The 57,671-nt window shown below is 68.5% G+C and carries 50 protein-coding genes and 1 pseudogene (1 of these 51 cut by a window edge); 22 read left to right on the forward strand and 29 right to left on the reverse strand.

The annotated features are described in order from the left end of the window. The 6 genes from OHA03_RS39510 to OHA03_RS39535 all read right to left on the reverse strand — a co-directional run. Window positions 1-107, reverse strand: partial view of a glycoside hydrolase N-terminal domain-containing protein gene (locus tag OHA03_RS39510; protein WP_267008804.1) — the 5' end (the start) only. 2,320 nt of this gene lie to the left of the window's left edge; 107 of the gene's 2,427 nt are visible here — the first part of the coding sequence; it begins with the start codon at window positions 105-107; its stop codon lies beyond the left edge, outside the window. Between the two features lie 139 nt (window positions 108-246). Continuing rightward, window positions 247-2,094 (reverse strand): CBM35 domain-containing protein, encoded by a 1,848-nt coding sequence (locus OHA03_RS39515; protein WP_267008805.1) that lies wholly within the window; start codon window positions 2,092-2,094, stop codon window positions 247-249. A 99-nt stretch (window positions 2,095-2,193) separates the two neighbouring features. Next, window positions 2,194-3,117, reverse strand: a complete 924-nt coding sequence (locus OHA03_RS39520) for a carbohydrate ABC transporter permease (protein WP_267008806.1) — start codon at window positions 3,115-3,117, stop codon at window positions 2,194-2,196. After that, entirely contained in the window at window positions 3,114-4,094 is a 981-nt protein-coding gene (locus OHA03_RS39525) for a carbohydrate ABC transporter permease (protein ID WP_267008807.1), read from the reverse strand. The genes OHA03_RS39520 and OHA03_RS39525 overlap by 4 nt, the downstream gene beginning before the upstream one ends. Window positions 4,095-4,115: 21 nt before the next feature. Continuing rightward, a complete protein-coding gene (locus OHA03_RS39530; protein ID WP_030980033.1) occupies window positions 4,116-5,429 on the reverse strand; it encodes an ABC transporter substrate-binding protein in 1,314 nt (437 codons plus the stop codon). Window positions 5,430-5,438: 9 nt separating this feature from the next. After that, complete coding sequence (locus OHA03_RS39535; protein ID WP_267008808.1) at window positions 5,439-6,614, reverse strand: ROK family transcriptional regulator; 1,176 nt, start codon at window positions 6,612-6,614, stop codon at window positions 5,439-5,441. A gap of 178 nt (window positions 6,615-6,792) precedes the next feature. Here OHA03_RS39535 and OHA03_RS39540 point away from each other — a divergent pair, with 178 nt between their 5' ends. Beyond that, window positions 6,793-8,919 carry an alpha-galactosidase gene (locus tag OHA03_RS39540; protein WP_267008809.1) on the forward strand — a complete coding sequence of 709 codons (2,127 nt, stop codon included), beginning with the start codon at window positions 6,793-6,795 and terminating at the stop codon, window positions 8,917-8,919. Window positions 8,920-9,027: 108 nt separating this feature from the next. On the opposite strand, the gene OHA03_RS39545 is transcribed toward OHA03_RS39540, so the two are convergent. Then, window positions 9,028-9,819 (reverse strand): cache domain-containing protein, encoded by a 792-nt coding sequence (locus OHA03_RS39545; RefSeq protein ID WP_267008810.1) that lies wholly within the window; start codon window positions 9,817-9,819, stop codon window positions 9,028-9,030. Further along, window positions 9,773-10,591 (reverse strand): FadR/GntR family transcriptional regulator, encoded by an 819-nt coding sequence (locus OHA03_RS39550; protein ID WP_267008811.1) that lies wholly within the window; start codon window positions 10,589-10,591, stop codon window positions 9,773-9,775. The genes OHA03_RS39545 and OHA03_RS39550 overlap by 47 nt, the downstream gene beginning before the upstream one ends. A 112-nt stretch (window positions 10,592-10,703) precedes the next feature. Between OHA03_RS39550 and OHA03_RS39555 the strand changes: the two genes are divergently transcribed. The 4 genes from OHA03_RS39555 to OHA03_RS39570 are packed head-to-tail and all read left to right on the forward strand — an operon-like array spanning window position 10,704 to window position 14,752. Beyond that, window positions 10,704-11,741, forward strand: coding sequence for an ABC transporter ATP-binding protein (locus OHA03_RS39555; protein WP_267008812.1), 1,038 nt, complete (start codon window positions 10,704-10,706; stop codon window positions 11,739-11,741). Between the two features lie 53 nt (window positions 11,742-11,794). Next, the gene (locus tag OHA03_RS39560; RefSeq protein WP_267008813.1) at window positions 11,795-12,997 is read left to right on the forward strand and encodes an ABC transporter substrate-binding protein; all 1,203 of its coding nucleotides are present in this window, start codon (window positions 11,795-11,797) and stop codon (window positions 12,995-12,997) included. Window positions 12,998-13,010: 13 nt separating this feature from the next. Further along, a complete protein-coding gene (locus OHA03_RS39565; protein ID WP_267008814.1) occupies window positions 13,011-13,895 on the forward strand; it encodes an ABC transporter permease in 885 nt (294 codons plus the stop codon). Window positions 13,896-13,936: 41 nt separating this feature from the next. Continuing rightward, window positions 13,937-14,752, forward strand: coding sequence for an ABC transporter permease (locus OHA03_RS39570; RefSeq protein WP_267008815.1), 816 nt, complete (start codon window positions 13,937-13,939; stop codon window positions 14,750-14,752). Window positions 14,753-14,821: 69 nt separating this feature from the next. Here the strand turns inward: OHA03_RS39570 and OHA03_RS39575 are convergent, their stop codons facing one another. After that, window positions 14,822-15,676 carry an alpha-L-fucosidase gene (locus tag OHA03_RS39575; protein WP_323181405.1) on the reverse strand — a complete coding sequence of 285 codons (855 nt, stop codon included), beginning with the start codon at window positions 15,674-15,676 and terminating at the stop codon, window positions 14,822-14,824. Between the two features lie 517 nt (window positions 15,677-16,193). After that, window positions 16,194-17,519 carry a geranylgeranyl reductase family protein gene (locus tag OHA03_RS39580; RefSeq protein WP_267008816.1) on the reverse strand — a complete coding sequence of 442 codons (1,326 nt, stop codon included), beginning with the start codon at window positions 17,517-17,519 and terminating at the stop codon, window positions 16,194-16,196. 378 nt (window positions 17,520-17,897) lie between these two features. On the opposite strand from OHA03_RS39580, the gene OHA03_RS39585 reads away from it, so the two are divergent. After that, entirely contained in the window at window positions 17,898-19,349 is a 1,452-nt protein-coding gene (locus OHA03_RS39585) for a multicopper oxidase family protein (protein WP_267008817.1), read from the forward strand. A gap of 208 nt (window positions 19,350-19,557) precedes the next feature. Here the strand turns inward: OHA03_RS39585 and OHA03_RS39590 are convergent, their stop codons facing one another. Beyond that, complete coding sequence (locus tag OHA03_RS39590; RefSeq protein WP_267008818.1) at window positions 19,558-22,104, reverse strand: ATP-dependent Clp protease ATP-binding subunit; 2,547 nt, start codon at window positions 22,102-22,104, stop codon at window positions 19,558-19,560. Window positions 22,105-22,447: 343 nt separating this feature from the next. Here OHA03_RS39590 and OHA03_RS39595 point away from each other — a divergent pair, with 343 nt between their 5' ends. Beyond that, on the forward strand, window positions 22,448-23,077 hold the full coding sequence (locus OHA03_RS39595; protein ID WP_267008819.1) for an alpha-ketoglutarate-dependent dioxygenase AlkB: 630 nt from the start codon (window positions 22,448-22,450) through the stop codon (window positions 23,075-23,077). Window positions 23,078-23,614: 537 nt separating this feature from the next. On the opposite strand, the gene OHA03_RS39605 is transcribed toward OHA03_RS39595, so the two are convergent. Next, window positions 23,615-23,953 (reverse strand): MerR family transcriptional regulator, encoded by a 339-nt coding sequence (locus OHA03_RS39605; RefSeq protein WP_267008820.1) that lies wholly within the window; start codon window positions 23,951-23,953, stop codon window positions 23,615-23,617. A gap of 712 nt (window positions 23,954-24,665) precedes the next feature. Here OHA03_RS39605 and OHA03_RS39610 point away from each other — a divergent pair. Beyond that, window positions 24,666-25,817 (forward strand): PP2C family protein-serine/threonine phosphatase, encoded by a 1,152-nt coding sequence (locus OHA03_RS39610; protein WP_267008821.1) that lies wholly within the window; start codon window positions 24,666-24,668, stop codon window positions 25,815-25,817. 30 nt (window positions 25,818-25,847) lie between these two features. Here OHA03_RS39610 and OHA03_RS39615 read toward each other — a convergent pair whose 3' ends face one another. The 4 genes from OHA03_RS39615 to OHA03_RS39630 all read right to left on the reverse strand — a co-directional run bounded on the left by OHA03_RS39615 (window position 25,848) and on the right by OHA03_RS39630 (window position 29,394). Continuing rightward, complete coding sequence (locus tag OHA03_RS39615) at window positions 25,848-26,717, reverse strand: cytochrome D1 domain-containing protein (RefSeq protein WP_267008822.1); 870 nt, start codon at window positions 26,715-26,717, stop codon at window positions 25,848-25,850. Between the two features lie 260 nt (window positions 26,718-26,977). After that, window positions 26,978-28,279, reverse strand: coding sequence for a Dyp-type peroxidase (locus OHA03_RS39620; protein WP_267008823.1), 1,302 nt, complete (start codon window positions 28,277-28,279; stop codon window positions 26,978-26,980). A gap of 158 nt (window positions 28,280-28,437) precedes the next feature. Continuing rightward, window positions 28,438-28,659 (reverse strand): hypothetical protein, encoded by a 222-nt coding sequence (locus tag OHA03_RS39625; RefSeq protein ID WP_267008824.1) that lies wholly within the window; start codon window positions 28,657-28,659, stop codon window positions 28,438-28,440. A gap of 204 nt (window positions 28,660-28,863) precedes the next feature. Then, the gene (locus OHA03_RS39630) at window positions 28,864-29,394 is read right to left on the reverse strand and encodes an SMI1/KNR4 family protein (protein ID WP_267008825.1); all 531 of its coding nucleotides are present in this window, start codon (window positions 29,392-29,394) and stop codon (window positions 28,864-28,866) included. A 568-nt stretch (window positions 29,395-29,962) separates the two neighbouring features. On the opposite strand from OHA03_RS39630, the gene OHA03_RS39635 reads away from it, so the two are divergent. Further along, entirely contained in the window at window positions 29,963-31,117 is a 1,155-nt protein-coding gene (locus OHA03_RS39635; RefSeq protein WP_267008826.1) for a glutathione-independent formaldehyde dehydrogenase, read from the forward strand. A 133-nt stretch (window positions 31,118-31,250) separates the two neighbouring features. Beyond that, window positions 31,251-32,018, forward strand: a complete 768-nt coding sequence (locus OHA03_RS39640; RefSeq protein WP_267008827.1) for an SDR family NAD(P)-dependent oxidoreductase — start codon at window positions 31,251-31,253, stop codon at window positions 32,016-32,018. 91 nt (window positions 32,019-32,109) lie between these two features. On the opposite strand, the gene OHA03_RS39645 is transcribed toward OHA03_RS39640, so the two are convergent. Together OHA03_RS39645 and OHA03_RS39650 are read right to left on the reverse strand one after the other, a co-directional pair. Next, entirely contained in the window at window positions 32,110-32,418 is a 309-nt protein-coding gene (locus OHA03_RS39645) for a carboxypeptidase-like regulatory domain-containing protein (protein WP_267009636.1), read from the reverse strand. A 276-nt stretch (window positions 32,419-32,694) separates the two neighbouring features. After that, window positions 32,695-34,317, reverse strand: a pseudogene (locus OHA03_RS39650) (MFS transporter); the annotation flags it as partial. Between the two features lie 269 nt (window positions 34,318-34,586). Here OHA03_RS39650 and OHA03_RS39655 point away from each other — a divergent pair. Continuing rightward, a complete protein-coding gene (locus OHA03_RS39655) occupies window positions 34,587-35,627 on the forward strand; it encodes an SDR family NAD(P)-dependent oxidoreductase (RefSeq protein ID WP_267008828.1) in 1,041 nt (346 codons plus the stop codon). Between the two features lie 922 nt (window positions 35,628-36,549). Then, a complete protein-coding gene (locus OHA03_RS39660; protein WP_267008829.1) occupies window positions 36,550-36,765 on the forward strand; it encodes a DUF6243 family protein in 216 nt (71 codons plus the stop codon). 317 nt (window positions 36,766-37,082) lie between these two features. Here the strand turns inward: OHA03_RS39660 and OHA03_RS39665 are convergent, their stop codons facing one another. Then, a complete protein-coding gene (locus OHA03_RS39665) occupies window positions 37,083-38,273 on the reverse strand; it encodes an MFS transporter (protein ID WP_267008830.1) in 1,191 nt (396 codons plus the stop codon). A 188-nt stretch (window positions 38,274-38,461) separates the two neighbouring features. Here OHA03_RS39665 and OHA03_RS39670 point away from each other — a divergent pair, with 188 nt between their 5' ends. Beyond that, a complete protein-coding gene (locus OHA03_RS39670) occupies window positions 38,462-40,090 on the forward strand; it encodes a transposase (RefSeq protein WP_267009637.1) in 1,629 nt (542 codons plus the stop codon). Here OHA03_RS39670 and OHA03_RS39675 read toward each other — a convergent pair. Genes OHA03_RS39675 through OHA03_RS39695 form a run of 5 tightly spaced genes read right to left on the reverse strand, consistent with a single transcriptional unit; the run spans window position 40,074 to window position 43,438 of the window. Then, the gene (locus tag OHA03_RS39675; protein ID WP_267008831.1) at window positions 40,074-40,643 is read right to left on the reverse strand and encodes a Chromate resistance protein ChrB; all 570 of its coding nucleotides are present in this window, start codon (window positions 40,641-40,643) and stop codon (window positions 40,074-40,076) included. The genes OHA03_RS39670 and OHA03_RS39675 overlap by 17 nt on opposite strands. 20 nt (window positions 40,644-40,663) lie before the next feature. Then, window positions 40,664-40,987: a hypothetical protein gene (locus OHA03_RS39680; RefSeq protein WP_323181367.1), complete on the reverse strand. Its 324-nt coding sequence runs from the start codon at window positions 40,985-40,987 to the stop codon at window positions 40,664-40,666. An 8-nt stretch (window positions 40,988-40,995) separates the two neighbouring features. Beyond that, a complete protein-coding gene (locus OHA03_RS39685) occupies window positions 40,996-41,874 on the reverse strand; it encodes a phosphatase PAP2 family protein (protein ID WP_267008832.1) in 879 nt (292 codons plus the stop codon). Further along, window positions 41,871-42,746 (reverse strand): VTC domain-containing protein, encoded by an 876-nt coding sequence (locus OHA03_RS39690; RefSeq protein ID WP_267008833.1) that lies wholly within the window; start codon window positions 42,744-42,746, stop codon window positions 41,871-41,873. Before OHA03_RS39690 ends, OHA03_RS39685 begins: the two co-directional genes overlap by 4 nt. Continuing rightward, window positions 42,743-43,438 carry a DUF4956 domain-containing protein gene (locus OHA03_RS39695; protein WP_267008834.1) on the reverse strand — a complete coding sequence of 232 codons (696 nt, stop codon included), beginning with the start codon at window positions 43,436-43,438 and terminating at the stop codon, window positions 42,743-42,745. The genes OHA03_RS39690 and OHA03_RS39695 overlap by 4 nt, the downstream gene beginning before the upstream one ends. A 173-nt stretch (window positions 43,439-43,611) precedes the next feature. On the opposite strand from OHA03_RS39695, the gene OHA03_RS39700 reads away from it, so the two are divergent. Together OHA03_RS39700 and OHA03_RS39705 are read left to right on the forward strand one after the other, a co-directional pair. Beyond that, window positions 43,612-44,283 (forward strand): response regulator transcription factor, encoded by a 672-nt coding sequence (locus tag OHA03_RS39700; protein ID WP_267008835.1) that lies wholly within the window; start codon window positions 43,612-43,614, stop codon window positions 44,281-44,283. Next, a complete protein-coding gene (locus OHA03_RS39705; RefSeq protein WP_267008836.1) occupies window positions 44,280-45,677 on the forward strand; it encodes an ATP-binding protein in 1,398 nt (465 codons plus the stop codon). Before OHA03_RS39700 ends, OHA03_RS39705 begins: the two co-directional genes overlap by 4 nt. A gap of 209 nt (window positions 45,678-45,886) precedes the next feature. Here OHA03_RS39705 and OHA03_RS39710 read toward each other — a convergent pair whose 3' ends face one another. Beyond that, a complete protein-coding gene (locus tag OHA03_RS39710) occupies window positions 45,887-46,825 on the reverse strand; it encodes a M56 family metallopeptidase (protein WP_267008837.1) in 939 nt (312 codons plus the stop codon). Between the two features lie 14 nt (window positions 46,826-46,839). Next, entirely contained in the window at window positions 46,840-47,229 is a 390-nt protein-coding gene (locus tag OHA03_RS39715) for a BlaI/MecI/CopY family transcriptional regulator (protein WP_267008838.1), read from the reverse strand. A 142-nt stretch (window positions 47,230-47,371) separates the two neighbouring features. Here OHA03_RS39715 and OHA03_RS39720 point away from each other — a divergent pair, with 142 nt between their 5' ends. The 3 genes from OHA03_RS39720 to OHA03_RS39730 all read left to right on the forward strand — a co-directional run bounded on the left by OHA03_RS39720 (window position 47,372) and on the right by OHA03_RS39730 (window position 50,237). Beyond that, entirely contained in the window at window positions 47,372-48,601 is a 1,230-nt protein-coding gene (locus OHA03_RS39720; RefSeq protein WP_267008839.1) for a glycosyltransferase family 4 protein, read from the forward strand. 42 nt (window positions 48,602-48,643) lie between these two features. After that, complete coding sequence (locus tag OHA03_RS39725) at window positions 48,644-49,480, forward strand: undecaprenyl-diphosphate phosphatase (protein ID WP_267008840.1); 837 nt, start codon at window positions 48,644-48,646, stop codon at window positions 49,478-49,480. 124 nt (window positions 49,481-49,604) lie between these two features. Beyond that, window positions 49,605-50,237, forward strand: a complete 633-nt coding sequence (locus tag OHA03_RS39730) for a DedA family protein (protein ID WP_267008841.1) — start codon at window positions 49,605-49,607, stop codon at window positions 50,235-50,237. A 369-nt stretch (window positions 50,238-50,606) separates the two neighbouring features. Here OHA03_RS39730 and OHA03_RS39735 read toward each other — a convergent pair whose 3' ends face one another. Next, complete coding sequence (locus tag OHA03_RS39735; RefSeq protein WP_267008842.1) at window positions 50,607-51,167, reverse strand: isochorismatase family protein; 561 nt, start codon at window positions 51,165-51,167, stop codon at window positions 50,607-50,609. 504 nt (window positions 51,168-51,671) lie between these two features. Between OHA03_RS39735 and OHA03_RS39740 the strand changes: the two genes are divergently transcribed. The 3 genes from OHA03_RS39740 to OHA03_RS39750 all read left to right on the forward strand — a co-directional run bounded on the left by OHA03_RS39740 (window position 51,672) and on the right by OHA03_RS39750 (window position 55,154). Further along, window positions 51,672-52,838, forward strand: coding sequence for a Cmx/CmrA family chloramphenicol efflux MFS transporter (locus OHA03_RS39740; RefSeq protein ID WP_267008843.1), 1,167 nt, complete (start codon window positions 51,672-51,674; stop codon window positions 52,836-52,838). A gap of 365 nt (window positions 52,839-53,203) precedes the next feature. Then, window positions 53,204-54,442, forward strand: a complete 1,239-nt coding sequence (locus OHA03_RS39745; protein ID WP_267008844.1) for a DUF4032 domain-containing protein — start codon at window positions 53,204-53,206, stop codon at window positions 54,440-54,442. Between the two features lie 94 nt (window positions 54,443-54,536). Continuing rightward, window positions 54,537-55,154 (forward strand): hypothetical protein, encoded by a 618-nt coding sequence (locus tag OHA03_RS39750; RefSeq protein WP_267008845.1) that lies wholly within the window; start codon window positions 54,537-54,539, stop codon window positions 55,152-55,154. Window positions 55,155-55,394: 240 nt separating this feature from the next. Here the strand turns inward: OHA03_RS39750 and OHA03_RS39755 are convergent, their stop codons facing one another. Next, window positions 55,395-55,814, reverse strand: coding sequence for a subtilase-type protease inhibitor (locus tag OHA03_RS39755; RefSeq protein ID WP_323181368.1), 420 nt, complete (start codon window positions 55,812-55,814; stop codon window positions 55,395-55,397). Between the two features lie 371 nt (window positions 55,815-56,185). After that, window positions 56,186-56,818, reverse strand: a complete 633-nt coding sequence (locus OHA03_RS39760) for a class I SAM-dependent methyltransferase (protein WP_267008846.1) — start codon at window positions 56,816-56,818, stop codon at window positions 56,186-56,188. Window positions 56,819-57,298: 480 nt separating this feature from the next. Between OHA03_RS39760 and OHA03_RS39765 the strand changes: the two genes are divergently transcribed. Continuing rightward, window positions 57,299-57,595 (forward strand): hypothetical protein, encoded by a 297-nt coding sequence (locus tag OHA03_RS39765; protein WP_267008847.1) that lies wholly within the window; start codon window positions 57,299-57,301, stop codon window positions 57,593-57,595. The last annotated feature ends 76 nt before the right edge of the window (window positions 57,596-57,671 follow it).

Below are 57,671 nucleotides of genomic sequence, written 5' to 3' on the forward strand. Positions count from 1 at the left end.
CCGCCGAGAGCGGTGAGCGATCCGACGGTGGCGGCGAGCGAGAGCACGCGACGGCGGCTGGTGCTGGTGCTGGGCTGCGCAGGGGTGTGCGGATGCTGGTCGTTCACGGGACTACTCCATTCCTGCGGACATGGTGGGGGCGCGGTACGGCGTCGGGGGAGACCCGGGCGGGAGCGCGGGCAGGGACAGCACGGGACGGGGGCGCGCCGATCAGGACGCGCCCCCGGATGTGGTCGTGCGACGGGGCTACCGGAGCGGAACGTCGATCTTGTCGATGTCGGGTGAGTAGCCCGTACCGCTGTCGAAGGTGACGGTGTTGCTGCCCGCCTTCAGCGTGACCGGCACACTGATCGTGTCGGCGGCTCCCCAGCCCCCGGTGGCCGGGAAGGCCGTCGCGACTGGCGCCTTACCGTTCGCGGACACGCCGATCGACCGCGGATCCCCCGACGTGTAGGCGACGTTGATGAGGTAGCGGCCGGCCTGCTTGACGACGACGTGCGTGAACTGGAGCGTGCCGCCCAGATAAAGGTTGCCGACCTTCTTCGTGCCCGAGCACTCGGCGCAGTCGGCGACGGACGCGGAACCGGTCAGGACGTTGTCCGGGGACTCCGCCTCGTACGCCGTCGTCTTCAGTGCGGGGCCCTGCGGGGTGACGGTGAACAGACGCGAGCCGTGGGCCGGCAGGGCCTGGGTGATGCCGTCCTTGTACCGGCCGAGGTTCTCGCTGTTCCACACGTCACGCACGGACGCCTGGCCCGTGAAGCCGAGGGCCGACCAGTCGGCGGTCACCGGGGAGGCGGAGTCACCCTGGTTGAACAGGGCGACGGTGTAGCTGCCGTCGGGGTTCTGGGACGCCCAGACCTGCTCGTCACCGACCGAGGTGATGGGCTTGGCGGGCCTCCCCGGCTGCTGGTTGATCTTCAGCACGTCGCGGTTGGTCATCAGCGACAGGCCGTAGTCGTCGAGCTGGGTGAGGTCGTCCCCGCTGAACAGCGGCGACTTGGCGACCGCCCACAGCGTCATGTAGCTCTGCCGCTCGGCCTTGGTCAGGCCGCTCATGGCGGCGTTGCCGACATTGATCGAGTCGAGGTCGTTCCAGCCGCCGGGGCCGGCGTACCGCGTCCACCCGGGAGTGTCACGCCACCGGTCCTCGACGGAGTTCTCCCACGACACCAGCGTGTTGCAGTAGCACTCGACATCCGTGTCGACGCGCCATCCGTTGGACGTGGCCTTCCAGTCCTTGGCGTAGTTGATGTCGAGCGACCAGGAGATCTCCAGATGGATGGGCCGTCCGGTGCTCTTGATGGCCTTCTGCCAGGCCGCGACGTCCGCGCGGTTGTCGTAGTTGTCGCCGCTCTTGAAGGACCCGGGACCCACACCGTCGAGCTTGAGGAAGTCGTATCCCCAGTCGGCGATGAGCTGCGCCTGCGAGTCGACGTACTTCTGGGCACACGGCTTCGAGAAGTCGAGCTTGTACGAGCTGTCCCAGCCGTTGGTCGTCCGCAGATCGCTGTAGACGATGTCACCGGTGGTGCAGTTGTCGGTGTTCCAGATCGGCAGCTTGCCCTCGCCGTATCCCTCCTTCTCCAGACCGACGGGCAGATAGATGCCGGCCTTGAGACCCTTGCCATGGATGCGGTCGGCGACCGCCTTCATCCCGCTCGGGAAGCGTGCCTTGTCGGCCTTCTGGCGCCCGTACGCGTCGAACTCCGGCGTCCAGTCCCAGCCGCGCCACCAGCCGGCGTCGATGTTGATGTACTCGTAGCCGTACTTCTTGAGCTTGGAGGCCAAGGCGTCCGTCTGCTTGTTGACGTTGGCCTCGGTGAGATAGCTGTAGTTCCCGTCGGGATTGACCCCCGGGTACGAGGTGGTCTGGAGACTCCAGCTGCTCCAGCCCATGTACGGCTTCTGGGCTACGCCGTCCTCGCCGGTGCCTGCGGCGTCGGTCGCCGCGGTGGTGGCGACGGGGGAGATGGCGGGGGACTCGGACGGGGCAGCCTGCGCCGTCGGCACGGCGACTGCCAGGCCTGCGGTGACGGCGAGTACCAGCGCGGAGCGCAGGGCTCTCGTGGCGGGGCGGGTGGGTGACCGCATGAGAGGGGACCTCTTTGCTTTCTCGGCGAAGGGATTCGGTAGTGGTGCGGTGTTCCGGTTGCGTGCAGTGCAGGGCTGCGCAGCGCGGGACAGGGTTCGCTACTTGCCCGAACCGAGGGTGAGCCCGCTGATGAACTGGCGCTGGAGCGCGAAGTACACGAGCAGCGTCGGGATCGCGGTCATCAGTGCGCCGGCCGCGATGAGGTTGGGATTGGTGAAGTACTGGCCCTGGAGGTTGGCGAGTGCCGAGGTGATCGGGCGTTTGTCGCCGGTCTCGATCAGGGCGAGCGACCAGAAGAAGTCGTTGTAGATCCAGATCGATTCGAGGGTGGCGAGCGCCGCGAACGCGGGACGGCACAGCGGCAGCACGATCTGGAAGAACTGGCGCCACACCGGGGCGCCGTCCACCAGCGCCGCCTCCGTGATCTCCTTCGGGATCGTCCGCATGTAGTTGCTGAGGACGAAGGTGCAGAAGCCGCACTGGTAGGCGATGTGGATGACGATGATGCCCCACACCGAGTTGTAGAGCAGGAACGAGTCGCTCATCCAGCCGGGCAGCGGGATCAGCAGGTAGAGCCGGTACAGCGGAGTGATCAGCACCTGGGCGGGGAGCAGGTTGCCCGCGGTGAAGAGCATCAGCAGGACGACGTTCCAGCGGAAGTCGAACCGCGAGACGAAGAAGGCCACCGCGGCGGAGAAGAGCAGCGTGCCGAGGACCGCCGGAACGGTGATCAGGACGGAGTTCCAGAAGAAGTGCGGCATCCCCGACTGGTGCCAGGCGGTACCGAAGTTCTCGAAGCCGAGACTGTGCGGCAGGGAGAGGTAGCCGTGCCTGCTGGTGTCCGAGTAGGGCCGCAGCGAGGTGTACACCGCCCACAGCAGCGGAACGAGCCACAGGAAGGCGATCCCGCCGAGCAGCACATGCCGTCCGGTCTGTCGCCTCGGGCGCGAGGGGCCCGCGTCCGGGAGCGGCGCTCGGCGGGTACGCGGGCCGGCCGCCGGCGGTGTGACGGTCGCGGTCACTGGTCCTCCTTGCGGAAGGTCTGGGCAAGGAAGGTGCCGATGGCGAGCAGCGAGACGATGAGCAGGACGACCGCGAGTGCGGAGCCGTAACCGATGTGGCTGGACTCGCCGATGATGTTGTCGGTGATCAGGAGCGACAGGAGCTCCATCCCGGGCTTGCTGCCGACACCGCCGCCGAGCACATAGACGATGTCGAACGCCCGCAGCGATTCCATGACGGTGACGACGAGAATGATGATGTTGACCGGCTTGAGTGCCGGGAAGACCACCCTCAGGAACGTCTGGCGTCCATTGGCGCCGTCGAGCGAGGCCGCTTCCTTCAGCGCGGGGTCGAATCCCTTCAGACCGGCCAGATAGAGGATCATGATGTAGCCGGTGTGCCGCCAGGCCGAGGCGATGAGGACGGCCCACAGATTGAGGTCCGGATCGCCCAGCCAGTCGATGTGGTGGCCGGGTGCCGCCCCGTTCAGGATGCCGTTGAGAAGTCCGTTGTCGGGGTTGTAGATGATCTCCCAGATGAAGCCGACCACGGCGAGCGAGAGCACCATGGGCAGGAAGATCGCAGTCTGGTAGAAGCGGGTGAACCTGATCTTCCGGTCGAGCTGGTACGCGAGGAAGATGCCGAACGGGGTGGGCAGCAGCGCCGTGAACAGCAGCCAGACGACGTTGTGCTGCACCGCGGGCCAGAACGGCGGGTAATTGGTGAAGATCTCCAGGTAGTTGTCCAGGCCGACCCAGCGGATGTCACTCGGTTCGATGCCGTCCCAGCTGGTGAAGGACAGTCCGATGGAGGCCAGCGCCGGCAGCCAGACGAAGACCAGCAGGGCGAGCAGCGGAATACCGACGATGACCGTGAGGAAGAGGCGGTCACCGCGGCCGAGCCGCAGCGGCCGCGGGCGGGCACGCGGGGCGTCGGGGGGCGCCGGGGCGGGCGCCCGGGGAGGGGCGGCGGGAGGCGCCGAGCCTACGGAGGACATGGTGAACCTTCCCGGTCCGGATCAGGCCGTGAAGAAGCGCGAGCGCTGGGACTCGATCTTCTTCAGCAGGGCCGAGCCGTCGTCGGGGTGGCCCAGCCACTGAGCCAGGCCCGGCAGTACGACGGTGGAGACGAAGCCCGGGTCGCTGTCGCGGTCGCCGAACTGCGTGATGTGCTTCGCCGAGGCGATGAGTTCCGCGGACTTCTTCTGCAGGGCGTTGTACGAGCCGGTGTCCGCGGCGGAGTGGACGGCGACATTGCTCGGGTCGGCCCCCATGTACAGGTTCTCCGCCTGGGCGCTGCCGAGGAATTCGAGGAGGCGGGCCGCGCCCTTCTCGTTCTTCGGCTTGCGGCTGAGCATGAACCCGTCGGTGGGTGCCTCGACCGTGTCCTGGCCGTGGGCTGCGTCGATCTCCGGGAAGGCGAAGAAGTCGATGTCCGCGCGCAGCTTCTCGTCGGTGATCTGCTGTCCCAGGAACAGCCCGATGACCGCCATGCCGGACTTCTTGTCGAGCAGTGACTGAGCGGCGTCCTGCCATGAGCGGCCGCCCGCGCCCTGCTGGTAGTAGGGGCTGAGTTCACGCCACAGGTCCAGGGTCCGGCTCGTACGGCGGTCGGTCCAGGAGACCTCACCCCGCATGAGCGACATGTGGAAGTCGTATCCGTTGGCCCGCAGATTCAGGTAGTCGAAGGCGCCGAGGATGGACCAGCTGTCGCCCCCGCCGTATCCGGAGGCGATCGGCGACAGGCCGTCCTTCTTCATCTGCTTGGCCAGTGCGGTGAATTCGCTCCAGGTGCGGGGCGGTTCGTACCCGCGCTCCTTGAACACGCTCTTGCGGTAGAAGACGGCCCACGGGTAGTTGTACAGCGGGACGAAGTAGTACTTGCCGTCCTCGCCCTTGGAGAGCTGCTTCGCGGCGTCGCTGAAGCCGGAACCTATGGTGTCCCAGACGTCGTCGAGCGGTCGAGCGAGCCCCTTCTTGGCGAAGTACTGCATGCGGTAGCCCGCGAACCAGGTGAAGACGTCGTCCGGTGTGCCCTGGAGATAGGTGGAGATGCTCTTCTGGAACGTGTCATGGTCGACGGTGTTCGTCTTGACCTTGAGACCGCTGTCCTTGGTGAAGGCACTGGTCACCGCCGCGTAGGCGGACTTGGGTGTGGCATCGGCTCCGTTCGATCCGAAGGTGACCGTCTTCGGGTCGGCCGAAGGACCGCCGCCGCAGGCCGTCAGCAGCGGCGCGGCCAGTGCGGCGGCGCCGACTCCGAGCGTGCCCCGGACCACCGTGCGGCGGCTGGGATCGGTGACGGGCGACAAGATGCGGCTCTGCATCGTCATTACTGCTCCTCATACGTGTTCTGTACCGATGAAGGACTGGATCGCGGTCGCCGCGGCCCCGCGCGCCCATTCCTCGAAGGGCAGCGGACGTGTCATCACGTCGCACTGGGCGGCGGTACCGAAGGCGGCGGCGGCGAAGGTGTCGCGGATCTGCTCGGCGAACAGGTCGTACGCCGCCAGGCCCTCGCCCGAGATGATCACCCGCTGGGGTCCGAGGACATTGACGACGGCCCCGATGGCCCGTCCGATGGCCTCCCCGGCCCGTGCGTACACCTCCCGGGCCCCGGGATCGCCACGGTGCGCGAGTTCAAGGGCCTGCGCGGAGTCGGTGACCGGCAGTCCGGTCACCTCGCCGACCCGACGGATGATGGCGGCGTCACCGGCGATGGCTTCCACGCACCCGGTGTTGCCGCAGTGGCACGGCGGTCCCTGCGGGTCGATGGACAGATGCCCGATCTCGCCGGCCACGCCGTGCGCACCGGAGACCACCCTGCCGTGCACCACAAGACCGCAGCCGATGCCCGCGCCGACGGTCACCAGCGCGAAGTCCGGCACTCCCACCCCGGCCCCGAACCACTGCTCGGCCACCGTCAGGGCCCGGACATCGTTGTCGACCGTGACGGGCAGACCCGTCACAGCCTGCGCCAGCTCGGCGAGCGGCACGTCGCGCCAGTCCAGGAACGGTGAGTAGCGGACCACTCCGGCGGCGCGGTCCACATCTCCGGACACCGCGAGGCCCATGCCGCTCACCCGCACCCCGAACCCATCGGCCTCCGCGAGGAGTTCCTGCACGAGCGCGGCGGTCGAGGCGAGCACGGCTCCGGGATCACGGGCGGTGATCCGGACGTGCCGGGCGACCCGGATGCGGCAGCACAGGTCGGTCAGGACCGCGATGATCTCGTCCCCGGTGACCTTGACGCCGATGAACAGTGCGCGGCCACCGTCCACCCGTACGAGGTTGGCGGGCCGCCCGAGAGACGGCGGTGCCTCCTCGTCCACGCCCTCGACGAGATAGCCGGCCGCCATCAGGGGCCGTACGGCCTTGGTGACCGCGGCCGGTGAGAGATCGGTGCGCCGGCCGATCTCGGCGCGGGTGAGCGGGCCGTGGGACAGCGTGGTGGTGAAGACCAGAGAAGCGGCCGGTGTCGGAACCGGGACTGCCTCGGGACGGGGCGACGAGTGCATGGCCGAAACGTAGAGGGTGTTCTTTTCTGCTGTCAATAAAAGAAACGGGATCTTTCGAAATCTCAACTCAGCATGGAAGAAGCATGCAAATCCCATACTGACCCGGGGGGTTGACAGCTGATCAAAGGCACAGTTGGCTGCCGACTGCCTTCGTGGTGCAACCTGAACGTGAGGATCAATGTCTGTGATCGCCTTCGCCGCCGACACCGGGGTCTGGCTGCTCTCCACCCCGCGCACCTCGTACGCGCTACGGATCGATGCGACAGGAGCGCCCTGCCACCTTGCGTGGGGACCCGCGCTGGCGCTTGAGGAGGTCCAGGAGTTCGTCACTGAGCCGGCACCCCCGGCCAGCAGCTTCGAGGGACGGCCGTCCGTCGGTGACGAACTGCCCGTCGACGGTGGACCGCGGTACGGACCGCCCTCGCTGCAGGTGCGCTTCGCCGACGGCACCCGCGCCTTTGAATGGCAGGCCACCGGGCACCGGGTCCACGAGCCGGCGCCGGGCTCGGCGGAGCTGGTCCTGGACTTCCGCGACCGCCTCCACCCCCTTCGGGTGGCACTCCACTACCGGGTCCACGACGACAGCGACGTCATCGAACGCTGGACCGTGCTGCGCAACGACGGCGACGCCCCCGTCGCACTCCAGCGTGCGGACTCCGCCGCCTGGACCCTGCCGCTCCGGGACGACTACCGGCTGAGCCACGTCACCGGCCAGTGGTCTGCCGAGACTCAACTCCGCCGGGACCTACTGCCGTTCGGCGAAACAGTCCTCACCAGCAGACGAGGTATCACCAGTCACCACGCGAACCCCTGGGTGATGCTCGACGCGGGCGACGCGACCGAGAACCACGGTCAGGTGTGGAGCGCGGCGCTGGCCTGGAGCGGCAGCTGGCGCATCACCGTGCAGCGCACCCCCGACGGCCGTGCGGGCTTCACCGCCGGCGCCGGCCACGAGGGCCCGTCCCTCCCGCTCGGTCCCGGTGAGGAGTACACCACCCCGGTCCACGCCGGCCTCTACTGCGAGGGCGGCTTCGGTGCGGCGAGCCGGGCCTGGCACGCGTACACCCTCGCCCACGTACTGCCGCACCCCCAGGAGATCCAGCCGGTCCTCTACAACTCCTGGGAGGCGACCGGCTTCGACGTCGACGAAGCGGGCCAGAAGGCGCTGGCCGCCCGGGCGGCGGCGCTCGGCGTGGAGCTCTACGTCATGGACGACGGATGGTTCGGGGGGCGCCGCAGCGAAGAGGCCGGCCTCGGTGACTGGACACCGACCCCGGACCGCTTTCCCCGAGGGCTGACGCCCCTGGTCGAGGAGGTGCACCGGCTCGGTATGCGCTTCGGCCTCTGGGTGGAGCCGGAGATGGTCAGCCCGGACAGCGACCTCTACCGCAAGCACCCGGACTGGGTGCTTCACTTCCCCCACCGCGCCCGTACCGAGCTGCGCAACCAGCTGGTCCTCAACCTCGCCCGTCACGACGTCGCCGAGTGGGCGTACGGATGGCTCACCCGGCTGGTCGGCGACCACGGCATCGACTTCCTGAAGTGGGACATGAACCGCGCGTTCAGCGAAGCCGGCTGGCCGGACCGGGCGGACGGGGCCGACGAGGTGTGGACGACGTACGTCCACCACCTCTACGACGTCATCGACCGGCTCCGCGCCGATCACCCTCACCTCCGGATCGAGGCGTGCTCCGGAGGCGGAGGGCGGGTGGACCTGGGCATACTGTCCCGCACCGATCAGGCATGGCCCTCGGACAACACCGACGCCGCGGACCGCGTCACCATCCAGCACGGGTACAGCCAGCTCTACCCGGCACGGACCATGGCCGCCTGGGTGACCGATGTGCCCAACCAGCTCACCGGCCGTTGCGTCCCCCTGCGCTTCCGCTTCCATGTGGCGATGGCCGGCGCCCTGGGCATCGGCGGAGACCTCTCCCGGTGGTCCGACGCCGAACTGGCCGAGGGCGCCGGCCTGCTCGCCGAGTACAAGCGGGTACGCCACCTCGTACAGCACGGCACACAGCACCGGTTGCGAGCCCCGGTCAACGATGGACCGGCCGCGACGCAGTACGTCGCCGCCGACGGCGGCGAGACACTCCTGCTCGTCTGGCAGCGGGCCTCATCACCACATGGCAGGCCGTCACGCCCGCTCCGGCTGGCCGGCCTCGATCCCGCCGCCCGCTACCGCGACGCCCGCACCGGCGCGGTGCACTCCGCGACCGTGCTCCGGCAGTACGGGATACAGCCCGAGCTGCCGCCCGGCGACTGGGCGAGCGCGGCGGTGCACCTGATCCGGGTTTCCTGACGGCTCAGCGGCGGGGGAGGGGCGGGCCGGTGACCGCCCATGCGACTGCGGCATCAGTCGACCGCACCCGTCGCAGATGCCGCCCCGCAACGAGGCGGGCGGCCTGCCTCATGCCGGGGGCGCCGTCGTCATCAGGATCAGGGGGACGCCGTGGCAGGGGAGCAGCTGCAGTCCGCCGTGCTCGGCGCCGTCGGCCGAGCCGGCCAGTACCGCCGCGAAGTCCGGGCCTTTGGTGAGCGATCCGACCAGGTGGCGGGGGTCGGTGGAGGCGGCGACCCGGCCGCGCGCGTTGACCAGGCGGGCGGGTCCCGGCAGGCGTTGGAGCAGAGGCATGACGACCGCTTCGAAGCGCCGCAGGTAGACGTCGGCGGCGGCCACTCCCATGAAGCGTCCCCCGACCGTCACCGGCGAGGAGAGGGTGAGGCTGTACTCGTCGGAGCAGAGGTAGTCGACGTACGGCCCCGCGACCGCCCGCTGTCCGGTGTCGCGCGGCAGGGTGAACCAGTCCCAGTGGGTGTAGTCGGAGTACGCCGAGTGCTCCGGGTCCAGGTCGAGCAACAGCGGATGCACGGCACCGTCCACGGTGGTCTGCCACCACTCGAGCCACGCCGGTACGTCGTCGAGCAGTCCTGGCGCCGCCACGAAGCCGATCCCCGAGACCAGCTCGTACTGGGCGAGGCAGGCGTGCAGGCCGGGGCGGAGGGCGGCCAGATCGGCCGAGACCGGCCGACGGCTGTCCGCGACGGCCGAGGCGAGCACCGCCTCCGTGTCCGTGGCGGTCCGGCCCACAGCGTCGAAGACTCCTTCGAGCGCGTCTCGGACGCGGGCGGCCGCGTCGGCGACCGCCGGCTCGTCAAGTACTGCCGATCCGGCGCTTGCGAGACGGGGACTGCTGCCCATCGGGGCCCTCCTTCGGACGGGGACCGCGCGCACCATCGGCCGAGCCGAGGCGGAGTTCGATCAGGCGCGCCATGGAGGCCTGCACGCATTGTTCGGCCAGGGCCCTGGCACGGTCATCCGCCCCATCATGCACGGCTGAGATTACGGCGCGGTGACGATCCGCTGTGTCCTCGAGGTGCCCGTCCTCGCAGAGTACGAGGCGCAGAAGTGCCCCCACTTCGGTCTGGAGAGTGACCTCTTCCCTGGTCAGCCGGGCGGACTGGGCCGCCGCGGCCAGCTCGACATGGAAGCGCCCGAAGACGCGGCTGCGCGCCCCCGAGTCCTTGGCTTCCACCAACTCTCCCAGAGATCTCTGCAGTTGCTGCAGATCCTCGGGCTCGGTGCGCTGGGCCGCGAGCCGCGCGGCGGCACCCGAGACGGCTGCCCAGTGGTCGGCGAGATCGCGGAGTTCCTCGGTGCTCCAGTCGGAGAGGCGGGCAAGCAACCGGTCCTCCGCAGGACCGTCGGGCACGGTGACGAAGCTGCCTCCGCCACGGCCCCTGCGGGTGGTGACCAGGCCCCTTTGCCGCAGTGCCATCAGCGCTTCCCGAAGGGTCACGGTGGAGACGCCGAGCTGGGCGGCGAGGTCGGACTCGCCGGGCAGCTGCTCGCCGTCGGCGAGCAGTCCGAGGTCGATGGCATCACCGAGCCGCCGCACGACGGCATCCACGCGGGCCAGGGTGTCGACGGGCGTGAAGACGACTCTGCGGGCGCCGGGTCTGTCTCGATTCACGATCACCACCTTGCCAGTTGACCCAGCTTTTACCTTAGCGGGGCCTTGAAATTAGAACTATGACTTCATATGTTTACGGCCAACTCCCGACAGCACCAGAAAGGTTCCCCCCATGGAGGGAATGGCCATCCGGTTGCAGAACCTGCGTAAGTCCTTCGGCCGGACAGAGGCTGTGGCCGGAGTCGACCTGGAGATCGCGGACGGCGAGTTCTTCTCCATGCTGGGGCCGTCCGGCTCCGGCAAGACCACAGTGCTCCGGATGATCGCCGGCTTCGAGGCTCCCACCAGCGGAACCATCGAGCTCGCAGGCTCCGACGTCACCCGTCTGGCACCCTTCGAGCGCGATGTGCACACCGTCTTCCAGGACTACGCGCTCTTCCCGCACATGACCCTGGAGCGGAACGTCGCCTACGGCCTCAAGGTCCGCAAGGTGCCCAAGGCCGAGCGTCTGAAGCAGGCCAGGGAGGCTCTGGCTAGCGTGCGTCTCGCGGACTTCGGGACGCGTCGCCCGTCCCAGCTCTCCGGAGGCCAACGCCAGCGCGTGGCGCTGGCCCGTGCCCTGGTCGGCCGTCCGAAGGTCCTGCTGCTCGACGAGCCGCTGGGCGCCCTCGACCTCAAGCTGCGCGAGCAGATGCAGGTCGAGCTCAAGGCGATCCAGCGCGAGGTCGGCATCACCTTCGTGTTCGTCACGCACGACCAGGAGGAAGCGCTGACAATGAGCGACCGGATCGCGGTCTTCAATCAGGGCCGCGTCGAACAGATCGGGACCCCGGCCCAGATATACGAACGTCCCGCCACCCCGTTCGTCGCGGGCTTCGTCGGTACGTCGAACCTGCTGACCGACGACGCCGCGGAGCAGGTCGTGGGCGACCGGGGAACGTACAGCATCCGGCCGGAGAAGATCCGCGTGCTCAAGGAATCCGCCATCGCCGACGAGCCGCAGCACTCCAGTGCCACCGGCACCGTGGCGGAGGTCGTCTACCTGGGGGACGCCACCCGCTTCCTGGTGGACCTCGACGCAGGCGGCAGGCTCACCGCCCTCCAGCAGAACCTGGAGACCTCCTCCGAGGACGTCGCCGCCTTCCGTGGCTCCCGGGTCACGCTCCAGTGGCACCGACGGCACAACTTCCAGGTCCCTGAGGCCCGGTGAGCGCACACACCCGCACGACCCGTCCCCGCCCCAACCCTCCTGTGGAGAACCCTGTGCGTCTGAACCGAACGTCCCGAGCAGCGGCCGCGCTCGGCGCCCTGCTCCTCGCCACTGCCTGCGGTTCCTCGAACACCGCTGCCACGTCGCCCGGCGGCAGCGACTTCACCCCGCCCAAGCTCACCGCGCAGAAGACCCTCGGCAAGACGGAGGGCCAGGTGAACCTGATCGCGTGGGCCGGATACGCCGAGGACGGCTCCAACGACCCGAAGGTCGACTGGGTCACCGACTTCGAGAAGCAGACCGGCTGTCAGGTCAACACCAAGACCGCGGGCACCTCCGACGAGATGGTCAGCCTGATGAAGACCGGTCAGTACGACGCGGTCTCCGCCTCCGGTGACGCGGCGCTGCGACTGATCGCCTCCGGCGACGCCGCGCCCGTCAACACCGAGTTGGTGCCCAACTACAAGGACGTCTTCTCCGGGCTGAAGGGCCAGCAGTGGAACTCGGTCAAGGGTGTCTCGTACGGCATCCCGCACGGCCGCGGCGCCAATTTGCTGATGTACAACACGAAGAAGGTCTCCCCGGCGCCCGACTCCTGGTCCGCGGTCTTCGACAAGTCCTCGGCGTACAAGGGGAAGGTCACGGCCTATGACTCGCCGATCTACATCGCGGACGCCGCCCTGTACCTGATGAAGAACGAGCCGTCCCTCGGCATCAAGGACCCGTACGCCCTGGACCAGAAGCAGTTCGACGCCGCCGTCGACCTGCTCAAGGAGCAGAACGCCAACGTCGGTGAGTACTGGAGCGACTATCTGAAGGAGGTCTCCGCCTTCAAGAGCGGCGACTCGGTGGTCGGCACCAGCTGGCAGGTGATCCTGAACACCGCCCAGGCCGAGAAAGTCCCGGTCAAGGCCGTCCTCCCCAAGGAGGGCGCCACCGGCTGGTCGGACACATGGATGATCTCAGCCAAGTCCAAGCACCCCAACTGCGCCTACAGCTGGATGAATTGGATCATCTCGCCGAAGGTGAACGCCCAGGTCGCCGAGTACTTCGGTGAGGCCCCGTCCAACGAGAAGGCCTGCACGCTGACCGCGGACAAGAACCACTGCACCACCTACCACGCTGCCGACGAGTCGTACTGGAAGGACGTTCACTTCTGGACCACGCCCATCGCGCAGTGCGTGGACGGACGTACGGACACCAAGTGCGTGCCGTACGCCAAGTGGGTCCAGGCCTGGACCGAGATCAAGGGCTGAGGGTTACCTGTCCATGACCACCACCGTGCCTGCCGCCGGACCCGTCCGGCGGCTCGCCGGGACCCTGCACCGCCGCCCCCGGCTGCAGCTGTCCCTGCTGCTCTCCGCGCCACTGGCCTGGCTCGCCCTGGCCTACCTCGGCTCGCTCACCGTGCTGTTCCTCTCCGCGTTCTGGACCACGGACTCCTTCACCTCCAACGTGGTGAAGATCTGGAACACGGACAACTTCACCGCACTGTTCACCACCGGCGTCTACCGTCAGGTCGCCCTGCGCAGCATCGGCGTCGCCCTCGCGGTCACCGCGCTGTGTGTACTGATCGCCTTCCCGATCGCCTTCTACACGGCCCGCATCGCCAACCCCAAGCGGCGACCGCTCCTCGTCGTGGCGATCCTCACTCCGCTGTGGGCCAGCTACCTGGTCAAGGCGTATGCCTGGCGGCTCATCCTCGCCCAGGGCGGTCTGCTCGACTGGGCGCTGAAACCACTGGGACTCGAGGGGCCCGGCTACGGGCTGACCGCGACCGTCCTGGTGCTGACCTACCTGTGGCTGCCGTACATGATCCTGCCGATCCACGCCGGACTCGAGCAGCTCCCGGCCAGCCTTCTCGACGCCTCCGCCGACCTCGGTGCTCGCAGCGGCCGGACCTTCCGCTCCGTCGTGCTGCCGATGATCCTGCCGTCCATCGCAGCCGGCTCGGTCTTCACCTTCTCGCTCAGTCTCGGCGACTACATCGCTGTACAGATCGTCGGCGGAAAGACGCAGCTCATCGGCAACCTCATCTACTCCAACATCACCCTGGACCTGCCCCTGGCCGCCGCACTCGGCACCGTGCCCGTCGTGATCATCGTGTTCTATCTGCTCGCGGTGCGCCGTACCGGAGCCCTCAGCAGTCTCTGACCCCTCCTTCACCTCCGTATCACGCACAGCGAAGGCCCCCGATGAATCTCTCCCGCCCCGCGCGCGTCACACTGCGCATCGCCGCCGGGCTCGGTTTCGCGGTGATCTACGTCCCGCTGCTCCTGGTCCTCGTCAACTCCCTCAATCCGGACCGCAGTTCGGGCTGGGCGCCACCCGGCCTCACCTTCGACTGGTGGGTTGCCGCCTGGCACAGTTCGGGCGCCCGCGACGCGCTGTGGACCTCGGTCAGGGCCGGGCTCGGCGCGACCGCGATCGCCCTGGTCCTCGGCACGCTCATCGCCTTCGCCTGCCAGCGCTACAAGTTCTTCGGACGCGAGGCCATCTCCTTCGTAGTCGTCCTGCCGATCGCACTGCCGGGCATCGTCACCGGTGTCGCGCTCAACACCGCCTTCCGTACGGTCCTCGAACCGCTCGGAGTGGGCCTCGGAATGTTCACGGTGGTCGTCGGCCACGCCACCTTCTGCATCGTGGTCGTCTTCAACAACGTGATCGCCCGGCTGCGCCGGATGCCCGGGTCGTACGAAGAAGCCGCCATGGACCTCGGGGCCCACACCTTCCGTACGTTCGTCGACATCACCTTCCCGCTGGTGCGCTCCGCGCTGGTAGCGGGCGGACTCCTCGCCTTCGCCCTGTCCTTCGACGAGATCGTCGTGACGACCTTCACCGCCGGGCCCGGTGTCCAGACCCTCCCCGTCTGGATCTTCTCCAACATGGCCCGCCCCCAACAGGCCCCGGTCGTCAACGTCGTCGCCGCCGTCCTCGTCCTGTTGTCCGTCATACCGATCTACCTCGCGCAACGGCTGTCGTCGGACACCGCCTCCGGCAGCCGCATCTGACAGGAACGAAACCCGTACCACGAGGGACCACTGACGTACGTCGGTCGGCCGGTCGGGAAGCAGGCCGGCTCAGCCCTCGCCCTGACCGCGGTAGAGATCGAGTTCGCCGTCGAGTTCGAGGGCGAGCACGGTGGCGTAAGGATCACAGGTGGCGGGTGTGTCGATGCGGACCACGCCCGGCACACCGCGACTGGCGAAGCCGCCGACGACCCGGTGGTCCAGCCGCTCGCCGGTGCCGAGCACGGAGATGTTCGTGACGGTGTTGCGCAGGCGGCGGAGCTCGACGAACGCACGGGGCGCGTCGAAGCAGACGAGGAAGAGAGTGCGGCGGTCCTTGGAGAGCATCGAAGGACCGTAGTGATGTCCGTAGGGAAGGCCGGCTTCGGTGGGGTACACGGCCTCCCTGTTGCGGTGGATCCACCGGCCGAGACCCTCGAGTCGCCGGGCGTGGTCCGCGCGGATCCTGCTGTCCTCCGCCGGGCCGGTGTTGAGCAGCAGATTGCCGCCGTGGCCGATGGTCTCGGTGAAGACTCTCACCAGCTCGCGCACCGACTTGTGGTTGACGTCCTGGGGCTGGTAACCCCACATGTCGCCGATGGTGTAGCAGAGTTCCCAGTGCCCGTCCGGGCGCTGGATGGGGACGCCCAGCTCCGCGGTGGCGTAGTCGCCGTGGCCGAGCATGCGGCCGTTGAGTACGGTCCGGGGGCTCAGCCGGAGGATCTCCTCGCGGAGTTCCTTCATCCGCCACTGCCGCTCGTCGCGCTCCCAGGCGCCGTCGAACCACAGCAGGTCGGGCCGGTATGCCTCGATCAGCTCGCGGATCTGCCCGCGGTGCACGGTCTCCAGGTAGCGCTCCCAGCGCTCGGGGTCCTCCTGGCCGGGCGCCGGCATCGCGCGGCGGTTGTCGACCCACGGCCTGTGCAGCTGCGCGGGCCGGACGCTGGGGTAGTCGGGATGGCTCCCGTCGTTGTGCGAGTGCGTCCGTCAGGCCGCATCAGGTCGACGGCGGGCTGGCCGCGACCGGCGCGAACGGCACGATCCCGATGACGATCGGTGCGGGCATCGTGGTAGTGGCGGGCGCGGGCATCGTCCTCGTGACCCGGCGTCGCAAGGCCGGCGCGCGCACCTGACGCGCCGCAGCCGGCCCGGCAGGGTGGGCGACCACGTCTGACGAGGCCGTTCACCCGCGGGGCAGGGCGCTCGGAGATCCGCTCCGGGCGCCTCGCCCTCCGCTCGATCCAGGCCTGCCGAGTTCGCCGCCTGAGCGTTAATGACCTGGCCCGCATGCCGGGCGGTTCCGCGTCCCGCGCCGTGCTGTGCCGTACGTAACCGTCCCCTGAAGGTGCTGACCGGCCTTGAGGAGTTGGTGCGCGCGCTCTTCTTCCGGCATGCCGGCCTGGCCGGCACGGCCACGCAGGGAGGGCCACCGCCGACGGGTCGATCAGCGTCTGCGCACATTCGGTGCCGGGACCAGACGGACCACACTGTTGAGTACATGGTCGATCACGTCACGCGAGGGCTTGTCCGTGAGGTTGGTGAGCATCCGGGCCAGGGTGTTGAGCAGAAACGGCGATCCCATGACGTACCGGTTGAGGATCGGTTGGAAGCCCGAACGGCTGAAGATGACGTCGGCTGCCGCGTTGCCGAGCCGGTAGTAGCGCCCCCAGCGGCGGTTCATCTCGACGGGGTAGTCGTGCAGTACTCGCTCCCGCCCGGGGCCCGGGGGAAGGGCGAGGGCGAGCGCGGCGCTCTCGGCTGCGACTTCGCCGGCTTCCATGGCCTGGCCGATGCCTTCCCCGTTCCAGGGGCTGATCATGCCTCCGGAGTCGCCGACCAGGAGGAGCCCCCGGGTGTAGAGGGGATGACGGTTGAAACCCAGGGGCAGCGCCGCGCTCCGGACAGGGCCCTCGGCGTTCTCCTCACGCAGTCCCCAGGCGTGAGGTGCGCGGGCCAGCCACTTGTCCAACGTGGCACGCAGGTCCGCGGTGCCGTGCCGCCGGTGAGGCAGCGCACCGAGCCCGACGTTGACGCGGCCGTCTCCCATGGGAAAGATCCAACCGTAGCCCGGCAAGTAGTGATCGCTCCCCGGGAAGCGGAGATCGGCCCACAACTCCAGGTACTCCTCCTGCGACCGTTCCGGGCTGCGGTAATAGCGGCGAGCGGCTGTCGCGATCTGTTTGCTCTTGTCCCGCTGCAGGCCCATGGCGAGAGCGAGGCGCGCGGAGGCGCCGTCGGCGGCGATGACGATCGGTGCGCGGAAGACCACCGGCTCCTTCGCTCCGACCGTGGCGGTGACGCCGGTGATGCGGCCGGCGCGGTCGGTCACGGGCCCGGTCACCTTCACCCCGTTGCGCAGCCGTGCTCCGGCTCCCACGGCGTGCCGGGCGAGGATGTCGTCGAAGTCATGCCGACTGCGCGAGAGGCCGAAGTCCGGGTAGCGCCCCAGGGCCGGCCAGTCGATGTGCACCTGATGCTCACCGGCCACCCATCGCATACCGCGTGAGCGCGTCCACCCCGGAGCCTTGATGTCGATGCCCATCCGGACGAGCTGGTGCACCGCCCGCGGGGTCAAGCCGTCCCCGCACACCTTTTCCCGTGGAAAGTGGGCCTTCTCCAGGAGCAGGACATCGATGCCCGCCTTGGCGAGGTGGAAGGCTGCGGACGAGCCCGCAGGCCCCGCCCCCACCACGATCACATCGGCTTCTTCGCCCGATCCGTGGACGGAGCGATCGTCCGGCGGGGACTGCTCTGGCGTCGTTTCCCGCATAGGGGACCCCTTTCCTGGGACAGCCGGTGCCGCACCGAGGACGGCAGCCCGGTACGTCATCATCGATCAGGACGAGCCGGTGCGGAACCTGGCCGGATGTCCGGCCGCGCCCCAGCATGCTGCGGTCCACCTCGGCCGATCTCCTCGGCACACTCCCGATCTTCTCCGTCGTCGTGGTGGTCGCGCCGACGACGGCAGCGAACGCGCCGCCCCTCGCACCAAGGCACGGGGATGGCTCGCGGCCGCACTGAAACGCCCCCACGTTCACCTGGGTGGTTGTGGCGCGCGAACGGTCCACCGGGGTCGCGAACGGCTTGGACCGCGTGCTCCCTGGTAGCGAGCTACGTGCGATGCAGGAGTTCCAGGAGTGGAGATGTCATGCGGTCCCGATCGAAGCTGCCCGAACTCGCCACTGCCGTCGTTGCCGCCATCGCCCTCCTGGTCGGTGGCTGTGCCGGTGAGCGGTCACCGGACCGGGAACCGGCGCAGGCGGTGCCCGCTCGCTCCCAGTCGCCGGCGGTTGCGCAGGGCGCCCCGCTGGAGGAGCCGGCGCAGCTGGTCAGCCGCAACGGGGTCCTGCGGGTGGAACTCGTCGTGGAGAGGCGAAAGGTGGAGGTGGGCGGGCGCAAGCTGTGGGCCCTCACCTACAACGGCCGATACATGCCCCCCACGCTGCGTATCCGGCCGGGGGACAAGCTGGACCTGTCGATGAAGAACTCGCTGGACGAGTTCACCAATCTGCATGTTCACGGACTTCATGTGTCGCCGAGCGGCAACTCCGACAACGTCTTCGTCCACATCCGTCCCGGCGAGACGTTCCACTACGCCTACCAGTTCCCGAAGAACCTCGCCCCCGGCACCTACTGGTACCACTCACATGCGCACACGATGTCCGCACCGCAGGTCGCCGGCGGCATGTCGGGCGTCCTCATCGTCGACGGACTGCAGCAGTACCTGCCGACGGGCTTGCGCCACATCACCGAGCACGTCATCGCGCTCAAGGACTTCCAGATCGAGGGCGATGCGGTCAGGACCAAAGGCCTGCACATCGGCGCACCCACCAACCGCACGGTCAACGGCCAGCTGAACCCGACCATCCGCATCCGGCCGGGCGAGACCCAGCTGTGGCGGCTGGCCAACATCAGCGCCAACATCTACTACAAGCTCCGCCTGCAAGGTCAGCGGTTCCGTGTGATCGCCCACGACGCCAACCCCGTTGACCGGATCTGGACGGCCGACTCGCTCCTCCTCGCGGCGGGCGCCCGCTTCGACGTGCTCGTACAAGGCGGTCCGGCCGGCCGTACCGAGTTGCAGACGCTCGCCTACAACACAGGGCCGGCCGGCAACAAGTTCCCGCAGTCCACCCTGGCAACCCTGGTGACCGAAGGACCTTCCGTGCACCCGGTGGCCCTGCCCACGTCGCCCTTCGCACCGACCGACGACCTGAGCCACGCGGCGATCGCCGCACGGCGCACCCTCGCGTTCTCCGAGAACAAGGACGGCACCGAGTTCTACATCAACGGCAAGCAGTTCGACCCGAACCGGGTGGACATCCGGTCGAAGCTGAACACGGTCGAGGAGTGGACCGTGCGCAACGACAGCAACGAGGAACACTCGTTCCATGTGCACGTCGACGATTTCCAATTGATGAGCATCAACGGCCGTCCGCACCATGGCCACGGCTTGCAGGACACGGCGAGCGTGCCCGCCAAGGGCCGGCTTGTCATCCGGATCCACTTCACGAACTACACCGGCAAGACCGTCTATCACTGCCACATCCTCAATCACGAGGACGCGGGAATGATGGCGGTGCTCGAGATCGTCAAGTAGCGTGCCGGTGCCCCGCAGCACCACACCAGGGCGAAGCGTCACCAGCGCGCCGACGACGGAGGGACGAGCTCGACGTGACGAGGGCCCGCCGCAACGTCAGGCGCGTACGGTTTCGGACGGACGCTGCGAGTGGTTCCTTCGCCCGGCGCCGACGCGGTCGTTGAGAGAGGCGGCGGGCGGGGTGAGCTGTCCGGGCCGCCGTTCGGGGTCAGCTCGCGGGGTGCTCCGACTCTTCCTCTTTGTGGATGGTCAGCTCGCCGTCGGCGACGTCGATCCGGAGGCGGCTGTGGGGCTGCAGGCTACCGTCGAGCAGCATGCGGGAGAGCCGGTTGTCCACCTCGCGCTGGATCGTACGGCGCAACGGGCGTGCGCCGTATTCGGGCTGGTAGCCGCGTTGGGCGAGCCATTCGACAGCAGCCAGGGTGACGTCGACGGTGACGTCCTGGGCGCGGAGCCGGCGTCTGGAGTCGTCCAGCAGCATGTTGGTGATCTGCCGTAGCTGCTGGTCGGCGAGTTGGCGGAAGATCACGATCTCGTCGATGCGGTTGAGGAACTCCGGCCGGAAGTGTTCGCGCAGGGGGCGCAGCACCCGCTCGCGGCGGGCCTGCTCGTCGGCGTCCGTGTCGCCGGCACCGAAGCCCATCGCACCGCCGCGACCCGTGATGGCCTGCGAACCGAGGTTGCTGGTCATGACGATGACGGTGTTCTTGAAATCGATCGTGCGGCCCTGGGAGTCGGTGAGCCGTCCGTCGTCGAGTACCTGCAGCAGGATGTTGAAGACGTCGGGGTGCGCCTTCTCGATCTCGTCCAGGAGCAGCAGCGAGTAGGGGTTCCTTCGCACCGCTTCGGTGAACTGTCCCGCCTCCTCGAAGCCGACGTAGCCGGGGGGAGCGCCGACCAGGCGGCTGACGGTGTGCCGTTCCTGGTACTCGCTCATGTCGAGACGGATCATCCGGTCCTCGCTCCCGAAGAGCGCCTCCGCGAGCGCGCGGGCGAGTTCGGTCTTGCCGACGCCGGTGGGGCCGAGGAAGAGGAAGCTCCCGATCGGGCGGCTGGGGTCGGCCAGACCGGCCCGCGATCGCATGACGGCATCGGCGACGGCGGTCACCGCTTCGTCCTGGCCGATGACGCGCTTGTGCAGATGTTCCTCCAGGCCCAGCAGCCGGTCCCGCTCCTCCTGGGTGAGGCTGCTGACGGGAATTCCGGTCTGACGGGACACGATGTCGGCTATGTCTTCGACGGTGACCTCGGCGACATGGCTGCGGGGCTGCTTTACGTCGTTTCCCTCGGCGATCCTCTGCTCGAGGTCGGTGAGTCGGTCGCGCAGCTCGGACGCCCGCTCGTACTGCTCGGCGGCGACGGCCTGGTCCTTGTCCCGGGTGAGTTGCTCCACTTCGCGTTCCAGGGCGCGGACGTTGGTGCCGCGGGTGGAGGAGCGCAGCCGTACCCGTGCGCCGGCCTGGTCCATGAGGTCGATCGCTTTGTCGGGCAGGTAGCGGTCGGTGAGATAGCGGTCGGACAGCTCGACGGCGGCGAACAGTGCCTCGTCGGTATAGCGGACCTGGTGATGGGCTTCGTAGCGGTCCTGGAGACCCCGCAGGATCTCGACGGCGTCCGCCGGGCTGGGTTCGGGGATCAGGACCGGCTGGAACCGCCGGGCGAGCGCGGCGTCCTTCTCGATGTAGCGGCGGTACTCCTCGAGCGTGCTGGCCCCCACGACATGGAGTTCGCCGCGGGCCAGGGCAGGCTTGAGCATGTTGCTCGCGTCCATCGGGCCACCCTCGGAGCCGCCGCCCGCCCCGACGACGGTATGCAGTTCGTCGATGAAGATGATCAGTTCGCCCGAGTGGGCGCGGATTTCGTCGATGAGGCCGGTGAGCCGTTCCTCGAAGTCCCCACGGAATCGGGTACCGGCAACGACTCCTGAGAGGTCGAGCTGGACGACACGCCGACCCAGCAGGATGTCCGGCACGTCGCTGTCCGCGATGCGCTGGGCCAGTCCCTCGACGATGGCGGTCTTGCCCACTCCGGCCTCGCCGATCATGACGGGATTGTTCTTGCTCCGGCGGGCGAGGACCTCAATGGTCTGCTCGATCTCCGCGTCACGGCCGATGACCGGGTCGATACGGCCCTCCCGGGCCAGGTCGGTGAGGTCGCGGCCGAACTTGTCCAGGTTGGGGGTGTTCCGCTCGGCCGGGCCGTGACGCTGGCCGGCGCTGCCGGGCGCGGGTGCGAGGCCGTCCCGGGCACCGGTGGGCGGCGTGAAGTGCGCGGCGTTGAGCATCTGGCCCGCTGCGGAGTCGCGGTTGGCTGCGAGTGCCACCAGTACGTGTTCCGGGCCGATATAGGAGGCGCCGGTGGAGCGCGCGATCTCATGGGCGTCGAGGAGAGCGCGCTTGACCGCCGGCGTGACGGCGATGAAGTGGCGCGGCGGCCCTTCCCCGGCCTGCCGGTCGATCTCGGCGGCGAGCGCATCGGGATCGGCGCCCGCTCGCGAGACCATGCGGCGCGTGGGCTCGGTGGAGAGCGCGGCCCGCAAGAGATGCTCCGTGTCGAGGTCGGTGCTTCCGTGCTGGGCGGCATAGGACGCGGCGACGGTGACGAGCTGCCGTGCGGGGCCGCTCAACAGCTGGCTGAAGTCGATGCGCCGCGGGTCGGGCGGCTCGCCCCCCTGTCCGCTGCCGAGAAAGTGCGAGAGGAAGTCTCCGAGGGGGTCCGGACCGCGGTCCTCGGGACCCTTCTGTCCGTCGGTCATGAGTATCCGTCCCCGTGGCCCGGCCCGACCGGGCCACGCTGTCTCAGTGCACGTGAAGCCGTGTTGGACGCGGTCCCGCAGGTCCGGCGCCATCTCAGATCGACGCAACCCCACTTGCCCCAATTTAGACGATATGCGAGCTGCGTGTCGGTAAACCGGACCAAGGGGCAGCGGGGCCGCAGAGGTGCTCGCCGCGTATCGACCCGCTCTTCCTGGCGCATGGGGTGTTCGGCGTCCGAGGGGGCATCCCTTGGGTGTCCGGCCCGCACCGCAGCGCATCCACCCGGAGGCGCCCCATCTCTCTCAATAGCTCATATGTTCGAATGCGAGGTATGCTGCAGACATGGCATCGCACCAGCTCCAGGGATCCCTGTTCGATCAGAGCGACGACGTGCGCCTACGCCCACTGGATGGGCTCCGCAGAACCGAGCTCGGCGACGGCGCCTGGATCGACCTGCTCCCGGGCTGGCTGAGCGGCGCCGACGCCCTCTTCGAACAGTTGGCCACCGACGTTCCCTGGAAGGCCGAGCGACGGCAGATGTACGAGCGGGTCGTGGACGTCCCGCGCCTGCTCGCCTTCTACCGCGCCGGCGAACCGCTGCCGCACCCCGTCCTCGACGAGGCGCGGCAGGCACTCTCCACGCACTACGCCGCCGAGCTCGGCGAACCCTTCACGACGGCCGGCCTGTGCCACTACCGCGACGGGCGCGACAGCGTGGCCTGGCACGGCGACCGCATCGGCAGGGGGGCCCGCGAGGACACGATGGTCGCCATCCTCTCCGTGGGAGCGCCCCGCGACCTGCTGCTGCGCCCGTGCCGCGGCGGTGATGTCGTCCGGCGGCCGCTCGGACACGGCGACCTGATCGTGATGGGCGGCTCCTGCCAGCGGACCTGGGAGCATGCCATCCCCAAGACCGCGCGGGCCGCGGGAGGGCGCATCAGCATCCAGTTCCGGCCGCACGGGGTGCAGTGAGCTGTCGCCTCGCCGATGCCGGGATTCCGGCATGAGGGAACTGACGATCCGCCGTCGTGCCGATGTCATCCAGCCCGAAGCACCAGGCGTCCTTGGACGGGGGGCCGAGCGCGTAGCGCATCGCCACCACGTCGAACTGAGGCCTGGGTAACGCGGCGACCGTACAGGCGGGCTGACAGGAGGTCTGGTCAGGTCCTGACGATCGACGTGGCAGTACTGCGGGCTGTCGTCGTGGTCCTACGGCGGCGTCGCCGGGCACAGGCCAGCAGCCGGTTCGACGAGAAGTTGACCGTGGTGGTCATCGTGTTGGCCTCGGGCGTTCTGCTTGCTCCGGCAGTGTTCGGCCAGGGTGTCCTGGAGGCCTTGTTCCAGCTTGTACACGGTGCTTCGCGGTCTGCTGAAGGGCTCCGGCGAGGCCGTCGTCGGAGCCCTGTCTGCGTGCTGGCGGTGGGCGGCCCGTGAGGCCGCAATTCCTCTCAGCAGCCGGGCGAACGTCAGTGGGCGCGCCGGCCGCCGCCGGTTTCCGCGGTCGGCGGGTCAGGCGCCGGACTTGGAGCGGGACTGGGTGGCGGGGCGGCGCAGTTCTTCGTTGATGCGCTGGGCTTCGTCGAGCTGGTCTTCGAGGATGATGATGCGGCAGGCCGCCTCGACCGGGGTGCCCTGGTCGACGAGTTCACGGGCGCGGGCGGCGATTTTCAGCTGGTAGCGGGAGTAGCGGCGGTGGCCGCCTTCGGAGCGCAACGGAGTGATGAGGCGGGCTTCGCCGATGGCCCGCAGGAATGCGGGGGTCGTGCCGAGTATTTCGGCAGCCCGGCCCATGGTGTAGGCGGGGTAGTCGTCGTCGTCGAGACGGCCGAGCGGATCTTCTGCGGTCATTTGCACCTCTGATCGGGAACGCGTCAGGGGGCCCTGGTGCCGTACAGCACCAGGGCCCGAGGGATTTGAACACCATCTGCCGGCTTACTGCGGTGCCGGCCTGTCGTTTCCGCACCGGCGCCCGGGGGATGGGGGCGAGTGCGGGGATCGCGGATACGTGACCGTGGGACCACCTTCCGTTCCGGGGCTGCGGTACCCGGGCCGATTACGTCCTTGCCCGGGCGATCCTGATGGCGTCTGCCTCCTTCTCGTCTTTCTGATCCATCTGCTTGCTAGCGGTCTTGCGAACCGCTGACGGCTCCGATGAGCCGCCCGGCCCGGCAATCAGCGAGGGGACCCCTGGATACTTCCGGCCCCGCCACTCCACTGCCGTGCCACAGCCTCCTTCTGTCCTGCATGCGCGGTAGTTCGTCTCTGCCGCGCACTGCTGACTTCTTGGCTACAAGAACGACGCTAACTCCGACGAGCACGCATGTCTACTTCCGCCACGACAGATTTTCTGCGCGGGGAAATGGTGGAGTTCTATCGCCTGCGCCCCTTCGAAACCGCATCGGGAAGCACGATGGCCGGGGGTGATGGCCGAGGGAGCGGACACGCTGCCCGACACGGGAGGCTGTACGCCGATACAGGTCGTGCGTACGCGCTTCGGCCTGATCCGCGGCTGACAGCCTGGGAACATGCGTCGCCTCGGGTGAGGGACACAATGAGGTGTATGGGTGTCCGGCGCGCTTCGGTGGACCGCCTCCTTGAGCAGCCGTCGGGCCGCGGATTGGTGGCGATCCCGCTCGCGTTGATCGTAGTGATCACTGTGGTGGACATCCACTCGCCGGCCGATGTCCATCTGGGGCCGTTGCTGGTCATCGCGCCCGCACTCACCGCCTCCTTCGCCGGCCCGTGGCTGACTGCGGCAATCGGCGTTCTGGCTGTGGCCGCTCAGGTGTTCATCGCTCTTCTCCACGGCGGGCTGGCCACGACCAACCACATTTCGCAGATCGCCGCCCTGACCGTGCTCTCCGCTTTGGTAGTTTTCGTCTGCTACGTGCGGGAGCGGCGCGGTCGTCAGCTGAGCCGGGCACGATCGGTGGCCGAAGCGGCACAGCGAGTGCTGCTGCGGCCTCCACCCCACCGGATCGGACCGTTGCGCGTGTCCTGGCTGTATCTGGCCGCCGAGGACGAGACCCAGATCGGCGGCGACCTGTTTGCGATCGCCCGCGCCGCCCATCCCGGCACCCGGGTGATCATCGGTGACGTCCGCGGCAAGGGCATGGCCGCCATCGGAGAGGCATCGGTGGTACTGAGCGCGTTCCGTGAAGGTGCTCACCGGTGCGCCACGCTGCCCGAGCTCACGGCGGTACTCGAGGAGAGCTTCTGCCTGAACGTGGAGGATGTGGCCGATACCAGGCACGACCCCGGGGAACACTTCATCACCGCCCTCGTACTCGACATTCCCGACCACGACGCACAGGCCCAGATGGTCAACTGTGGTCATTGCCCGCCCCTGCTGGTGCACGATCACCAGGTGACGGTCCTGCACTCGCGCCGCCCCGCACCCCCGCTGGGCATGTGCGCGTTGCCCGCCGCATTGCCCGCCTCAAGCCACCGCGCCGACCCGTTCCCCTTCGAAACCGGCGACATCCTGCTGCTCTACACCGACGGCGTCATCGAAGCCCGCTCGCCGACCGGAGCCTTCTACCCGCTCGCCGAGCGCGTCGCCTCCTTCTCCGCCACCAGCCCCGATGCCCTGCTGCGTGACATCCACGATGACCTGCTCGCCCACGTCGGCGAGCAGCCCACCGACGACGCCGCCCTCCTGGTCATCGAACGCACCGCCTCCCACCACCTCCACCGGCCGCACCCGGAGTGAGCTCGGGACCGTAATTGGTGCGTCGCGGGCTCAGCTCACCGCCACGCCGTAGGGGCTGTCGCCGAGGGTGACAGTCGCGACGACGTCGTGGGAATGCGGGTCGATGACCGTGAGGGTGCCTGCTCCCTGGTTCGTGACGTAGATCGCGTCGTTGGTGACCTCCAGGTTGAACGGGTCGGTGCCGGGCGGGCCCAGGGCAATGGTTGCCGAGACGCGGTGGGTGCCGATGTCGATCACGGATACGTTGCCCGGGCCGAGAACGGCGGAGTAGGCGAAGCGGCCGTCGGGCCCGACGGCCGTGTCGAAGGGGCCCTCTCCTACGGGCACGGCGGTCGCCTTGCCGGAACGGGTTCCGACCACGAGGACGTGCGCTGCCACCTCGTCGGCTACGTAGGCCGACTTGCCGTCCGGGGTGATGGCGACGCCCACTGGGGAGCGCCCTGCGGAAAGGTTCCTGGTGACGCGGCGCGTGCTGGTGTTGATGACCGACAGGTTGCCGGAACCGGAATTCGCCACGTAGGCCGTACCGCCGTCAGGACTGAACGCCACGTTCACCGGAGACTTGCCGACCGGGATGGTCGCGGTTACCCGGTTGGTTCGGGTGTCGATCACCGAGACGTTGTTCGAACTGCCGTTGGTGACATAGAGGGACCTGCCATCGGGGCTTAGCCCGACACCGGTGGGGCTCTTCCCGACCTTCACGGTTTTGACGATCTTGTTGTTCTCGGTGTCGAGGACCGAGACCCGGGCCGAGCCGCTGTTGGCGATGTACACGTGTCTGCCGTCCTTGGTGACCGCGACGCCTTCGGGCGCCACGCCGGCCGGCACGGTTGCGACGACCTTGTAGGTACCGGCGTCGATCACCGAGAGCGTGTTGTCCTGCTGGTTCGTGACATACACGCGGCCACTGGCAGTGCCGTGAGTGGGCGCAGCCAGCCGAGGGGATTCCTTGTGAATCGGGGCGGTGGGCGTACAGGAGATCAACAGGATCCCGATGCCCGCCGCGAGTACCGGCCGGAGCGTCCTGCCGGGTCGGCGACGGCCGCTGCCGACTCGGGTTCGCAGGGCAGAGAACATTTCGCCTCCTGTGCGCGTTGCGATGGTTATGTCCAGGGCCGGGCGGGCGGCTTTCGCCGACGCCGCCCGGTGACAGGGAAGGATCAGGCCAGGAGTGCGCGGGCGTAGTAGTCCTTCTCGTCCCGAACACCGGGAAGCGCGAAGAAGTAACCCCCGCCCCTCGGGCTGATGAACGGCACCAGTGCTTCGCCTTCCAGCCGGGTCTGCATGGCGATGTAGGTGTTCAGCTTTCGCTGGAAGCAGACGAATGCATGCCCCATGTCGAGTTCCGGCGGGTTGGGGCTCCGGTCGTAGTCGTAACTCCGACGCAGGATCGTGCTGGTCGCCGCGGTCTGCGGAGTCTGGGGATTGGCAAGGCGGATGTGAGAGTTCAGCGGGGTGATCAGGCCCTGCGGGTCGTTGGTGTAGATGGGATCGAGGAGATCCGTGGCGTTCTCATCCGCGGCGTACATGGGCGCGCCGCTCGCCTTGCGGCGGCCGAAGATCCGCTCCTGTTGAGCAACGGGCACCTTCTGCCACGCCTCGATGAAGAAGTGCACGATACGCACCACGTGGTACGTGCCGCCTGCGGTCCAGGCCGGCTCGGCGCTCTTCGGCTGGACCCAGACCACCTGATTCATCTGGGCCTCGTCGGAGAGAGTCGGGTTGGAGATTCCGTCCTTGAAGCCGAACCAGTCGCGCCGGACACCGACGGGACGCTCCGGATTGCGCTGGCCGTCAATGCGCCAGCGCAGCTTCATCGCTGATTTGGTGTGGGTCAGGATGTCGAGCAATGCGTGCACCGTCGTGTCGCGGTGATCGGCGCAGATCTGGATCAGCAGGTCACCCTGGCTCAGCGCGGGGTCCAGGTCGTCATGGCGGAAAGGCTTCATCGTAGTGAGCTGGACCGGCTTGCGCTTGCTCAATCCGTAGCGGCTGTCGAAGAGGGATGCACCCACTCCGACTGTCAGGGTGAGACCATCCGCCACGAACGTGGGTCCCATGATGCCGTTGTCCGACGGCGCTGCGGTCCGCGGCACCTTCGGTGGCCTGCCGCCCGCCGTGAGGAAGCGGGCTCGCGACGTCAGCGTGCGGAACAGATCGGTGAGCTTCGCACGGCTGGAGACGGTCACGTCGAACGAGACGAAAATCGCGTCCTGTTGGGGCAGAGAGGCGATGCCTGCCTGGTGATGACCATGAAACGGAATCGTGCGGGATTTCGGTTCCGCCTTGATCTCGACGGTCGGGTCGGCACTCGCCGCACTGCTGCCCAGGACGGTCGCGCCCGCCGCTCCTGCCAGGCCCGCGGCGGCGCCGTGAAGAAACGACCGCCGGGCAAACGCACTCGCCGGGCACCCTTCGCCGCTCCACCCTTCCTCCAGGGTCGCGGATGTCTCGTGAGCCATGGTTCCCCTCAGGCAAGGATCCAGGCGGCAAGTCGTGCGGTGCCGCCGCGATCGGATTCCGTGAGCCGGCCCCGGCCCACAAGGCGCGCGACCGCGTGCGGCGGCCCAACCAGCGTCGGGATTGCCGCCAGTTACATAAATGTTTCGTAAAAGGTAATTTATTGGACGTGCGCGCTCGCGCCACTGGAGAGACGCCGTTTGGTCAACCCCTCCATCGCCGACGCGGATCTGAGGGCGTGGCCCGTCGAGCGCGCGGCGGCGAGAGCAGCCCTGATGGCGCGTTGGGGGCGTCGGAGTACAGCGCGGCCGTCCGTGCCGGTCATGACGACGGTCTGTGTGTCCAGTGCGGTGAAGACTTCCTCGACCAGGCGCTCGGCCACTCGGGTTCCTCGGCCGGATCAAGCAGTCGACGGCGCTCTCGTAAGCGAGGTCGACCGAACGGGTGGCCCGGCGGTAGTGCGGTTCAGCGGCGTCTACAAGTCGCTCGTGGTGGACCGGCACGACGGTCGCCACGGAGCCGCTCACTCACGTCAACTCATGGGGCCCCAGTACGGGCCTGCGGCAAAGCGGCACCATTGACGACGTCAGGACGACGCCCCCTCGGCGTTAACGTCCCCGGTGAGGTCGTGCGGGGAGGTTAGGCCCTCAACGAAGGACCGAAAGTCCCGGGCAAGGGTCAGCTCTGTGTTGTCGTCGGCATCGAACCACGTCACCGACGGTTCACCGTGCCGCCCGCACCGCCGGTAGTCGAGCCCGATCCACCAGTGCCCGTCACCGGACAGAAGCACGACCGGTGAAGGCAGCCCCCATTCGGCGACCAGATACGGGCTGTCGAGGAGGGATGTCATGGGCTCGCGGCGGCCTATGCCCATGAGCGTGTCGAACGGAACGTGATTTTCACTCCACGAGGTAGGCCGGTCGGTGGGGAACGCACTCCTTCCATCCGCTACCAGGCCCCCGTTCTGCGCTCGGAGCAGGGCAACCAGAGGAGCCGGGAGGGTGACATCAAGCAGACGCTCCGCTTCCCGAATGATCTCGTCAGTCACCGGCGGCTGGACGCCGTAGCTGGTGCCGTCCATCCAGAAGGTGTCCCTGACGTCCTCGAAGTGCGCCATGGTCGGCATCCTACGGGGCTGGCCTTCGGCTTCCGATGAGCACCAATGGGCAAGCTGGTCTTGAGCGGGCCCGGAACTGCCCCTCGAGGCCTCTGTCCCGCAGATCCTGAACGCGGTTTCAGTGATTCGATTTCCGTCGGTCGGCGACAGTGCTGTGACAGGGTATTTCCTGTGGTTCCGGCACGGTTGGCGCTGCAAGAGGGATGACCAAATATTCCTCGAAGGTCTCCAGTTGACATGCAGTGGCCCGGTGGGAGGCTTGAAGTGGGTGTCCTGGAGGGCGCATTCGCTGCGCCTGCTGCTGCGGCCGGAGAGGAAACGGGAAGCGCGCCGGGCAATTGGCATCGTGCGGCTCCCCGGTCAGTTCCTCGCGCCAATTTTGAGTGAGCATTTTTCGGAACCTCTTTAGATGTGTCGGTAGTGCGTCGTTGCGCACCGGCGCACGTAGCCATGTGCGTCCTGCGTGCGCGTTTTATGGGGTGCATGCGCGGCGAACTCAGTTGATTCATTCGTGAACCTTGTTCTTTCCGTCAATATTCGGAATATCGGACAGGAGGAGAGAATCCCCATGAAGGCTCTGGTGTATGACGGGCCGCATTCGGTGAACGTGCAGGACGTGCCGGACGCGAGGATCGAGCGGCCGACGGATGTGCTGGTGAAGATCACTTCCACCAACATTTGCGGGTCGGACCTGCATATGTATGAGGGGCGCACGGACATGGAGACGGGGCGTGTCCTCGGCCACGAGAACATGGGGGAGGTCATCGAGGTCGGCGACGGCGTGGACCGTGTGCGGGTGGGGGACCTGGTCTGTTTGCCGTTCAACATCAGCTGCGGGTTCTGCCGCAACTGTGACAACGGGCTGACGGCCTTCTGCCTGACCACGCCGGTGGATCCGACGATGGCCGGTGCCGCATACGGCTTCGCGGGAATGGGCCCCTACAACGGCGGTCAGGCAGAGTTCCTGCGGGTTCCGTACGGCGACTCCAACTGCCTGGTGCTGCCGGAGGAGGCGAGGGAGAAGCAGACCGACTACGTGATGCTGTCCGACATCTTCCCGACCGGCTGGCACTGCACGGAGCTGGCCGGCGTGCAGCCGGGCGAGACCGTTGTCATCTATGGCGCGGGCCCGGTCGGTCTGATGGCGGCGCTGTCGGCAAATCTCAAGAGCGCCGCGAAGGTGATGGTCGTCGACCGCCACCCGGACCGGCTCGCGCTCGCAGAGCAGATCGGTGCGATTCCCATCGATGACTCCAAGGCTTCGCCGATCGACCAGATCAACGAGCTCACCAACGGTCTGGGGGCGGACCGTGGGTGTGAGTGCGTTGGCTACCAGGCGCACGACCCTCAGGGCGTCGAGCACCCGAACCTGACGCTCAACAACCTGGTGCACTCGGTGAAGTTCACCGGGACGATCGGGGTCGTGGGTGTCTTCGTGCCGCAAGACCCGGGGAGCCCGGACAAGCTGTACAAGGAGGACGGCGAGGTCGCCTTCGACTACGGCCTGTACTGGTTCAAGGGGCAGTCGATGGGAACCGGGCAGGCCAATGTCAAGGCGTACAACCGACAGCTGTGCGCCCTGATAGAGCAGGGCAAGGCCAAGCCCTCGTGGATCGTCTCCCACGAGCTGCCGCTGGACCAGGCCCCCGCCGGCTACCAGCACTTCGACGCTCGTGACGACGGCTGGACCAAGGTCGTCCTCCACCCCAACGGCTCGAGCTGACCGACGGGCCACCCCTGGGTAAGGCGCCCACGGTGACGAGGACGATCGCGGCAGTCCGTGAGTTCTGGGGCCCGTACGCCGCGTTACCCGCACTCGGCGTGACCACCGGATTCCCGTGGACGGGAGAAGACCGATGAGCAGAAGGCTGACAGGCAGGAAGGCCCTCGTCACCGGTGGCGCACGAGGGATCGGCGCGGCTGTGGCCCGCAGGCTCGCCGCTGACGGGGCAGACGTGGCAATCAACTACCGGAGCAGCGGCGACGCGGCCGAAGCGCTCGCCGCCGAGATCACCGCCGACGGCTGCCGCGCGGTCGCGATCAAGGCGGACGTCAGCGATCCGGACCAGATCCGGCGCTTGGCCGATGAGGCCGACGAAGCTCTTGGCGGACTCGACATTCTGGTCAGCAACGCCGGAATTGAGTACTTCGGCAAGCTGGACGACGTCACCCCCGCCGACTTCGACCGTGTCTTCGCCATCAACACGCGAGCCCAGTTCTTCGCCGTACAGAACGTCGCACGGCATATGGGTGAAGGAGGGAGGATCGTACTCATGTCATCGCAGAGTGCCCACAAGGCGGTTTTCTACCACGCCCTTTATGCGTCGAGTAAGGCCGCAGTCGAATGCATCGCGCTCAACCTCAGCGCCGAACTCGGCAGGCGCGGTATCACCATCAACGCCATCGCGCCCGGGGGAACCGTCACCGACATGTCCGCTCAAGCGGCTTCCCACTACGTCCATCCCGACGTCGACGCTGAATTCCACACCCTTGTCCGCACCGCCAGTTCGCTCGGTCGGATGGCCCAGCCCTCCGAAATCGCAGCGGTCGTCTCGTTCCTGGTGTCGGACGATGCCTCGTTCATCACCGGCCGGACCATCCAGGCCGACGGTGGCTGGTTCTGACCCAAGAAGGGCAACGGCTGGGTCGGTGCGGGCCGTATGGGCTTCCGACCCGCCGCCCGGCTGCTGGACTCGGACGCTTGCTTCGGCTCGGTCATGACCGCATGCCGTCCAGGGTGAGGTGCAAGGTGGCGCCGGCCGAGCCATTGCCATCCGGCGGTGCCGTCGGGCTCGGTGCCCTGGTCACCGAGTACGGGCGGCGGGGCAGGCCGGTCAGCCGGAACCTGCCGTCGCGGTCGGTGATGGTGCGCGCCACGACCTTCCCCGTCGCGTCGACGGCGCGTATGACGGCCCCGGGCAGTGGGCGGTCCGGGCTTGCCGCGCGGACCGCACCGGCGATCTGCCCGTTCGTCCGAGGGGCGGTTTCCGCGGCGGCGGGTTGGCCGTCGCCACCGGTCGTCATCGAGTACGTGGCCGGGCGGTAGCCATGTGCCGTGACGATCAGCGCGTACGCCGCGAGGGGGGAGTCCCTGGTGAGGTGAGGTCGGTCTTCGCGCCGTCCGGGCCGACTGGCTCGATCCGTCGGTGGGGTGGAGCATGCGACGCCCGAGGCGAGCCCGTGGCTTCCCACGGGGACGGCCGCTCGGTCCGGTGTCAGGGAGCCGTGGTGTGCCGCCTCTGGGCCCCGGAGTGCCGGGCAGGAATAGTCCGTGGTGCCGACGGTGGTCGGCCTTTCGGTGTGCACGTATTTGCCGCCGCGCAGCCAGGAGGCGACAGCGGCGACGAGGCAGGCGGCGATCGCGAACATGAACGCGGCGTCCAGGCTGTTCGCGAACGGCCCGGAGATCAGCGCGGGGAAGAAGCCACGGCCGGTCAGGTAGGCCGCGTGGCTCGCCGGCAGCTGATCCAGCACATTCGGGCCGAGCAGTGTCTGGACCGGGTTGTAGCCCAGCAGCGAGGCGAACAGCACCGAGACCGGTGGCAGTGCCGACAGCCGGTGCGCGTCGCCGGCGGGGACGCCCTGGGCGACGAGGCCGCTGGACAGGGCGTGCGGCAGTGTGCCGGCCAGGCCGAGGACGATCAGGCTGAAGAACACCCCGATCGACAGCACCAGCGCAGAGTTCTGGAAGGTGGTGCTCATGCCGCCGCCGACCCCGCGCTGGTCCGCGGGCAGGCTGTTCATGATCCCGGCCCGGTTCGGGGAAGCGAACAGTCCCATCCCGATCCCGTTGAGCAGGAGGATCGCGGCAAAGGTCCCGTAATGGAAATCGACCGGCAGCAGTGCCAGCAGCACGAAGCTGCCGGCGGCGACGAGCATGCCGCCGGTGGCGAACGGCCGCGCCCCGAAGCGGTCGGACAGCCAGCCTGAGATCGGCCCGGCGATCAGGAATCCGACGGTGAGCGGCAGCATGTAGATGCCCGCCCATAGCGGGGTCTCGGTGAAGCCGTAGCCACGCCGGGGCAGCCAGATGCCCTGCAGCCAGATGATCAGGACGAACATCAGCCCGCCGCGTCCCATCCCGGACAGCAGGCTTGCGAGGTTCCCGGCGGTGAATGCACGGATACGGAACAAGCTCATCCGGAACATCGGCTCCGCGACCCTGGTCTCCACGATGCCGAAGATCACCAGCATGGCCACGCCGCCGATCAGGGCGGACAGCACCCACGGGTTGGTCCAGCCCATGGTGTGCCCGCGGTAGGGCTGGATGCCGTAGGTGATGCCGGCCAGCACCGCGACCAGCCCGACAGCGAAGGTCAGATTGCCCCACCAGTCCAGCCGGGCGGGCCGCCGGATGCCGGTGTCGTGCAGTTTCCGATACGACCAGAACGTGCCGAACACCCCGATCGGCACCGACACCAGGAACACCATGCGCCACTCCACCGGGGCGAGCAGCCCTCCGAGCACCAGCCCCATGAACGAGCCGGCGATGCCCGCTACCTGGTTCAGCCCCAACGCCAGGCCGCGCCTGTCGGGCGGGAACGCGTCAGTGATGATCGCATTGGAATTGGCCATCAGCATCGCGCCGCCGACACCCTGGCCCACGCGCATCAGGATCAGCCACAGTGCGCCCGCCGTGCCATGCATCCAGGTCACCGACAGCAACACCGAGAACACGGTGAAAACCGCGAATCCCGCGTTGTACATGCGAACCCGGCCGTACATGTCGCCCATCCGGCCGAAGGTGACCACGAGCACCGCTGTAACCACCAAATACCCCGTGATCAACCACAGCAGCAGACTTGTGTTCCCCGGCTGCAGAGGATCGATCCCGATTCCACGGAAGATGTCCGGCAGCGCGATAAGCATGATCGACGCGTTGATCGTGGCTATCAGAACACCCAGCGTGGTGTTGGACAGCACGACCCACGAATAGTGCGAGTCGGCGGTATCAGCGGCGTCCCTGGCCTGCCCCCGCGCCGCACACGATCCGGCGGACCTCGAAGTCATGGGCACGTCCTCGGACGAGGAGCAATGGATCAATTCCCCCTTCCCAAGCTAACGACCTTGGGGGCGATGGCAATAGGTGGGGTCGGCACGTGACGTGAGATGGCTTCATCGTCCGGCACCTGATCACGTTGGTGCACCCTCGGCTCGGACTGCCCCACGTTGCCTCGGCAGAGCTGTACGGGGTGGATCGCTCCACCGTCTCCGCAGCGATCCGGGAGGTCCGCCCGCTGCCGGCAGCGCACGGCTTCGCGTGCCCGACCCCTGGGACTGCCCAAAAATTCGGTGTCGGAATCGCGCCAGCCCGGCCCTCGGAGACGGAGCACCATGGTCCTCGAACCCGCTCGGAACAGTGTGAGTACCAGGACATTTTTCTGTGTCGTGCGGGATGGAAATCCGGTTTCAAAAGAAGGAAAATCGTGGATCTGAAGCTTCTGGACCGAGTCGCCATCGTTACCGGCGCGTCCAAGGGAATCGGCCTGGCCGTCACCCGTTCTCTGCTGGAAGAGGGCGCGAAAGTGGTGGCCGTCTCTCGCCGGATGACGCCGGAACTGAAGGACCTCGGGGGAGTAGGGCTCCTCCATGTGTCGGCCGACTTGATGGACCCGGATGCACCGGGCCGGATCGTCGATCGCGCGGTCGGGCACTTCGGTGCGCTTGACATCCTGGTGAACAATGCGGGCGGCCGGCCCCCCGGTATCACCATGCCTCGCACTGGATTCTTCGACGGTGACGACGCCGAGTGGCAGGCCATCTTCGAGTTCAACCTGTTCTCGACCGTCCGTATGACCCGCGCCGCCATTCCCCGGATGATCGAGCGCGGTGGCGGTTCCATCGTCAACGTCTCCACCGGTATGGCCCGCCAGCCCGCGAGCGTCAACATCGAGTACGGAGCCGCCAAGGCCGGGCTGTCCAATCTCACCAAGGCGCTGTCGGAGGAGTTCGGACCTCAGGGGATTCGGGTCAACACGGTTTCCCCGGGCGCTGTGCGGACCGCGTGGTGGACCGAGAAAGGGGGAGCCGCGGACGTCATCGCCGGAATGGCCGGTGCCGACCGTGACACCGTCATGGAGACCATAGCCCCGCAGATGATGGGTCAGGTGACAGGCCGTCTGATCGACCCGCAGGAGGTCGCTGACGCCATCCTGCTCCTGGCTTCACCGCGGTCGGCCAGCACGATCGGTGCCGACTTCGCCGTCGACGCCGGGTTCCACAAGAGCGTCTGACGTACGCGGTCGATCGGCTGCCCGCTGCCGTACGGCAGCGGAGGCTGGAGAATGTGTTCGCCGACGCCGAGCGTGTGGACCTGCGCATGGATGGCAATGAGCTACAGGTCAGACGCCCGCTCGCGGAACGCCCGGGCCGCAAGCCAGCTCAGGTCCGCAGATGGTGCCCTGTCCGTTGACGAGCATCGCTCCATGACTGGCCCACCGGGCCGCTTCGCCGCCATCCCGGCCATAGCGGCCCGTTGTGAATGCCCCGTATCCCTGGGAGCCGATCAAGAAATCGCCTGGACCCGCTGCAGTCACGGACCGGACCTGGCCCGGCATGGTGATGCGTGACAAGAGAGTCATGCGTCCGCATCCTGCCGCATGCCACCACCCCTGTCAGCAAAGTGATCAACGCCCAGGGGAGGCCCGTCTACGGGCCACTCAGAACGCTCAGCCGACCCAAGTAGGACGCTCACGGGCCAACTACAGCGCTCAGCTCCCGTCGTCGGGCGTGAATTGCACCTCACTTGGTGCGGCCCCGCCGGTTAAAGGGTGTTCCGTAACGGCGGGGCGCAAGTGAGATGATCTCTCATGCCGTCAGTGTGCTCGCGACCACTGAGTACGCCCGCGGCGGCCCAGGAACGCCCATCCGGACCTGCCCCGGGCGGGCAGCGACCACCGGCGGGTGCTGGCGGTGCTGAGACCCCCGGAAGGAAACGGCTGACCCCGGGCGCTCGCCGAAGGCCCGGCCGACGCCGGGGAACCGAAAAGGTTGGTGTGCGGGGCCGACGGAACCGGGTAACGTCTTTGTCATGTTCTTCCAGATGCCGATTTACGAGTGAGGGCGTGATGGGCACCTGCTGACGTCCTTCGACGTCGCCGCCCGTCCCCCACCGATGAATCCGTAGATCACTTCACATCATTACCGGGAGAACCCGTGACCGACAGCAAGAACATCAACAACCCCGTGGGCCAGGGCGGCGGCCAGCGCAAGAAGCTGTCCCGCGCCGAACGGCAGAACAACGGTCCGCACCGCAACCTCGACCGCCAGGGTGCAGCCGACCGGAAGGCGGAGCTGGTGCGCAAGATGCGCGAGAAGGCACGCGCAGCTGAAGGCGCCGGGCAGGCGGGCGACGACACCGCAGAGAGCTGACGCACCGCCGCCGCAGGGCGGCACCGCACGGGGCAGGGCCCGGACCGCGACGCGCGGTCCGGGCCCTGCTGACGTATCGGGGCTCTGCTGCCGTACCGGGCGCGGCCGGTCCCGCTCAGTGCGCGGCCGACCACCCGCGTCTCAGCTGACCACCCGGGGCAGCCGCAGATTCGGCAGCCCCGTCACCGCCACCACCCCGAGCTGCACCAGCAGCTCTTCGAATCACAGCTCAGGCGCGCGCCTCATCTTGTGCTGCGAACGCGGTCAGGAGCCGCGCCGCACCTCCGACAGAGTGCTGCGGCGCCCGTCTCCCATGGTTACGTGTGTGGCGTGCCGATCGGTGCGGGTGGCATTCGGCGGCGGGAGATCAGCAGGGTCATCGGGCCTGCGGCCAGGAACAGGGCGAGTGCGGCGTAACCGTAGGTGAGCGTGGCCAGGGTGGCAATTGAGGCGACGAGCAAGGGGCCGCCGGCGTCGCCGAGTTCACGTCCGAGTTCGGCTGATCCCATGGTCTGGCCCAGGCGTTCGGGGGGTGTGCAGGTGGCCAGGGTGGCGAAGCCGAGGGGTGTGATGAGGCCGGTACCGATACCGATCAGTCCTGCGGCGAGCAGCACGCCGGTCAGCCCGGGCAGCATTGCGCAGGCCAGTCCTGCTGATGTGGTGAGCAGGCCGATTCCGATGCCGGTGCGTGCGGTGAGGCGGCCGGCGTCCAGGGCTCGTCCGGTCCTGGGCTGGACGATTGCGGCGCATGCGGCGAGGACCGAGACGGCCGCGCCGGTGGACACAGTGCCGAGCCCGGCTGCCGCGCCGGAGACGGGAAGGAAGCCGACGCCGACGGAGAGCGCGGCGGTGGCGCCTGCGAGGGCGGCGGTCGGCCGTAGGAAGCCGGGGTCGGTGAGGCGCCTGGCCAAGTCCGCGACGGTCTGCCTCGCGCGCGGGAGCGGTGGTACGTGCGGGACGACCAGGGCGGCCCACGCCGCCACGCCTGCGGCGAGCAGAGCGAGGACGGTGAACAGGAGTCGCATCCCGCCCGCCCACACCAGTACGCCGCCGAGCAGTGGGCCCAGGGTGTAGCCGATGGACTTGTAGAACCCGTAACTGCCGAACGCGCGGCCGTGCTTGGCGGCCGGGTTGAGCCGGGCGACGAGCGCGGAGGCTGAGGGGGAGAACGCTGAGGCGGCTGAGCCCTGGCCCAGGCGGGCCGCCCATAGCCAGCCGGGGCTGTCCGCCACCGCATAGACGGCGGAGGCCGCCACGAAGGCGGCCAGTCCACCGAGGAGGACGGGGCGGGCTCCGATGCGGTCGGCGAGGGTGCCGAAGACCGGCTTGAGGAGTACCTCCGCCCCGTCGTAGAGCGCGAGCAGTCCGCCGAGCACCATGAGTGAGGTGACCGCGTCGCCGGAGAGGGCGCCGAGGCTGGCCGCGACGCCGTGTGCGCCGAAGGCGGTGGTGAAGGCTGCCGCGTACAGGGGCCACATCTGCCGCCGCGGTGCGGGCCGGGTGGTCATCGGCTGTCCTAAGGGGTTGTGAGCTGCTGTCGGTTTGCTGAGCTGGAGTGAGTTGTAGTGAGCGGGAGTGAGTCCTGTGGGTGGCTTGGTGGGGTGGGAACGGGAGTTGCAGGGTCGAATGGGTGACCTTGGTGGCTGGTGCTCGTTGGGCTGGGTGACAGGTGTACGGCCTGGGAGGGGGTGATGTGGTGGGCGGCTTGCGGGAACTGGCGGCCTCGTTCGTGGTGCCCGGACCGTGCGGGGTGGCGGTCCGGGACCGTCTCAAGCACCTCACCGCCCAGGACGAGAAAGTGCTGCGTGCGGTCGGTGCGCATCAGGGTGCGCTTGCGTCCGGTGATCTCAAGGCCCGCTGTGCGGATGGTCTGGAGCACGGTGCGGACACCTGGGCGGCGCGTAAGCGGGAGCTGACGAAGGAGTCGTCGTCGCGGATCGCCGGAGCGATCACCAAGGCCACGCACGATCAGTGGGCGCTGGCCCGCCGTTGCCACGCGGCGCATATCCAGAACCTGGCGGCCGGGATCAGGACGTTGCGGCACCGGCTGTCCCTCCCGCTCGGGGAGAAGGGCACCAAGCGCGCTGCGGGTGGCTACCGGTCGAAGAACGAGTGGTTCCGCAAGTCCCGCCGCCTCGCGGCACTGGAAGACCGGCACACGGTGGCTGTCGCCGACTGGCGGGCCGGGCGGGTGCGGGTGGTGCGGGGTGGCAAGCGTCTCCTGAACACCCGTCATCACCTCACCGAGGCCCGTCTCACCGAGGAGCAGTGGCGGAAAGGGTGGGAGGCGGAGCGCTGGTTTCTCGCTGCCGATGGTGAGTCGGGGAAGCGGCTCGGGAACGAGACGATCCGCGTCACCCCGGACGGCGAAGTGTCCATCAAGCTGCCCGTTCCGCTCGCGCACCTGGCCAACGCCCGGCACGGCCGGTACGTCCTCACCGCTCGCATCGGGTTCGCGCATCGGGGTGCGGAGTGGGCCGACCGCATCGAAGCCAACCGGGCCGTGGCCTACCGCATCCATCTCGATACGGGCCGGGGCCGCTGGTACCTCACCGCATCCTGGCAACGCCCCGCCGTGCAGACCATCGCGTTGGAGACCGCCCGTGCCCGGGGCATGGTCGGCGTCGACACCAACGCCGACCACTTCGCCGCCTACCGGCTCGACCGGCACGGCAACCCCATAGGTGACCCGCACCGCTTCGGCTACGACCTGTCCGGTTCGGCCGACCACCGAGACGCACAGATCCGCCACGCCCTGACCCGTCTGATCAACTGGGCGGTGCGTGCCGGTGTCGCCGCGATCGGCATCGAAGACCTCGACTTCACGCCTGAGAAGACCCGCGAGAAGCACGGCCGCCGCAAGCGGTTCAGGCAGCTCATCTCCGGCATGCCGACCGGGAAGCTGCAGGCCAGGCTGGTGTCGATGGCCGCCGAACAGGGCCTGAGCATTGTCGCGGTGGACCCCGCCTACACCAGCCTGTGGGGTGCCCAGCACTGGCAGAAACCACTGACCACTCCACACCGAAAGATGTCCCGTCACGATGCCGCGGGTATCGCGATCGGGAGACGCGCCCTTGGACACCCGATCCGGCGTCGGACGGCACCGCCCCCACACGACCGGAGTGATCGTGCGGGGCATCGGACCGCCCAGGCCGGACCAGGCACCCGAGAGCGTGAGGGAACCCGCCCACCCACCACGGACCGGCCCCCTGGAGGGCCAGCGCCGAGCGGGAAGCGAAAGCGGGAACCCAGCGCATCCAACACCGTTCGGGATGCGCCCAGCACGCAGCAGTGGGTCCAAGACTCACTCACGCACACTGGTTAGGAACGGTCTCGTGCACGACGCGGAAGACGCGTTCCGCGTAGTCTTCGCAGGCCGCCGCGCACTGCCGCAGCCGTTCGCCGGCCTCGGCGGCCTCCGGGGCGCCGAAGACGTCCCGTGTCATGAGGTCGCGGTGCCGGCGCCGTAGCCGCTCCAGGCTCTGTTCCTCTTCCTCCAGCTCGGCCAGGGTGAATTTGGCCTGGCGGATCTCCTTGGCCAGCTCCGCTTCGTATTTGCCGCAATCGACCAGGAACTCGGCCCAGTCCTCCTGCCGTGCCGCCGCGAACATCGCCTCGAATCGGGCCGCGTCAGCGGGTTCGCGCCCCACCGCTTCCAGGGCCACGGCCTCGCCTTCGGCCCGCTCGGTCAGTGCGATGGCGCGCCGGACCCCGTCGGCGAAGGCCGGGACATCGGGTACGGCCCAGATTCCCTGGCCCAGGGAGAGGGCGCCGACTTTGCGGAGCTCCCGCCACACGGCCACCCGGTGGCGGGACGGCTCGGCGGCCAGCCTGATCACGAGCACCAGCCAGCGCACCCTGCGATTGTCAGTAGCCACGCCATGGAATGTAGCAGGCGTTACTTCTTCTTCTGTGACTGGATGGGTGAGAGGTGGACGCGGTAGCCGTGGTGGATGCGCGGGCCGGGCAGCCGGTGGGAGTACGCGAGCGGGGCGGGCACGCCGCGGGCGCGTGGCGCGCTGAAGTACGCGGACGGGATGTGCGGGGTGACCTGGCTGGCGTACACCGACTCGTCCCAGCTGAGGTTCAACCCGGGGACGACGAAGAGCGGTTGAGCCAGGGCGAAGGCGAGTGCGAGCACCCTCAGAGGAAGGGCACTTCCGGCCGCGACGCCTGCCCGGGTGGGGCGGGGGCGCGGCCGGATCGGCACCACCGGGCTCATCGGTGCGGCTACTTGCTCGCGCCGGGTGTGGAAGCGGCGTTGGCGAAGTAGTCGCCGATGAGGTCGCCGACCAGGGTGCCGGCCGTGATGTCGCTGGGCACGTGACCGGCCATATAGATGCGGGAGTACACGACCTGGGCGGCCATCGCGCGGTAGTCCTCGGCGCGGTGCGGGGCCCAGTCGCCGAGGAGGGTGACGGCGGCAGCGGCCTTGGCCGCGTGCCGGGAGGGATAGGAGTAGGGGCCCTTCTGCCCGGCGGTGACGTGCTTGTCGGGGCGCAGCAACGGGTCGAGGGCGTAGGGGGCGGGCTGCTTGTCGCGGGCGGCGACCTTCTCGGTGATCGCCTTGGACAGCTTCAGGGCGCTCTTGAGCTGGATCTTTTCTGCGGCTCCCTGGTCTTGGGGGAGCAGTTCGCGCTGGTCGTGTGCGTAGAGCTTCCAGATGTCGCTCTTGCCGTGGACTTCGAGCCAGGTCGCGGCTTTCTTGCCGGCGGCGGTACGGGTCTTGGCGAGCTGCTGCACCTGGTGCAGTTCGGCGGTGCGGGCGGCCTTGGCGGGCGGCGCGGGTACCTGCTCGACGACCCAGGCGGTGAAGGCCTTGTCGTCCCGCGCGGAGCCGTGTGCTGCCTTCCACTTGGCAAACAGGGTGTCCGCGGTGTGCTTCTGCGCGGTCTGCTGTTCGGCGAGCGTGGCGACATCGGCGTCGGCGAAGAGTGCGGGCGGCGGGTCGCTCTTGATCCGGTCGGTTGCTCCGGGCTTCTTCTTCGACGCGGTGGTCGCTGCCGCGGGAGTGGTGGCGGTGGTGTGCACCAGGCCGAAGACCGCGGCGGCCGCCGCGACGATCGCGATCACGGCGTACTGCCACTTGATGGAACGGAGGCGGTTCATGCGGGGAGGGTCCTTTCGGGACGGGCGGCGGGTGTCTCGGAGCGCGGGCCCGTGCGGAAGCGGGTGCGGGCGAGGCGGCGCATGTTGTTGTCGGGCAGATTCGGCACGAGCAGCGAGAGCCCGATGACGTATTTGCTGATGGGCACCGGGCGGGCACCCAGCGCGAGCAGGCCCCGATCGGCGGGGGCGGGCCGGGCCGCGCCCTTGGTCTCCACCAGGACGTATCCGTCATCCAGCGCGGCCGTTCGGCCGTCGCGGTGGCAGGCGAGGAGGCCGTCCAGGGTGAGACGGGTGCCGGCTTCGAGGTCGGCGAGGGCGGCCCGCCGATAGCAGACCTCGCCGGCTGCCGCGAGATCGGCGGCCCTGACATCGACCCCGGCAGCCTCGAGAACCCTGTCGACGAAGGCGGCGGCCTCGGTGCCGGCCTCCAGGCCGCCGTAGGCATCCGCCTCGATGCGGTGGGCGTGCTTGACGGTGGCGCCACGGCCGTCCTTGGTCTTGACCTCCATCCGGCAGATCCCGTCCTCCGCATACAGCCGGGTGCGCACCTTCCACCGGCGGCGGCGCCCCTGATTGTGCGCGCGCCAGGCGGCCAGGTGAGCGGTGTCGAAATAGGTGCTGCGGTACTCGGTGGTGCGGCGCCCGCGAATGTCCAGGACGTGATGGGTGCCGGCCAGCTGCTCCACCAGCCGGGCCGCCGACGAGACCGGTATCAGATACTTGCGGTCCACCCGGTGCTGGAGTGCGGCCACGGCGTCCACCTTGGCGAGCGGGACCCCGTGCAGCTCGTCCAGCCGCAGCAGCCGCGCCAGCCTCTCACCTGCTCCGGCCTTCGCCTCCTGGCCGGCCGACAGGGCTGAGGTGACGCTCACAGCGGCTTCTCCGCAGCGGGAAGGCCGGCGGCAAGCGGCGAGGAGTCCTGTGGATCCCGCTGGCCGGGGAGGAAGATCTGCTCGCTCTCCTCCACGGCGTAGCGGGCGGAGACGCGGGTCGTCTCCCGTACGTAGTCGATCTCGTCGACCTCGACGGCGAGGGGTGCGGTGCCGAGCCGGGCGGTCAGATCGGTGCGCAGGTCGGCGGCGTCAGGGTAGATCCGGTCGAGGGTCACCTTCATGGTGCGGGTGGGCCGGTACGTGGACGGGTCGTCGACCAGCAGCACCGCGGCGAGCAGCAGCATGTCGATGGCTATGATCATCCATGTCTCGCGCTGCGGCAGGCCGTTGCTCAGCGCGATGACCAGCGCGATGAAGGCGTACGCGACATCCCTGACTGTGAAGGCGGCGCTACGCAGCCGGACCAGGGAAAGGATGCCGAACAGGCCGAATCCGACACCGGCAGGGAACTTGCCCGCGCTGATCGCGGTCATCGCGGCGAACAGTCCCAGATTGAGCGCGGTCAGGGCGAGCGGCATCTCCGCCACACTGCGCCGGCGCCGGTACAGCCAGCCGACCAGCACCAGGATCGCCAGGACGTCCAGGCCGGCGCGGGCCGTCAGATCTCCCACGGTCAGTGCCGAGGCGAGCGACTTGTCGGCGAGCAGGGATATTGGGGGATGCATGGTCATGGTCTCCGTTCCTGGCAGCGGCAGCGGCCGCGGCCTGTGGCGGTCAGGGGTTGGTGCTGCCGCAAGGTGACGCACGCTAGGGAAGTCGCATTAACAGACCATGAAGACTTGCCCGTTCCTCGCAGGAGTACGGGGTGCACGGCGCCGCTCACGCGCAGAGTTACCCTTCCGGGGTGCACATTCTGGTCGTCGAGGACGAGGTCCGGCTCGCCGGCCTGATCATTCAATACCTGGGCGAATCCGGGCATACCGCTGAGGCTCGTCACGACGGGCCGAGCGGGCTCGAGGCCGCCCGCGATCCGCGCGTGGACGCCGTGATCATGGACGTGATGCTGCCGGGCATGAATGGCATGGAGGCGTGCCGCACCCTGCGCCGGGAGGCCAACGACGTTCCCGTTGTGCTTCTGACCGCCCGCAGCGCGGTCGAGGAGCGTGTCGCGGGACTGGACGCCGGCGCTGACGACTACCTGGTCAAGCCCTTCGCCATGGAGGAGCTCAGCGCCCGGCTGCGCGCGGTTGCCCGCCGCCGGCCCGCCCTCAGTACCCGCCTCGAGGTCGGCGACCTGGTCCTCGACCCCGACGAGCAGCGCGCCTGGCGGGCTGGGGCCGAACTGGACCTGTCCCGGCGCGAGTTCGCCGTCCTGAAGATCCTCATGGAGAACCCCGGGTGGGTGGTCAGCCGGACACGCCTGCTTGAGGAGGCGTGGGACGGCGAGGCGGACCTGAACAGCAACTCCGTCGACGTCCACATCTCCAAGCTCCGCGCAAAGATCGACAAGCCCTTCGGCCGCAACAGCATCACCACCCTGCGCGGCACGGGCTACCGCCTGGAGACACAGATATGACACCGACGGCGGAGCGGGCGGCCAAGACCGTCGGCCACCCTCGGGGGCTGGGCCGCTGGCACCGCCTACCCATCGTGCTGCGCCTGGTCCTCGCCGTTGCCGTCACCATGTCCCTGGTCCTGAGTGGAGCGGCCGGCCTGGTGTACTGGCAGGTTCAGCAGGCCCTGGACGAACAGCTCGACGCGGACCTGGCCACCTACTCCCACGACCTGCGGGGCGACCTGCTTGCCGGCCGCCGGCTGAGCGGTCCGGACGGCAGCGCCTACCAGATCCTCACCCCCCAGGGACGGATCACCGAGGCCAGCGACCTCGTACGGACCCAGCACCTACTGAGGAGCGCGGACATCACCTCGGTCGCCGGTGGTGCAACCATCCGCCGCGACATCGGAGGCCTGGCCTCACTCGACCCGCACACGCTGCGGCTCAAGGCCCAGCGGGTCCGACTGCCCGACCGCACCGTGATCGCGGTCGCGGCCGTGCGCCGCGGTCACCGCGACGAGGCCCTGCGTGAACTGCTCGCCCAGCTCGCCATCGCCATGGGACTCACCCTGGTCGCCGCCTCCTACGTCGGCTACCGCACCGCCCGCGCCGCTCTGGATCCGGTGGAGCGCTACCGCCGCCGCGCCGCGAGCCTGGCCGACGGCACCTCCGGAGTACGGCTGCCCGTTCCCGAGGACCGCGACGACGAGCTCACCCGGCTCGGCCACACCCTCAACGAGATGCTCGAGCGCCTCGAAGCCGCTGCAGAACGCGAGCGCCGCTTCCTCGCGGACGCCAGCCACGAACTGCGCACCCCGCTGTCCCTGCTGCGCGCCGAACTCGATGTCGCCCTGCACCGGCCGCGCCCTGCCGCCGAACTCACCGAAACCCTCCGCTCGGTGGACAGCGAGGTCCAGCGCCTCATCGACCTGACCAACGCCCTGCTGGACCTGGAGCAGCTCGGCGGTACCGACCATCTCGCCCGCTCCCCGATCGACCTGCCCGAGCTGGTTGCCTCCGCGGTCGATCCCTACCGCGCAGTCGCTGCGCGGGAGCACCGCAGCATCAGCGTCGACGTGGCTCCCGGCACCGTCGACGTGGATGCCAACTGGATCCACCCGGCCATCGGCAACCTCATCGACAACGCCCTGCGCCACAGCCACGGCGACATCCACGTCACCGCAACTGCCAACGGGCGCTTGCGCCTGACCGTCACCGACGAGGGACCCGGCTTCCCGGCCGACTTCCTGCCCAAGGCCTTCGACCGCTTCGCGTGCGCCGAGGCCAGCCGCACCAGCCCCGGCTCGGGCCTCGGTCTCGCCTTCGTCGCCGCGGTAGCCGCCTCTCACGGCGGCACCGCGCGCGCCGAGAACACCGGACAGGGCGCCACCGTCAGCGTCGATATCCCCTGCTGACCGGGGTCCATGACGCCAGGTGGCATCGGGAGGAGAGGCAGGCCATGAAGGCCTCGTACACAGTGTGGCATCGGCCCTCCGGCAGCCGAGCGTGCCGCTCGCGGTGTCCGTGGCCAGGGTCTGGCTGGGCGACGGCCGGATCATGAGTGACTGGTTAGCGCGTGCGGGGCCCGGTGCCGACGGGCCAGTCCTTCTAGATGCCCGTGTGGCTATGCGGCGCCGGCGGCGTGCAGAAGGAGGTGGAGGTCGTGGGCGGCTTCGGCGCTGGACCATGCGGCGACGGCGAGGACCGCGACGGTGGCGAGGGTGAGTCCGCGGTGCAGGGTGAGCGGCGGGGCGAGGAGGGCCGCGACGCGGCGCGGCACCGGGCCGGCTCCAGCCAGCGGTCCCTTGTTGCGGCCGAGAATGCCGAGGGCCGCGCCGGGGGTGCGGGCGAGGGTGTGCCGGGCGGCCAGCGCGGCCTTGCCGACGGTGCGGGCGACGCGGGTGCGGTCGCCGGTGGCGTCGGCCGCGTTTTCGTCGGCCCAGCGCTCGATGGTGTAGGTGACCGCGGCGGCCAGCGGGCCGAGTAGTGGGTTGGCGGTGGCGCCCAGCTGGGCGAGGGCGACGAATAGGTAGTGGTACGCAGCTAGGTGGGCCCGCTCGTGGGCGAGCAGGATGGAGTGCTCCGCCTGGTCGAGGGTGTCGAGCATGCCGGTGGAGACGATGACGCGGCCGGGCAGGCCCGGCAGCGCGAAGGCGTCGGGGGCCTCGTCCTCGAGCACGACCAGGCCGTCGCGCGCGGGCATGCACGCCGCGTCGATGGCGGCCGCCGCGAGGGAGCGGGCGCGGCGCCAGAGCATCCGGGCCGCGGCGAGCACGGCGCCGCCGAGCAGCAGCCCGGCGATCAGTGCTACGGACAGTTCGGTGGGGTCTTGGCTCTGCGCGCGGTTCGCCGACCAGTCACCGAGGGCGGCAAGCAGTGGGATGCGGATCGCTGCGGTGGCCGCGAGCAGGGCCAGTGAGAGTGTGCTGGCCGCGCCGAGTCCCACCGAGGCGGCGGTCAGCAGCCAGGTGGCCAGGCGGGGTTCGCAGCGCTGGGTGAGCTGCCGAGCGCCGAGCGGGGCGAGCAGGGGTAGCAACAGCGGGAGATAGACGGCGATACGCATGCGCGACCGGGCTCCTACCGACCGGGGCCGGTGTTGGGGTCAAGGAGCTGGCGCAGCAGTTCCTCGTCTGTACTGGAGAGCTCGTCGATGAAACGGCTCAGAACGGCCTCGCGGTCTAGCCGCTCGTCGAGAACACCGCGCATACGGCGGGCGGCGAATCCGTCCTCGTCGGTGACCGGTGCATACGCAAAGGCCCTCCCGCGTGAGGTGCGGGTGAGCAGCTCCTTGGCATACATGCGCGTGAGGATTGTCACCACCGTGCTGTAGGTCAGCTCGCCACCAAGGCGCTCGGCGACTTCACCGGGGATCAGCGGTTCGCCCGCCTGCTGCAGCACGGCAAGGACCTCGGCGCCCCGCTCACCGTTGGCCCGCTTGGGAGGCCGTCCCCGGGCGTCAGCAGTCATGGGTTTTGCGTTCCCTCAATCGTCTTCTACAGTCGTGTAAAACTTCAGCGTCTACAGCCGTGTAGACGTTGTTGTGTTCCGAGTGTGCCATGCGCCCCCACGCGAAGCGCAACGGTCCAGGCCACGAAAGGGGCCCTGCCGAGTGAAGATCGCTTTCCTGATCCACAACGTTTACGGCATCGGCGGCACCATCCGCACCACGCTCAATCTTGCCTCGGCCCTCGCCGACCGCCATGAGGTGACGATCGTCTCGATGCTGCGCCACCGGACCAGCCCCCGGTTCACCATCGATGAGCGGATGACCCTGGTGCCGCTCGTCGACCTGCGCAAGGACGCCGCCGACACGGCCGACCCGCGGCTGCACCAGCCAGCAGAGTCCTTCCCCTCAGCGGAAAAGCGCCACAAGCAATACAGCCGCCTCACCGACCTGCGGGCTGAGGAGTACCTGCGCACCTGCGACGCCGACGTGATCATCGGAACCCGCCCTGGCATCAATGTCTACCTGGCGCGCTTCGCACCCCGCCACGCGCTGCGCATCGCCCAGGAACACCTCACCCACGACACGCACAGCACACGCCTGCGCAGCCAACTCGCCCGGCACTATCGCGGCCTGGACGCCGTGATCACCACCACCGAAGCGGACGCCACCGCCTACCGGACCAGGATGCGCCTGCCCGGCGTGCACATCCAGAACATTGCCAACAGCGTGCCCCAACCCCACGTGCCGCCCACCGGCGGCAGCACCCAGGTCATCGCCGCGGCCGGACGCCTGGTCCGCGCCAAGCGGTTCGACCTGCTCATCGAGGCCTTTGCCAAGGTCGCGGCCGAGCGCCCCGACTGGTCCCTGCGCATCTACGGCACCGGCACCGACAAGGACCGGCTTCAGGACCTCATCGACGACCGCGGCCTGGCCGGGCGGGCAAGCCTGATGGGCGCGACCGCACACATCGAGGCCGAGTTCGCCCAGGCATCCATCGTGGCGAGCGCCTCCGACGCCGAGTCTTTCGGCATGACCCTGGTCGAGGCAATGCGCTGCGGAGTCCCCGTGGTCAGCACCAACTGCCCGCTCGGCCCCGCCGAAATCATCCACGACGGCGTCGATGGCCTCCTGGTCCCGGTCGGCGACGCCCCGGCGCTCGCCGCGGCGCTGCTCGACCTCATCGACGACGAAGGCGCCCGCCGCCGCATGGGAGACGCCGCTCGGAGAGCCTCCAAGCGCTTCGACCCCGCGCCCATCGCCGCGACCTACGACGCACTGTTCACCGAGCTCGGCGCGACCCGCCGCTCCCGCGCCTGGCAGCGCGGACGCGGCAGGTGGCGCGCACGCATCGGCCGGTCCATGCGCCGCCTGCGCCAACCCCGCCACCCCTGAGCAACACCCCCGCCCCATCCGCCGCACCCAGAGACGGAACCCATGAGCGTCATAGGCATCGGCCAGGCCGCCGTACTCGGAGTCGTGGAAGGAATCACCGAATTCCTCCCGGTCTCCTCCACCGGCCACCTCAAGATCACTGAAGGGCTGATGGGCATCCCCGTCGACGACACCTCCGTCGTCGGCTTCACCGCCGTCATCCAGGTCGGCGCCATCGCCGCAGTACTCGTCTACTTCTTCAAAGACATCGTGCGCATCGTGAGCGCATGGGGCCGAGGGCTGACCGACAAGCGTGAGCGGTACCACCACGACTACAAATTCGCGTGGTGGGTCATCTACGCCACCATCCCGATCGTGATCGTCGGACTCGCGGCGAAACCGCTGGTGGAGGGGCCACTCGCGTCCCTGTGGGTCGTGGCGGGATCGCTGATCGTCGGCAGCGGGGTGATGTGGGCGGCCGACCAGATGGGACGCCACAAGCGCGGTGAGGACGACACCACGTTCAAGGACGCCATGCTGGTGGGCAGTTCGCAGATCCTGGCGCTGCTCTTCCCCGGCTTCTCCCGCTCGGGGGCAACCATGTCCACCGCGCTGATCCTCGACCTGGACCGGGTCGCCGCGACGCGACTCTCCTTCTTCCTTGGCATCCCCGCCCTGACGGGCGCGGGCCTGTACGAACTCAAGGACGCAGTCGGCGCCGGAGTGGGCGCCGCACCCCTCGTCGTCGGGACGGCCGTCTCCTTCGCCGTCGCCTACGCCTCCATCTCCTGGCTCCTCAAATTCGTCGCCCGACACTCCTTCAACGCCTTCGTTGTCTACCGCATCATCGTCGGCGTTCTGCTCCTCGCGCTGCTCGGGACCGGAGCGCTCCACGCGTGACCGTCGGCCGAAGCGTGTGGGGCGCGCGCCCGAGCGCCACGCCGGACACCGCCGCCCCACACACGTACCGCCCCCAGTTCCTGAAACTGGACCACGGGGGGCCACGACCCGGAGGACACCGCACATGAACGCGATCACCAACTGGCTCGGCGGCCTGTCCGGCCCACTGGTCTACGCGGTCGTCGGCGCCCTCGTGTTCGCGGAAGACGCGCTGTTCTTCGGCTTCGTCCTGCCCGGTGAGACAGCCGTCGTCCTGGGTGGCGTACTCGCCAACCCGGGACAGATCTCGGTCTATTGGCTCGCGCTGACGGTCGTACTTGCCGCCGTCGCCGGAGACACCGTGGGCTACATGATCGGCCACCACTTCGACCCAAGGATCTTGACGACACGAGCGCTGCGCCACCACGAGCAACGCATCGAGAAGGCACAGGACTTCATTCGTCGCCGGGGCCCAGAAGCAGTCTTCCTGGGCCGCTTCATCGCCTTCTTCCGCGCCATGATGCCCGCGCTCGCCGGCATCTCCCGCATCCACTACCGCCGCTTCCTGCTCTTCAACTCCCTCGGCGGCCTGGTCTGGGGAGTCGGCTTCACCCTGCTCGGCTACTTCGCAGGCTCCGCCTACCAGCGAGTCGAGGCGGTCGCCGGGCGCGTCGTCGCACTTGCTGTCGCGGTTCTTGTGGTGGGCGGACTCATCGCGTGGCACGTGCGGCGTCGCCGCCAGGCAGTTGGGCCGGGCCCGCAGGACCGGAACGACTGACGCCCCGATCCGTTGCGTCACCATGCAGTCGACCTCGAAAACCTCGCCGACGCCCTGCTCGCCGACCTCCTTCCGCCCGGCGGTGCCACCGACGACACCGCCCTGGTCATCGTGGGCCTATGACCCGGCCCGCCACGCCCGCAGCAGCGCGCTCAGTCGGACAACATCGACGCCTCAGCACGAGGCCGGCCGACCGGAGCGCCGACCAGCCGTCGGTCCGACGGCCGAGCCGACCGACCGCGGATGCCGTCCTGCCGGCGATCCGGGTCTACAACTTCGTGCGCTGATGGGGCCGTTCGCCAAGTTCTCGGGCCAGTACCCGTGGGAGTGGCAGCCGACCGAGGCGTCCCGGCCTTTGGTGCACACGTGTCAGGACGTGCCGCCGAGTTCGACATTCTTGGTCTCGACCGTCCCGGCAGTCCGCCCCGGCGCCGCCTGGTAGGTCCAGTACAGGTTCGTGTGCGCGATGACCTGGTCCGGCGGCGGTGCTCCCCATGCCGTCTGGTTCTCCGTCGTGTGGGCGTCGCTGACCAGGGTGACGTCGTACCCCCTGACGAATGCGCCGTGGAGCGTCGAGCGAATGCACGCGTCGGTCTGCGCACCGACGACGACGAGGCGCCCGGCCCCGAGGCGCGACAGGACGGTCTCGAGGGTGGTGTCCTCGAAGGAGTCGCCGTAGTTCTTCTCGACGAGCGGCTCGGCGTCGCCCGGAGTCAGCTCGGGGACGATCCGCCAGTCGTCGCTCCCCCTCACAAGCTGCTCGTCGGAGTGCTGGACCCAGACAACGGGTGTCCCTTCCCGCCGTGCCTTCTCAATGAGGTGGCCGACGTTCGCGACGACCGCGTCGCGCTCGTGAGCCCCCTCGACGACGCCGTTCTGCACGTCGACGACGACGAGTGCGGTGTTCGGCCGATTCTCGAGTGTGGTCATGGTCTCCCCTTACTCACGCTGGGTTCCTCTGTCCACGCACGGTAGACCCACCCACTGACAGTGGGCCGGAACGAACCTCGTACCCAGACCCACCCGTCCTTCGGCCGGCGTCCGACCGTTCTTCCGCTCCGCGGAGCGATCAGTCCCCGCACGTGCACCGGAACCGACTCACGCGGGTCATTCCGACAAGCCGTTGAACGAACCGCCGTGCAGCTCAACCAGCCCACGTGTCGTAATCCGGTTGAAGGTCAAAGGGGCCGTGGGTACTGTGCCCCGGGTGATGAGCCCTGAGTCAGACAGAACGGAGCCGCCGGTCGCTCGGCGGCGAGTTGTTCTCTGACCGGTAACCGATCGGTTCTCGGTCGATCTCGCTTCCAGCGACCGGACATTCGTTCCGTGTGTCTGGTCCAGTTTCGACTCTCGCCCTCAGTTCGCGGTTGACGTAGGTCGATGCCCGGCGCGCGGATGCCTCTGCCCGCGTAGCTCAACGCTGGAGTCGACCTCTTGCCACTGTTCGTCTACGTCCTCAGCCTTGCCGTTTTCGCGCAAGGAACCTCCGAATTCATGTTGGCCGGGCTCGTACCGGGCATCGCCCACGACATGTCCGTGTCGGTGGCGGCCGCCGCGAGCCTGACCTCCGCGTACGCCATCGGGATGATCGTGGGTGCGCCGGCCATGGCAGCACTGAGCGCCCGATGGCCACGGCGTCGAGCGCTGGCGGGCTTCCTGGCTGCGTTCATCGTTGTGCACGTGATCGGCGCGATCACGACGAGCTTCCCAGTGCTGTTCGGAACACGCATCGTCGCCGCCATCGTCAATGCCGGTTTCCTCGCGGTCGCGATGTCCGTCGCGACCACCCTGGCAGCTCCGGCGAAGCAAGCCAGAGCTACCGCAATCCTGCTGTCCGGGGTGACGCTGTCGTGCGTTGCCGGTGTGCCCGCGGGCGCGATGCTCGGCGATCGGTCCGGCTGGCGATCAGCGTTCTGGGCGGTCGCCGCCCTGTGCCTACCCGCACTGGCGCTCGTGTTCCGGTCGGCACCCGGCTCCGCGGCCCGTCACCACGACGTCTCGATCAGGCAGGAAGCGCGGGAACTGACGTCGCGACCCGTGCAGCTGGCACTGACTCTCGCAGCTCTGGTCAACGGGGCAACCTTCGCGACATTCGCCTACCTCGCCGTCATCGCAACAGACGTCGCTCACCTGCCTGACGGCGCGACTCCCGGGCTGCTCGCGGCGTTCGGTACGGGCGCGTTCGTCGGGGTCATCACAGCCGATCGTATCGGCGATGGACAGCTTCGGCGCGGACTGATCCTCGCCCTGTGCGCCCTGCCTGCCGGATGGGCGGTGCTGGCCGCGACCAGCACCCGGTCAGCCCCGTTGTTCATCGTGACGATCATCCAGGGCGGGCTGTCGTTCGGCATCGGATCGACGCTCGTCAACCGCGTCATGTTCGTCGCGTCCCGCGCCCCGTCACTGAGCGGGTCGTTCGCCACGGTCGCACTGAACGCCGGTGCGTTCCTCGGACCACTGCTCGCCGGCATCGCGACCGCAGCAACGCACGACTACCGAGACGTCGCGTGGGTCAGCGCCGTACTGGCCGCGACGGCGGCCGTCGTCATCTTCGCCTCCCGAAGGCGAGCCGTGCACGCAGACGCGAGGGAAGCCCGGTGACCCACCGCAACGCCCCGGTGACGCCCGAAGTCCGGCTCAGGTCGGTGACTCGCTGCCGGCAGCGCCCCACCGTGCATATCGTTGCCGAGGACGGCGTCTCCCGACAGCAGCACCTGATCCACTGCATCATCGAGCTGCGTGTGCGCAGCCGCTGGCCGGTGCGCACGATCGCCCCGGACGCAACGGCTCCAGGGTACCCATGAGGGCCGGGGCGACCGGTGCCGGCGCGGGCGGCGCCTCCGCCGCTCGCCCGGCAGGGACCTGCCGGCCAGGAAGCACGGGCTTCCCTCCCCGGGGCCACGGGGTGCGCGACTCGCTACGTCACACTGGTGGTCCCGTCACCGAAAGTACGAGCGAGGCGACCGATGGCTTTGCAGTTCAGCGCCACCAATCCCGAACACCCCGCGTTGCTTCTCGAGCTGCCCTGGCACCTGCCGCTCGAGGAGTGGCCGGAGAAGCACCTGGTGACGCTGCCGCGCGGCATCTCCCGCCACGTCGTGCGCTATGCACGAGCGGGGTCCGACGTGGTGGCCGTCAAGGAGCTCGCCGAACGGCCGGCGGTACGCGAGTACGAGCTGTTGCGCACCCTGGCCCGGCTCGGGATACCCGCGGTGGACCCACTCGCGGTGGTTACCGGGCGCACCGGCACCGACGGGGGACCGCTGGAGCCGGTGCTCATCACTCGTCATCTCAACGGGTCCCTGCCCTACCGCTCGATGTTCGAGACGACGATGCGCCCGACCACGGTGCACCGGCTCATGGACGCACTCGCCGCACTGCTGGTCCGGCTGCACCTGGCGGGTTTCGCCTGGGGCGACTGCTCCCTGTCCAACACACTCTTCCGCCGGGACGCCGGCGCCTATGCCGCCTACCTTGTAGATGCGGAGACCGGCGAGGTGCACAACCAACTCAGCACAGGACAGCGTGAATACGACATCGATCTGGCCCGGGTGAACATCAGCGGGGAGATGCTGGACCTGGAGGCCTCAGGTGCTCTCCACCCCTCGGTGGATCCGATCGCTTTCGGCGCTGAGATCTGCCAGCGTTACGAGGAGCTGTGGAGTGAGCTGACTCGTACCTCGGTCTATCCGGCCGGCAAGTACCACTACATCGAACGTCGCGTGCGCAGGCTCAACGACCTCGGCTTCGACGTCGCCGAGATGCAGATCGCCAACTCCCCGAACGGCGACACGATCACGTTCGTCCCCAAGGTTGTCGACGCAGGCCATCACCAACGCCAGCTGCTGCGCCTCACCGGGCTCGACGCCGAGGAGAACCAGGCCCGACGACTCCTCAACGACCTTGAGAGCTGGATGGCGACACAGGAGGACTACGCGCCCGGCGACCCGCTCGGCGCCCGGGCGGAGGTGCTTGCCCACCGCTGGGTCCGCGAGGTGTTCAGGCCCACGGTACGTGCCGTTCCGCAGGAACTCCGGAGTACCACGGACCCGGCCGAGCTCTACCACGAGCTCTTGGAACACCGGTGGTACATGTCCGAGCGCGCACAGCAGGACATCGGACTGGAGGCGGCCGTGGCGGACTACATCACCAGCGTTCTTCGTCGTCCCGGGACGGAAGTGCCGTCGGCGAGCGATTCCCCGTGATCCGCGCGACCCGGTAGACCGGGGGAAGGTACACGTTTCGCCCTCGCCGCCGACATCGGCCGCATTCCCTCGATGGTGGGAGAAGCTGTGCGGTGTGAAAGGTGAGCGGTTGCGATTCGACGGCTGGATCGCCGGCGTGGGGACGACCTCCGGAACTCGGCTGGTGGTGGGGCACTGGACCCGTTCACCCTTCGGGTCGTTCAGTGATGTGATGATCCAGCACCCAAACGGCGAGCGGTTGCTGCTGGCACCGTCCGCTGCCGTCGCTGACTTCGTCGCCACCACCTACCGCTTCGAGTGCGTCGAGGTCGTTCCCGTCACGGTCCGGCGGGGCGGATCCGAGTGGAGCATTCAGGCCGGCCCGCTGAGTCTGCACTTGAGTACCGGCTCCCGGACCCCGCTGGGGTGGCTGCTGCGCGCCGTGCCCACCCCGCTGGTCAGGAGCCGGCGCTGGGCGGCACTGTGCAACATCCCCGCGCGGCTGATGCCTGGCGTGCGCACCCTGGGCACTGCCGCCCGGGGGCGTCGGGAGTGGTACGGAGCCCACGACCTGTGGCCCATTCTCGCTGCGGACGCCGTGCTCGGCGGAGCTGGACTCGGGGCGCTGGCACCGCTCGATCCACCCGTGGAATTCGGGTTCGGTTCCGCGCCCCGCCGCCCGGCTCTCGTACGCGTCACGACGACGGTGGAGCTGGCAGCGGCACCGCCGTGATCGGTCTTCGCCCGTGGGGCGGCTCGCGGGTGAGGTTCGGCGACTGCCGGCACATGCCCCGACCGCAGTTGCCGTCGTGACGACGCACTCGTCGTCACGACGGAATGGACAGGGACGCTTCCCGCCGGCGGGGGCCCCGCGTCGCTCAACTACGGATGCGCTCGCCCCGATCACGTGCGCCGGTCGGCACACCTCCGTCGGGCCGGGGCATCGGGTGCGATTGCATGCGCCGAGGGTCGATCAGAAGCCGAAGACCGATCCCTCGGTCAGGCTCGCCTGCATCTCGCAGGCGTTGCTGAAGGTGGCCGACCAGGAGACGCTCCGGCCCTGCCACACACCGTTCGCGTTGATGACGACGGGATCCCACTCACGCGTGCAGCTTCGCTGAGGCGGCGTGGTCAGCTGGGTGAACTCCCCGTCGACCGCGAGCAGATCCGCACACGCCGCAGTGGGCGAGGGGTGAGTGCCGCTGGGGCGAGGGGCGCAGCTGAGGGTGACGGCCCGCTGGACGGTGACAGCGGCGCCGTTGCTCTTGCCGACCGACAGCACGAGGGCTGACGGGGCGTAGAGGCTGGTCGACTGCACGGGCTGGGCCTGCGCGACACCCACGGCGCCCATGCCCGTCATGATCAGTGCAGATGCCGTAGCGATTATGCTCAATTTGCCAATGTTGTAGCGCACTTGTGAATCTCCTTCGCTTGGGGGTGCGATTGCGTTCGGGAGTCTCGTGCATGCAGACAGTGAGTGCACATCGATCAGCTCTTTCCGGCCCGGCTCGCCGGCGGCGCATCAACCGAATGGTCGTTCGGCCAGCTCGGAAGCGGTGCGCGGGATCCGTGCGAGGTGTCCAGCATGTGGACGAAATCCTGTGGTACAACTGCGAACTACCGTCTGACCTGCTGCTTTTCTGAGGTGGTTCTTACGCGAAAGTTCACGCTTCGGCCGGAAAGCAGCGCATGAGACAGCTCCGCGGAGCTCCGCACAGGGGTGCGAGAGGGGGTGTGGCGGCGAGTCGCCGCTGGGACGGGCTGTCAGGTCCGTCGGCCGAGCAGGAACAGTTGAGGCTCGGGCACGCCGCCGGGGTACGACGGGGTGAACAGGGTGTTCTCCTCCCACAGGAGTGAGAATCCCGCTTCGATCACCAACTCGGTGAACGCTGCAGCAGCGAAGCTGGTCACCCGTACGTCCTGGCCCATGAACTCGACGTCGACGCCCTCCACGTCCAGCGGTACGGTCGCAATCATCAGTAGGCCGCCGCGGGTCACCACCTGCCCGAGCCGCCGGACGAGCTCGGACTGGTCGTTGCGTGACATCTGCAAGAGGGAGAAGTAGACACACGCCGCGTCGAAACTGCCGTTCTCCAGAGTGACATGGCGGATGTCGGCACACTCGAACGAGGCGTCGGGCACCTGTCGTCGCGCGAGTTCCACCATGACGGGCGAGACATCGACACCCAGCACCTCGTGGCCGGCCTCGGCCAGGATGTGCGCGGTCGGCCGTCCTGTCCCGCTGCCGACGTCCAATACCCGGCTGTGCGGCGCGAGCAGTTCCAACAGGCGCTGCAGCGAAGCATGGTGGGCTGCCGACTCGGCAAAAGCCCGCTCGTACTCGGCTCCCAGCGCGTCGAAAGCCGCTGAGGCCGGGAGACGCTTACGATCATGCATCGCGACTGAATCCTTCCGTGCCGACCGGCTCTGCGGAATCGTTGCATTGTTCACAGTGGCCTTCAACGTCTTCCTGCGGAAGCCTTCCTGGGCGTTGCGTGCCTCGACGAGACTGGCCGCATCGGGGTCGTGATCATCGACCTCACGAGCCCTCACAGGCCCGCCCCCGGTGATGAACGCGTCCATCGCGGGGCAGTGCCTTCCGGCCCGGTGACACCACCCCTCGGATCATTGCTGACAAAGGGGGAAGCCATGCCGGGCCCGAAGGCCGGAAGCCTCGTTGCGGAGCCGACGAAGACGGGTGCCGGTGAAGCCCTGACGTGCTCTGCGAGGCCCCGGTCACCCCATCGGACGCGTTTCGCACCCGACCGGACGCGCCACGGTGACAAGCTGCACCGGTGCTCGTTGGAGGGAGAGTTCGAGCCAGTGGCGCAAGCCGAATGCGCGCAGGCGGCTTCCGAGGAACGACCGGAGAACGTCATGACCACAGCACATGCCTCCCATCCCGACCACATGCATCAGCACGGCAAGGGCTGCGGCCACGTGGCCATCCCGCACGAGGACCACGTGGACTACGTGCACGACGGTCACCTCCATCGTGTTCACGACGGTCATGTGGACGAGTGTGAACCGGGCGCGCACACCGCTCACGGCGACCACGCGCACCAGCATGGCGACGGGTGCGGGCATGTCGCGGTGCCGCACGGGGACCACGTGGACTACGTGCACGACGGTCACCGGCACGTCGGTCATGACGGGCACTGGGACGACCACTGACACGTTGTGTGCAAGACGGGTGTCCCCCTGACGTCTCGGGGGACACCCGTCGCTTGCGTGCGTACCGTCCGGTGGC

Origin of the sequence: Streptomyces sp. NBC_00154, assembly GCF_026342835.1 — a bacterium.
Lineage (GTDB): Bacteria > Actinomycetota > Actinomycetes > Streptomycetales > Streptomycetaceae > Streptomyces.

Coding starts and splice junctions, on each gene's coding strand:
- OHA03_RS39580 (WP_267008816.1), bottom strand. CDS start 17,519: ATGCGGGAAACGACGCCAGAGCAGTCCCCGCCGGACGATCGCTCCGTC.
- OHA03_RS39680 (WP_323181367.1), bottom strand. CDS start 40,987: ATGAGCCCGGTGGTGCCGATCCGGCCGCGCCCCCGCCCCACCCGGGCA.
- OHA03_RS39685 (WP_267008832.1), bottom strand. CDS start 41,874: ATGAACCGCCTCCGTTCCATCAAGTGGCAGTACGCCGTGATCGCGATC.
- OHA03_RS39515 (WP_267008805.1), bottom strand. CDS start 2,094: ATGCGGTCACCCACCCGCCCCGCCACGAGAGCCCTGCGCTCCGCGCTG.
- OHA03_RS39570 (WP_267008815.1), top strand. CDS start 13,937: ATGAATCTCTCCCGCCCCGCGCGCGTCACACTGCGCATCGCCGCCGGG.
- OHA03_RS39765 (WP_267008847.1), top strand. CDS start 57,299: ATGACCACAGCACATGCCTCCCATCCCGACCACATGCATCAGCACGGC.
- OHA03_RS39610 (WP_267008821.1), top strand. CDS start 24,666: ATGGGTGTCCGGCGCGCTTCGGTGGACCGCCTCCTTGAGCAGCCGTCG.
- OHA03_RS39595 (WP_267008819.1), top strand. CDS start 22,448: ATGGCATCGCACCAGCTCCAGGGATCCCTGTTCGATCAGAGCGACGAC.
- OHA03_RS39620 (WP_267008823.1), bottom strand. CDS start 28,279: ATGGCTCACGAGACATCCGCGACCCTGGAGGAAGGGTGGAGCGGCGAA.
- OHA03_RS39725 (WP_267008840.1), top strand. CDS start 48,644: ATGAGCGTCATAGGCATCGGCCAGGCCGCCGTACTCGGAGTCGTGGAA.
- OHA03_RS39705 (WP_267008836.1), top strand. CDS start 44,280: ATGACACCGACGGCGGAGCGGGCGGCCAAGACCGTCGGCCACCCTCGG.
- OHA03_RS39645 (WP_267009636.1), bottom strand. CDS start 32,418: ATGACGACCGGTGGCGACGGCCAACCCGCCGCCGCGGAAACCGCCCCT.
- OHA03_RS39715 (WP_267008838.1), bottom strand. CDS start 47,229: ATGACTGCTGACGCCCGGGGACGGCCTCCCAAGCGGGCCAACGGTGAG.
- OHA03_RS39760 (WP_267008846.1), bottom strand. CDS start 56,818: ATGCATGATCGTAAGCGTCTCCCGGCCTCAGCGGCTTTCGACGCGCTG.
- OHA03_RS39735 (WP_267008842.1), bottom strand. CDS start 51,167: ATGACCACACTCGAGAATCGGCCGAACACCGCACTCGTCGTCGTCGAC.
- OHA03_RS39605 (WP_267008820.1), bottom strand. CDS start 23,953: ATGACCGCAGAAGATCCGCTCGGCCGTCTCGACGACGACGACTACCCC.
- OHA03_RS39695 (WP_267008834.1), bottom strand. CDS start 43,438: ATGACCATGCATCCCCCAATATCCCTGCTCGCCGACAAGTCGCTCGCC.
- OHA03_RS39555 (WP_267008812.1), top strand. CDS start 10,704: ATGGAGGGAATGGCCATCCGGTTGCAGAACCTGCGTAAGTCCTTCGGC.
- OHA03_RS39745 (WP_267008844.1), top strand. CDS start 53,204: ATGGCTTTGCAGTTCAGCGCCACCAATCCCGAACACCCCGCGTTGCTT.
- OHA03_RS39710 (WP_267008837.1), bottom strand. CDS start 46,825: ATGCGTATCGCCGTCTATCTCCCGCTGTTGCTACCCCTGCTCGCCCCG.
- OHA03_RS39640 (WP_267008827.1), top strand. CDS start 31,251: ATGAGCAGAAGGCTGACAGGCAGGAAGGCCCTCGTCACCGGTGGCGCA.
- OHA03_RS39540 (WP_267008809.1), top strand. CDS start 6,793: ATGTCTGTGATCGCCTTCGCCGCCGACACCGGGGTCTGGCTGCTCTCC.
- OHA03_RS39545 (WP_267008810.1), bottom strand. CDS start 9,819: ATGGGCAGCAGTCCCCGTCTCGCAAGCGCCGGATCGGCAGTACTTGAC.
- OHA03_RS39635 (WP_267008826.1), top strand. CDS start 29,963: ATGAAGGCTCTGGTGTATGACGGGCCGCATTCGGTGAACGTGCAGGAC.
- OHA03_RS39590 (WP_267008818.1), bottom strand. CDS start 22,104: ATGACCGACGGACAGAAGGGTCCCGAGGACCGCGGTCCGGACCCCCTC.
- OHA03_RS39665 (WP_267008830.1), bottom strand. CDS start 38,273: ATGACCACCCGGCCCGCACCGCGGCGGCAGATGTGGCCCCTGTACGCG.
- OHA03_RS39565 (WP_267008814.1), top strand. CDS start 13,011: ATGACCACCACCGTGCCTGCCGCCGGACCCGTCCGGCGGCTCGCCGGG.
- OHA03_RS39525 (WP_267008807.1), bottom strand. CDS start 4,094: ATGTCCTCCGTAGGCTCGGCGCCTCCCGCCGCCCCTCCCCGGGCGCCC.
- OHA03_RS39530 (WP_030980033.1), bottom strand. CDS start 5,429: ATGACGATGCAGAGCCGCATCTTGTCGCCCGTCACCGATCCCAGCCGC.
- OHA03_RS39630 (WP_267008825.1), bottom strand. CDS start 29,394: ATGGCGCACTTCGAGGACGTCAGGGACACCTTCTGGATGGACGGCACC.
- OHA03_RS39535 (WP_267008808.1), bottom strand. CDS start 6,614: ATGCACTCGTCGCCCCGTCCCGAGGCAGTCCCGGTTCCGACACCGGCC.
- OHA03_RS39585 (WP_267008817.1), top strand. CDS start 17,898: ATGCGGTCCCGATCGAAGCTGCCCGAACTCGCCACTGCCGTCGTTGCC.
- OHA03_RS39730 (WP_267008841.1), top strand. CDS start 49,605: ATGAACGCGATCACCAACTGGCTCGGCGGCCTGTCCGGCCCACTGGTC.